The sequence below is a fragment of the Pseudomonas sp. WHRI 8519 genome, from assembly GCF_040224055.2.
GTDB classification, from domain to species: Bacteria; Pseudomonadota; Gammaproteobacteria; order Pseudomonadales; family Pseudomonadaceae; genus Aquipseudomonas; species Aquipseudomonas putida_X.
Genome location: NZ_CP167996.1, coordinates 1,023,470 through 1,079,461, shown reverse-complemented (window position 1 = coordinate 1,079,461; position 55,992 = coordinate 1,023,470). Strand labels below are relative to the sequence as shown.

Below are 55,992 nucleotides of genomic sequence, written 5' to 3'. Positions count from 1 at the left end.
CGGTTATCTTCACCGGCCTGGTTGGCACAGCCAAAGAACACTTCGTCGACCTGATCCCACTTCACACCCGGGTTGCGCTCGATCAGCGCCTTGAGCGGTACAGCGGCCAGATCATCGGCACGCACGCCAGCGAGGGCGCCGCCGAAGCGGCCGATCGGGGTGCGAATAGCGTCACAGATAAATACGTCGCGCATCAAGCTTCTCCTGCCAGTGGGCCACGGGCCTCGGCGGTGCGGGGTTCAAAGTCACGCAGGCGCACCCCGCTGGACCTCGGTTCAGGGTGCTACGTTGAGCCCAGATTAAGGAGAGTGGTGGGTCGCTGACAATCCGATAATCGACTATCAGTGCGGTTATCGAACATTTTGTCACCCAACCCACCCTCTGTTGTGGGGGCCGCAACGCGGCCCGCTAGCGCAGGCTCAGGTCGCGTCGGCGTGGCTTACCAGGCCTTTCACGATCACGCCTACCGTCGCAAGTGCAGCTGGCACCAGCAGCGCCGTCAGCACCTGCTCGAAGTTCCAGCCCAGGCCAAGCAGGGTCGCGCCACTCCAGGCGCCGAGAATCGCGCCAAAGCGGCCGATACCGAGCATCCAGGAAACACCGGTGGCACGTGCCTGGGTCGGATAGAACCGCGCCGCCAGCGAAGGCATGGCCGATTGCGCGCCGTTCACACACATCCCGGCTACCAGCACCAGCGTGGCAAGCACGGTAATGTTGCCCAGGCTCTGCCCTACTGCATAAGCGAACACGCCTGCCAGCAAGTAGAAGATACCGATGACCTTGTGCGGGTTGAAACGGTCCATGGCCCAGCCTACTGCCACGGCGCTGAGTACACCACCGAACTGGAACAGCGCGCCGATGAACGCAGCCTGCTCCATGCTTGCGCCGCTGTCACGCATCAGCGTCGGCAGCCAGCTGGTGAGCAGGTAGACGATGACCAGGCCCATGAAGTAGGTCAGCCACAGCAGCATCGTGCCCAGGCCATAGGTGCCGGAGAAGATCACTGCGAACACGTTGCGCGCCGCTACAACCTTCTGTTCCGGCACACTGAAGCTGCCGGCCTGCGCGACAACGGCCGGTGCGATCGGCGCCAGGGTCTTGCGCACCTTGTCGGTACCGCGGTTGCGCACCACCAGGAAGCGTGCCGACTCAGGCAGCCAGACCATCAACACCACAACCAGCAGCAGTGGCAGCACACCACCCACTACCAGCAGGCTATGCCAGCCGTAGGCCGGGATCATCTTCGCGGAGATGAACCCACCACCGGCCATGCCCAGGTTGAAACCGCAGAACATGCTGGTCACCAACAGTGACTTGAGGCGCTCCGGGGTGTATTCGGAAAGCAGCGTGGTGGCATTGGGCATGCCGGCGCCCAGGCCGAGGCCGGTCAGAAAGCGCAGCATCAGCAACTGGTCGACGTTGCTGGCGTAGGCCGAGGCCAGGCTGAAACCACCGAACACCAATACCGCACCCACCAGCACGACCTTGCGGCCAAAGCGGTCGGCCAGCGGCCCTGAACCCAAGGCGCCGAACACCATCCCGATCAAGGCGGCGCTCATCACCGGGCCAAGGCTGGCGCGGTCGATGCCCCACTCCTGGGACAATGCCGGAGCGATGAAGCCCATGGCCGCCGTGTCCAGACCATCGAGGAAGACAATCAGGAAGCAAAGGATCACTACACGCCACTGATAGCGCGACAGCGGTTGTTCATTTATGAAGGACTGAACGTCGAGGCAGTTCCCGACAGGTTGTGGCTTGTTCATTGTTGTTATCCAGAAATTGAGCACAGTCGAGCCACTGCACGAGGGCGACAGGTACAGGGTTCAAAGTCGAGGGAGTTCGGCCTGAGTCAGCCTGGATACAACACAACTGCGTACGGGTGCGGCCGCAGCAGCGAAGTGACAGTGGTCATGATGTGCGCCTCTTGTGTTTTTCTTGTTCGGTCGGCACAGCCGACCGCTGCGGGAGACATTAATCAGCCAATGCAGGGCGCGCAATTCGTCCAGAGCGACACTGTGCGTTTATCGAACAGGAAACGGTTGGCATGTTCGATAACAGTGCACAGCGGCGCGTTGGGCGGGGGTTGTTTCAACCAAACAACTGGTGGCAAAGATCGCGACTGGACGCCAACAGGATCGGCAAGAAGCGCTGCTCCAGTTCGCTTCGGCTCACACGCCCCACATGGGTGCTGACATTCAACGCCGCAAGCACTTGCCCGGAAGCATCGTAAATCGGTACGGCGATCGAACGCAGGCCCTGCTCCAGTTCCTGGTCGACCACGCACCAGCCCTGCTCACGCACCTGCTGGATGCACGCGAACAGCGACTCCGGATCATGCAAGGTACGGCTGGTTCGGGCCTTGAGGTCGGCGCGGTCGAGGTACTCGCGCAAGCTGGTGTCATCCATCGCGGCCAAGAGGATGCGGCCCATCGACGTGCAGTAGGCCGGCAGCCGTCCACCGACCGACAGATCGACCGATATCAGCCGCTCGACAGTGGCCGAACGGGCTATATAAAGGATGTCGTCGCCCTCGAGGGTGGCCATGTTGGCCGCTTCGTGCAACTGATCGCTGATGCGGTCCAGATAGGGCTGGGCGGACACCGCCAGGGGCGTCGACGAAAGGTAGGCATGGCCAAGCGTCAGCACCTTGGGCAGCAGCGAATAGGTCCGCCCGTCGGTCGTGGCGTAGCCGAGCTTGATCAAGGTATGCAGACAACGACGCACCGCCGCTCGCGGGATCTCGGTGCGGTGGCTGATCTGAGCGATGGTCAGGTGGCGCTTGCGCTCCTGGAATGCCTGGATCACGGCAAGCCCCCGCGCCAGCGAGGTCATGAAGTCCGGATCACCGGTAAATGCCTGAATACGCTTGGCTGGCGAGGCCACGATTGGCGGCGCCAAGGCAGGGGTGCTCTGGCGTGCCGACTCAGGGCTGGCAGATTCGTTGGCCGGGATTTCGTCACTCATCGCTCACCTCAAAAAATTCGCTGCTTCGTGCGATTATCGAACAAGCGGCCGATAATCGCAATTGACCGCTGACACGTTTGCTTATACCTTTCTACTGCCACTTGTGGCTTCTTTGGAGAGACTGGTCAGGTACCCACCGTAGAAGTCCCCAGGCAACGGCCTCGCCTTTGTGCGAGGCCGTTTTTATTTCCCTGCTGGCACCCGAACCGCAGCGAACTTTCCATGCGCCGGCCGTTCAAACTTTGCACAAGCAGCCATTACCCGCAACTTGAACAAAGGGTTGTAAGCGCTGGGTAAATTACGCTGGCTGGCGTTTTATCGATTGCTATAATCCAACCGGCTGGCCCGGTTCGATATTCGGGCAGGGCACTTACCGCCTACCTTTATCCGACGACCAGCACGCCCAGTGCATGGGCAACGTGCATGTGCACGCATTACCGGCCACTTTTTACATTCAGGTACTACTGTGACGAAAGATGAACTGCGCGCGGAACTGGAGCGCCAGGCTGAACGTTACAAGGAAGTTTACGGTGGTGAAGTCACCACTTACGCCGCTCAACCGGAACCGGAGCGCAAACCTTGGCGCAAGCGGGCCACGGTCCAGGACCAGGCCTTCAACCAGGAACTGGAAAAGATGGAGAAAGAGTTGCGCAACGAAGACACCTGAGCCGTTTGCCGCAGGCAATCGCATTCGCGGTCAGGGGCGGCGCTCGGGACAAAGATCGTTACCGAACAGCCACTCATGAAATGGAATTACACAAATTTCATACAGCCGTTTGAATCCTGAATGACGAGTCCATTTTGCAGGAATACCCTGGATTTCGGCGTTTTTTGTGATTTTTAGCGCAGATTTCTGCGCTTTACGCCGTGGGTAACCGGGCTAGGGGGGCGCGCAAAAGGCTGCCATCGGTCAGCTGCGGGTGCATCGATTGCAAAGGTTTTCTGGCATAATCCCGCCCCCCAAATGACCGCCAGACAACCTTCATGATCGATTTATTCAGCGGACTGGATGCCTGGGTATTGGTGAGCCTGCTGCTTGCCCTGACCTTCGTGCTCGCATTCGAGTTCATCAATGGCTTTCATGACACCGCCAACGCGGTAGCCACCGTCATCTATACCAAAGCCATGCCACCACACCTGGCCGTGTTCTTCTCCGGGGTGTTCAACTTCCTTGGCGTTCTGCTGGGCGGTGTCGGGGTGGCTTACGCCATCGTTCACCTGCTGCCGGTGGAGCTGCTGATCAATGTGAACACCGGGCATGGCCTGGCCATGGTCTTCTCGTTGCTGGCTGCGGCCATCACCTGGAACCTGGGCACCTGGTATTTCGGCATCCCGGCCTCGAGCTCGCACACCTTGATCGGTTCGATCCTGGGCGTGGGCCTGGCCAATGCCCTGATCAGCGACATTCCCTTGGGTGACGGCGTCAACTGGCAGAAGGCGATCGACATCGCCATGTCGTTGGTCATTTCGCCCATGGCCGGCTTCGCTGTCGCTGCGCTGTTGCTGCTCGGCTTGAAATGGTGGCGTCCGCTGTCGAAGATGCACAAGACACCAGAGCAACGCCGCAAGCTCGACGACAAGAAGCACCCGCCCTTCTGGAACCGCCTAGTGCTGGTGATTTCGGCCATGGGCGTGAGCTTCGTGCACGGCTCCAACGACGGCCAGAAGGGCATCGGCCTGATCATGCTGGTGCTGATCGGCATTGTTCCGGCCAAGTTCGTACTGGACCTGAACAGCACCACTTACCAGATCGAACGCACCCGCGACGCAACGATGCACCTTAGCCAGTTCTACCAGCGCAACGCCGCCACACTTGGCGAGTTCCTGGCACTGGGCAAGGCGCAGGCCAGCGACCTTCCGGAGCAGTTCAGCTGCAACCCGCAGCAGACCGAACCTACCATCGCGGCATTGCAATCCTCGCTTCAGGGCGTTACCGATTACCGTGCCCTTGACGCCGAAAAGCGCGTGGAAGTGCGCCGCTACCTGCTGTGCCTGGATGATACGGCGAAGAAGGTTGGCAAGCTGCCAGGGCTGGAGGCGCGTGAAAAGTCCGACCTCGACAAGTTGCGCAAAGACCTCACCGCCACCACCGAATATGCCCCGTTCTGGGTAATCGTTGCCGTCGCCCTGGCGCTGGGCCTGGGCACCATGGTCGGCTGGAAACGCGTTGTACTGACCGTAGGCGAGAAGATCGGCAAACAGGGCATGACCTATGCCCAGGGCATGTCGGCGCAGATCACCGCAGCCTGCGCCATTGGCATGGCCAACGTGTTCGCCCTGCCGGTTTCGACGACCCATGTGTTGTCGTCCGGTGTGGCCGGCACCATGGTTGCCAACAAGAGTGGCCTGCAAGGCGGCACGGTGAAGACCATCCTGCTGGCCTGGGTATTGACCCTGCCTGCGACGATGGGCCTGGCGGCTGGCTTGTTCTGGCTGGCATCCAAGGCAATCGGCTGAACCTTGGCAGTGCAGTGAAAAGGGCCGCGTTGCGGCCCATCGCCGGCAAGCCGGCTCCCACAGGGTGGGCTGTGCAGTTCTTGAGGTCTGCGCTGTACCTGTTAGAGCCGGCTTGCCAACGACGGGCGGCTTAGCCCTCTATGGGAGCACCTGCCTTGCTCAGCTTCTAAAAGCTGGCGCGATCCCTGTGGGAGCTGGCTTGCCGGCGATGGGCCGCAAAGCGGCCCCATTTACCCGGGCTGACCAACACCACCCCTCAAGCGGCTTTTAATGCACAGAAGCCAGCATCACCACCGCTAACGCTTCTTGCCCCCAAGCAACGACCCCATCAACCCCCGCACCAGTTGGCGCCCTAACTGATTGGCCGCCTGACGCACAGCCGACTTGATCGCCTGCCCCGCTGCGCTCTGCAAGAAGTCCCCAGCCTTGTCCACCAAGCTGTCTTCATCCGCCTGGGGCGCCGGTACCGGCTCCGCCGGCTCGCCTTTGCGCCGGGCCAGCATTTCATACGCCGACTCACGGTCGATCGGCTTGTCATAGCGCCCCGCCAACGGCGACCCGGCTATCAGCGCACTACGCTCGCCCGCACTCAACGGCCCGATTCGCGATTGCGGCGGTGCGATCAAGACTCGCTGCACCATCGCCGGCGTCCCCCGTTCTTCAAGCGTCCCTACCAGCGCCTCGCCAATCCCAAGCTCGGTCAGCACTGCCAGAGTGTCGAATGCCGGGTTCGGGCGAAAGCCGTCTGCCACGGCCCGCAGCGACTTCTGCTCCTTGGCGGTAAACGCCCGTAACCCATGCTGTATGCGCAACCCCAATTGGGCCAGCACGCTGTCGGGCAGATCGCCAGGCGACTGGGTGACAAAGAACACCCCCACGCCCTTGGAGCGGATGAGCCGAACCACCTGTTCCAAGCGATCCTGCAGCGCTTTCGGGGTGCCGTTGAACAGTAGATGGGCTTCGTCGAAAAACAGCGCAAGCACCGGCTTGTCGGCATCGCCTCGCTCCGGCAATTGCTCGAACAGTTCGGCCAGCAGCCACAGCAGGAAGGTGGCGTACACCTTCGGCGCCTCATGCACCAAGCGGCTGGCATCGAGCAGGTGGATTCGCCCACGACCATCAGCGTCCGTGCGCAGCAGGTCCTCCAGTTGCAATGCCGGCTCACCGAACAGCGCCTCGGCGCCCTGCTGCTCCAACGTTGCCAAACGACGCAACAATGCCTGGGTCGAACCGGTGGTCATCAGTGCACTGTCTTCGCCCAGCAACTGGGGATTGTCTTTAAGGTGTGCCAGCAGCGCCTTGAGGTCCTTGAGATCGAGCAGCAGCAACCCGTCACGGTCGGCCACCTTGAATGCGGCATACAACGCTGCCTGCTGGCTGTCGGTCAGTTCAAGCAGGTTGCCAAGCAACAGCGGCCCCATCTCACTCAGGGTGGTGCGCAGCGGGTGCCCGGACTGCCCGGCGATATCCCAAAGGCTCAACGGGTAGGCTTGCGCCCGGTACCCCAGCCAAGGCATGCCGGCAATGCGCTCGGCCACCTTGCCCTGGGGCGCTGCCGCCGCACCGACACCGCACAGGTCACCTTTGACATCGGCCGCGAACACCGCCACACCGGCATCACTGAACGCTTCCGCCAGGTGTTGCAAGGTCACGGTCTTGCCGGTACCGGTGGCACCAGCGACCAGGCCATGGCGGTTAGCCAGGCGCATGGCTTGGGTCACAGGCTGGCCATCCGGGCCAGCACCTACAACTATCGTCGAGTTTTCCGACATCTTTTTAATCCCCTGCTCAAGCTCGACCACCCATCAGCCGATAGCTCTGGATGATATTCGCCTTTGAAGACAGAACACCCCTGAAAGGACTTACGGGATGTTGCACTGTTTTAAGCGGTACTCGTGCGAACGCCCGATAAAAACCTTAGCGGAACCGATCACGCCATGAACAAAAGCCTTCGTTTCAGCCACAAGATTCTTTTGGCCGCATCACTGATCGTGATACTCGCCTTTAGCCTGTTCACCCTCTACAACGACTATCTCCAGCGTAATGCCATCCGTGAAAACCTGGAGAATTATCTGGCTGAAATGGGCGCCTCCACTTCGAACAACATTCGCAACCTGTTCGAAGGCCGGATAAAGCTGGTTGAAAACCTGGCGCAGAACATCGCCCAGCAACCTGCCAGCGCAGAAACGCTGATGGGCCAGAGTGCCCTGACTTCAAGCTTTTTGACCGTCTACCTGGGCAAGGTCGATGGCGGCTTCAGCGTGCGCCCCGACTCGAAGATGCCGGATGGCTACGACCCCCGCACCCGTCCCTGGTACAAGGATGGCATGAACGCCACGGGCGCCATCCTCACCGAGCCCTACATCGACATGACCACCAACCAGATGGTCATCGGCATCCTCAGCAAAGTGTCCGCGGGTGTCGGCGTGGTCGGCGGCGACCTGGCGCTGGACGGCCTGGTGCAGATCATCAACTCGCTGAATTTTGGCGGCATGGGCTACGCCTTCCTGGTCAACGATCAAGGCAAGATTCTGGTGCACCCTGACAAGGCACTGGTCATGAAATCGTTGTCGGACCTGTTCCCGCAGCACACGCCAAAACTGACGGGCGAGCTGACTGAAATCGAAGCCGATGGCCAGACCCGCCTACTGACCTTCACCCCGATCAAGGGCCTGCCATCGGCGAACTGGTACATCGGCCTGTCCGTGGACAAGGACAAAGCCTTTGCCATGCTCAGCAACTTCCGTACTTCGGCAGTGATCGCCACGGTGGTGGCGGTCGTGATCATCATCGGTTTGCTGGGCCTGCTGATCCGCGTGCTGATGCAGCCTTTGCTCACCATGACCCGCGCCATGGAAGACATCGCCGAAGGTGAAGGCGACCTGACCAAACGCTTGAAAATTCACCAGCAGGATGAGTTCGGCATCCTCGGCACTGCCTTCAACCGCTTCGTCGAGCGCATCCACGGCTCGATCCGCGAGGTGTCCTCGGCCACCGAGCAGGTCAACGAGGTGGCGCTGCGCGTGATCAGCGCCTCCAACTCGTCGATGACCAACTCCGACGAGCAGTCCAACCGCACCAACAGCGTTGCCGCGGCCATCAATGAACTGGGTGCCGCCGCCCAGGAAATCGCCGGCAATGCCGCCCAGGCTTCGCAGCATGCAAGTTCTGCACGGCTGCTGGCAGAAGAAGGTCAGCAGGTAGTGACGCGCAATATCGAGGCGATGAATCGCCTGTCGGACCTGATCGTCACGTCCAGCGCGCACATCGAAACGCTCAACAGCAAGACGGTGAACATCGGCCAGATCCTCGAAGTGATCACCAGCATCTCCCAGCAGACCAACCTGCTGGCGCTGAACGCTGCCATCGAGGCCGCACGGGCGGGTGAAGCCGGGCGTGGTTTTGCCGTGGTCGCCGACGAAGTCCGCAATCTGGCGCACCGTACCCAAGAGTCGGCGCAACAGGTCCAGGCGATGATCGAGGAGCTGCAGGTCGGTGCCCGTGAGTCGGTGGACACCATGGGCCAGAGCCAGCGCCACAGCCAGGACAGCATGGCGATCGCCAACCAGGCGGGTGAGCGCCTGGACAGCGTGACTGTACGCATCGGTGAAATCGACGGCATGAACCAGTCGGTGGCAACTGCAACCGAAGAGCAGACGGCCGTGGTCGACTCGATCAACATGGACATCAATGAGATCAACATGCTCAACCAGGAAGGCGTCGAGAACCTCCAGGCCACCCTGCGAGCGTGCTCGGACCTCGAGCAACAGGCCACCCGCCTCAAGCACCTGGTAGGCAGCTTCCGGATCTAAGCGGCAAGCGGCAAGCTTCAAGCTGCAAGTAAAAGCGGGCCATGCGCCCTCTCGCTTGTAGCTTGTAGCTTGTAGCTTGTAGCTTGTAGCTTGCAGCTTGCAGCTGCAGCTGCTGCTCCCAACCCAACCGAACAAACTATCCTTCAGGTAGGTCAATCTTTAGGCGCGTCATCGTCGGCCTGTTACAGCCCGATGACGGACCAAAAGTCGATCCCGGAGGGATGCTGATCGTGCACATCGCTGACATCACCATGTTCTACGCCCCGGCCAGCGGGGGCGTACGTACCTATCTTGATGCCAAACACCACCGTCTCGACGCCATTGAGGGCGTACGCCACAGCCTGTTGATTCCCGGGGCCAGTGCTCGCCAGGAAGACGGCATCTATCAAGTTCCGGCGCCGCCCCTGCCCTTTGGCAAAGGCTACCGCTTCCCCGTACGCCTTGCTCCCTGGTGCAATGTGCTGCGCGGCCTCAAGCCCGACCTCATCGAAGTGGGTGACCCGTACCTGACCGCCTGGGCCGCCCTTGAGGCGCGACGCCAGCTCGATGTCCCCGTGATCGGCTTCTATCACTCCGACTTGCCACTGCTGGTCAGCAACCGCATGGGCAACTGGTTCACGCCCAATGTAGAAGCCTATGTCAGCAAGCTGTACGGCAATTTCGACCGAGTGCTGGCGCCCAGCCAGGTGATGGCCGACAAACTTCGCCGCCTGGGCGTGCGCGATGTGCATGTGCAGCGCCTGGGCGTGGACTTGGCCACGTTCAACCCGCAACACCGTGACCCACAACTGCGCGCCGAACTGGGTATCCCCGATACCAGCCGCCTGCTGGTCTTCGCTGGCCGTGGCTCGCGGGAAAAAAACCTGCCCGTACTGCTCGATTGCATACAGCGCCTTGGCCGCCCTTACCACCTGCTGCTGGTAGGCTCGAACATGCCAAGCAACGTCCCTGACAACGTCAGCGTCATCAATCGATTCTGCGCGCCGCAGGACGTCGCCCGGCTCGTGGCCAGCGCCGACCTGCTGGTGCATGCCGGCGACCAGGAAACCTTCGGCCTGGTCATCCTTGAAGCCATGGCCAGCGCCACGCCCGTGGTGGCCGTGCACGCCGGGGCTTTCGGCGAGATCGTCAATGAGCAGTGCGGGCGCCTGTGCCGGGCCAACGACGGCCTGGCCATGGCCACCGCAGTGCGTGAGGTGTTCGAAGCCGGCGTGCGCAAGCTCGGGGCCCAGGCCCGCAGCCATGTGGAGCAGCATTATTCATGGGACAATGTCGTCGCCGGCCTGCTGCAGCACTATCAGGCGGTGCTTGGCCATCAACCGCAGGTACGCGCCCATGCTTGAGACCAGCGCCACGCCGGGCAGCCTGATGCTTGTGCTGCATGACATCGCGCCTGAGACCTGGCCGGATTACCAGCCCTTCGTCGAGGCCGTCGACGAAATGGGCCATGTGCCCATGACCTGGCTGGTAGTGCCGAACTTCCATCACCGCAACCCGCTGGCAGGCTCACCCGCATTCTGCCGCCTGCTCGAACGACGCCTGGCGCGTGGCGACGAACTGGCGCTGCATGGCTTGTATCACGCCGACGACGGTCCAGCGCCACGCAGCCTGCGTGACTACTTCATGCGCCGCCTGTACACCCATGAAGGGGAGTTCTATGCCTTGAACCAGGGGCAGGCCATGCAACGCCTGGAGGCCGGCCTTGAAGTCTTCGACCGGCAAGGCTGGCCCGTGGCAGGCTTCGTCGCCCCGGCCTGGCTGATGAGCCAAGGCACCCGCCAGGCCTTGAGCCAATTGCCGTTGCGCTACACCAGCACCCCGCAGCACCTTTATCGTTTACCCGACTTCACCGCGTTCGATGCCCCAGGCCTGGTCTGGAGCGCCCGCAGCGCCTGGCGTCGTGGTGTGTCGCAGGTGGTCTGTGACTGGCAGTGCAGACGCTGGCGCAACGCTGAGACCCTGCGCCTTGGGCTGCACCCCGTGGACATGCGCCACCGCTCCTCACGAGATTACTGGCTGCGCACGCTGGACAAGCTGCTGATGCAAGGGCGCGCCCCCCTGACCAAGTCGGCCTGGCTACAGCGCCAGGCAGTAGGATGAACCGTCTGGGCTGGCTGGCCATGGCGCTGGTGATGGCCATGGTGATACCGGCCCTGCTGGGAGGCAGCGACCTGCTGCCCAGGCTCAAGGCCTTCGACCCCGCATTGATGCTGACCCTGCTGGGCATGATCCTGATGTGCTGGGTAATCAATGCCGTGCGCTTGCGCCTGCTGCTTGGCCAGCAGGGAGCAAAGCTTGGCCACGTGCGCAGCCTCGGCGTGGTAATGGCCACCGAATTCGCCATTTGCACCACCCCAGGCGGCAGCGGCGGGCCGTTGACACTCATGGCCCTGCTGGCCCGTGACCGTATCGGCCCGGCACGCAGCGGCGCGGTGTTTGCCATGGACCAGTTGAACGATCTGCTGTTCTTCTTCTGCGCCATGTTGGCAATAGCCGGTTACGCACTGTTCCACAGCCTTGGCCGCAGCCAGCAGAGCATGTTGCTGGGAAGTGCCCTACTGCTGTGCTCGGCACTGGCGGCAATCGTGGCGCTGCTACGGTACCGACGGACGGTGATGCGCCTGAATGGGCGGCTGCTGCAGCGCATGGGGGTGGCGCCTGCGCGCAAACGGCGCTGGGCGCGCAAGCTGTTGCACTTCATCGATGCCTTGGCGCAGACCTGGCAGCTGCCAAAAAGCACACTGGCACTGGTGTTCACCCTCACCTGCGCGCATTGGAGCCTACGCTACAGCGTGCTGTACCTGGTCTTGCAAGGCTTGGGCGTGGAGTTGTCGTGGATTCCGAGCTTCCTGGTACAGATGCTCTCGCTCAGTGCCGGGCAGTTCAGCCTGCTGCCGGGCGGCGCCGGGGCGGCCGAGCTGACCTCGGCGAGCCTGTTGACGCCTTTGGTGGGCAGTTCCACCGCTGCTGCGGCGATCCTGATCTGGCGTGCGGTCACTTACTACTTTTATCTGCTGGCCGGGGGGCCGGTGTTTGTCTGCCTGCTGGCGCGTCCCCTGCTGGAGCGCTGGCGGCGTCAGACGGGTTGAGCTGGCGCCAGAGCTCAGCGGCACCGGGGAAATCAGTGCCGTCCTGTTCGCTCAGGGCGTCGGGGTCGTAGCGAGAAAGGCAGCCTTCCCCGAGGGTAGGCGGTGCTGATGCGGTGGGTTTGTTGCGTGAGCCCGTCATGTTTCATCCCCTGCATGGCTGGGGCTGCGGTGCAGCCCCAAAGCCCGTATCAGTCGAACACCACAGTCTTGTTGCCGTGCACCAGCACGCGGTCTTCCAAGTGATAGCGCAGGCCACGGGCAAGCACCATCTTCTCCACATCGCGGCCGAAGCGGACCATGTCCTCGATGCTGTCGGCATGGCTCACACGCACCACGTCCTGCTCGATGATCGGGCCTGCGTCCAGTTCTTCGGTCACGTAGTGGCAAGTAGCACCGATCAGCTTCACCCCACGCAGGGCGGCCTGGTGGTAAGGCTTGGCACCGACGAACGACGGCAGGAAGCTGTGGTGGATGTTGATGACTTTTTCGGCGTAATCCTGGCACAACTGCGGTGGCAGGATTTGCATGTACCGCGCCAGCACAACCACATCGGCCGCATGTTCCTGGACCAGGCGCGACACTTCAGCGAACGCAGGCGCCTTGTCTTTCGGGTCGACGGGTACATGGAAGAACGGGATGCCGTGCCACTCGACCATGCTGCGCAGGTCGTTGTGGTTGGAGATCACGCAGGGGATCTCGCAATCGAGTTCATCGGTGTGCCAGCGATGCAGCAGATCAGCCAGGCAGTGGGATTCACGGCTCGCCATCAACACCACACGCTTTTTCTGAGCCGAATCCGTAATGCGCCAGGTCATGGAAAACTCTTCGGCTATCGGCGAAAAGGCTTCACGGAAGGCCTCGATACCGAATGGCAGCGATTCGGCGCGGATTTCATGGCGCATGAAGAACCAGCCACTCTGCTCATCGGAGTGGTGGCTCGCTTCGTTGATCCAGCCATTGTACAAAGCCAGGAAATTACTGACTTTCGCCACGATACCAACACGGTCGGGGCAAGCGATCACCAGACGATAGGTGCGCATGAATAAGACTCCAGAACTTCGCAAAGGCGCTCATTCTAGCGGCCCGCCCGGAAAAACGCAGTAATCATTGCACCCCGCCACCGCCCCTTGCGCGCTTAGACACGGGCCGTGGCACGCAGCAACAGCCAGGCGAAACATGACGAGTTACGCGGGCTAATGTAAATATTTTTTTAACCTTGAGATATTTTGTCACAGCCCACATAAACAGTTGATGAACTGATTAATAGGTTTACTTGAGAGTATCGCCTGTCTATTATTGCTCCACACATTTCCCGAACACGCATTAAGGAACACTCCATGTCCCTGATCAACGAATACCGCGCCACCGAAGAAGCCATCAAAGAACTTCAAGCCCGCCTGGCCAACCTGTCGCAGGATGACAAGCTGAAGAAAGAACTGGAGTTCGAAGGCAAACTGCGCACGCTGATGGGCGAATACTCCAAATCGCTGCGCGACGTCATTGCCCTGCTCGACCCAGAATCGAAGCTGAGCAAAGGCCCACGTGGCGCAGTCAAGACCACCGCCACCAAACGTGCGCGCAAGGTCAAGCAATACAAAAACCCGCACAACGGTGAAGTGATCGAAACCAAAGGCGGCAACCACAAAACCCTGAAAGAGTGGAAAGCCAAATGGGGTGGCGATGTGGTTGAAAGCTGGGCGACCCTGCTGGACTGATTGTCCGCTCGATCGCTGTACTGCTTAAAACAAAAACGCCGGCACGATGCCGGCGTTTTTGTTTGCGTGTACAAAACCACTCAAAAAGGAATGGCAAAGTGCTCTGCCAGTTGTCGGGCATGCGCCTGCCAGGCGTCCAGCACCTGGCGCCCCGGCTCGTCCGCCTTGGCCCAGGCGCTTTGCCGCGCCTGCTCGAAGTCGCCCAGCGTGTTCGGTGCTCCCCAGTGTGGATCGCTCAATCGCTGCTGACAGAAACCATACCAGCGCTGCCGCTCTTCGCTATTCAAGGTGTCCGGGAAGTTACGCGCCCGGTACCGGAACAACAACTCAGGCAGGCGCGGGTCATCGAACATCCAGTGGCCTTGCCCCAACTGTGAAGGGTCCAGCGTTCTTACTTGTTCACACAGCCGGCGGTCGCGGTCGCCGAGAAACCCTTCATACAATTGCTGCTCCGGATCTTCACTCGGAGCAAAGTCGTCCTTGCCGTAAATATGTTCCAGCTTGTGTTGCCAGGCGTTCTGCTGATTGGCCAACTCTTCAGCGCGAGCGTGTACGAGCGCCAGATCGATCCCGAGCCGTTGCTGATCGGCCGCGCGCAATACCGAAAGCGGCGCCACTACCGGGCAGCGATTGATCTGCACCAACTTCAGCGGTATGGGTAATTGCCCATCAGACAATTCCTCACGACGCGTGTACAAACGCTCACGAATTACCTCGGCACTTTCCCTTAATAAGGGTAGGGTTTCACTTTGCAGGTCGCACACAATCAGCGCGTTGCGATTACGTGGGTGCCAGGCCAACGGCAAGACCACCCCAAGATAATTGCGCGCTGCCGAGAAGCGCCCCGATATATGCACCAAGGGCTGCAGCAGACGGATTTGCTCCATCACTTTGTGCTTGCTGCGCAATTGGAACAGCCACTCATACAACTTAGGCTGCTTGTCGCGGATCAAGCGCGCCAGCGCGATGGTAGCCCGCACGTCGGAAAGTGCCTCGTGGGCATGCCCATGATCGATGCCGTTGGCCTTGCTGAGCAATTCAAGGCGCAAGCTGACGCGCCCGTCCTGTTGCGGCCAGACGATGCCCTCAGGGCGCAGGGCATAAGCAGTGCGGACCACATCGATCAAGTCCCAGCGGCTATTGCCGCCTTGCCACTCCCGGGCATACGGGTCGAAGAAATTGCGGTACAGGCTGTAGCGGGTAACCTCGTCGTCGAAGCGCAACGTGTTGTAACCCGCGCCGCAGGTCCCCGGCTGGGCCAGTTGCGCGTGCACCCGCGTCATGAACTCGGCTTCGCTCAGGCCCTTGTTGGCCAGCTGCTGCGGGGTGATGCCTGTCACCAGGCAAGCCGCCGGGTGCGGCAGGATATCGTCGCTGGGGCGGCAATAAAGACTGATCGGCTCGTCGATTTCATTGAGCTCGAAGTCGGTGCGCACACCGGCCACCTGCAACGGCCTGTCGCAGCGCGGGTTGATACCGGTGGTTTCGTAGTCGTGCCAGAAAATGCTGGAGGTCACGGGGTCGTCCTGATCGAAGGTCGCCCCGATTCTAGCGGACATGGCCTCAGACGGAAGCGTTGGCCGGATGGAAACTGAAATAGTCGCGCAACGAGCGCACGAACTCGTCGTACTCGCGTGGTGCCTGCAGCAGCATGAAGCCCGAATCATAATGCCCAGGCGTCTGGTCCTCACGGCACCACAGGCAACTGGCGGTCAGGTTGATGAACTGAAAGCCGCCACCGGGCAGCGGCAGGCGCAATTGCAATTCGAAATCCGGGCCCACCAGCACCGGTAACTGGCTGATCAACATCAAGCCATCTTCCGAGGCATTGCCCAACTGCCCGATCGGCTGATCGGTCACGCGATTGAAGACCATCAGTACGCAAGGTAACTGATGGCGCTCGATATGACGCTGGTTGAACATGGTCACCATTGCAGTCCGTACCCGATGCCAGGAATACGAGGTACTGGCGGTTGTTGTAACAACTGAGTTACAGGTTAGCGCAGCGCGCGCGGCAAATCCCGTGAAATAAACGACACCTTGGTGTTAACGCCAAGGAGAGGTATTCACCGGGTTGGCCATCGCAGCCTCGCCAGCGCGGTAGTGGCCCAGCTTCTCCAGGGTTTGCAGCCGCGCCTTGGCCCGGTAGGCATACTCGTTGCGTGGATACTGCTGAATCAGGTACTCGTAGGTTTGTGCAGCGTCCACGTAAAGCTTCTGGCGCTCCAGGCACTGGCCACGCAGCAACGACACTTCCGGATGAATGAACGGCCGCGCACGGCTGGTGCGGTCGACCTGTGACAGCTCGAGCATCACCCGTTGGCAATCGCCACGGTCATACGCACGATAGGCGTTGTTCAGGTGGTGGTCCATGGACCAGCGGGTACAGCCGACGGCGCTGGCCGCCAGGGCGAAAACGATCAGGGCTCGCATGGGGATCTCCTTTGATAAAGAGTATATCGGCGTGCCGGTATATTTCTTCAGCTTGCCACGTGCGGCTTGCAGCTGCCCTATCGTACCCGCCTTCAGGTAGTGCAACGGAACAATGACTACAGGGCGATTCAGGAGTAGCCTTTCGCTGCGCTTCACTATAGGAGTCTGTGCATGACCATCCGCCGTACCAAAATCGTCGCCACCCTCGGCCCCGCCAGCAACTCGCCGCAAGTGATCGAACAGCTGATCCTCGCCGGCCTGGACGTGGCACGTCTGAACTTTTCCCACGGCACCCCGGACGAGCACAAGGCGCGCGCCCGCCTGATCCGTGAGATCGCTGCCAAGAACGGCCGCCATGTCGCATTGCTGGGCGATCTGCAGGGTCCGAAGATCCGCATCGCCAAGTTCAGCAACAAGCGCATCGAACTGAAGATCGGTGACAAGTTCACCTTCTCCACCGCCCACCCGCTGACCGAAGGCAACCAGGACATCGTCGGTATCGACTATCCCGATCTGGTCAAGGACTGCGGCGTTGGTGACGAACTGTTGCTCGACGACGGCCGTGTGGTCATGCGCGTCGAGACCGCTACCGCTGATGCACTGCACTGCGTGGTGATCATCGGTGGCCCGCTGTCGGACCACAAAGGCATCAACCGCAAAGGTGGCGGCCTGACCGCACCAGCCCTGACCGAAAAAGACAAGGCCGACATCAAGCTGGCCGCGGAAATGGACCTGGACTACCTCGCCGTATCCTTCCCGCGTGACGCCAGCGACATGGAATATGCCCGCAAGCTGCGCGACGAGTCCGGCGGCAGCGCCTGGCTGGTGGCGAAGATCGAGCGTGCCGAAGCCGTTGCCGACGACGAAACCCTCGACAAGCTGATCGCTGCCTCCGATGCCGTGATGGTTGCCCGTGGCGACCTGGGCGTGGAAATCGGTGACGCCGAGCTGATCGCCATCCAGAAGAAGATCATCCAGCACGCTCGCCGCAACAACAAGGCCGTGATCGTGGCGACCCAGATGATGGAGTCGATGATCCAGAACCCGATGCCGACCCGCGCCGAAGTTTCCGACGTGGCCAACGCCGTGCTGGACAACACCGATGCGGTGATGCTGTCGGCCGAAAGCGCCGCCGGTTCCTACCCGATCGAAGCGGTCCAGGCCATGGCGCGCATCTGTCTGGGCGCTGAAAAGCATCCGACCAGCCAGAAGTCCAGCCACCGTTTGCACACCACCTTCGAGCGCTGCGACGAGAGCATCGCCCTGGCGGCCATGTACACCGCCAACCACTTCCCGGGTGTCAAGGCGATCATCGCCCTCACCGAAAGTGGCTATACCCCGCTGATCATGTCGCGCCTGCGCTCGCATGTGCCGATCTACGCACTGTCGCCGCACCGCGCTACCCAAGCGCGCGCGTCGATGTTCCGCGGCGTCTACCCGATCGCGTTCGACCCGGCTTCGCTGCCGGCCGACAAGGTCAGCCAGGCGGCGGTCGACGAGCTGCTCAAGCGTGGCCTGGTGGCGCAAGGCGATTGGGTGATCCTGACCAAGGGCGACAGCTACCACACCATCGGTGGTACCAACGGCATGAAGATCCTGCATGTCGGTGATCCGCTGGTCGGCTGATCGGTCTTGACCGGGGCCGCGCTGCGGCCCATCGCTGCGGTTCGTCGCCACGACGCGCCGCAGCGATCAGGCCGGTTCGATCACTGCACAGCGCCGTCAGGCATGCGCGACGAACACATCGGCAAATACCTGATTCCTCGGCACCCCCGCAATGAACAGCCGCCTCGCGAACCGCTCCACACTGGCCGGTGAGCCACACAGCAACGCAATGGTCCGGCGCGATGATGGCCGCAGTGTCGCCAGCGCTGCATCCAGCTGCCCTGCCAGTACCCGCTCGACAGTCACGCCCTCGATCTGCATCAACGGCTCAGCCAGGTAATGCCCTGCCTCATCATGGGCCACATGCATCACCCTGATCTCCCCCCGATGCCCCTGGCGCACCGCCTCGCGCAAGATGCCCCACAGGGGCGCAAGCCCGGTACCTGCCGCCAGCAGCCATAGCGCCTGCCCCTGCCAGTCCAGATCGTAATGCAGCGCCCCGCCGCGCAGCTCACCCAAGCGCAACGTATCGCCAACCTGCAAACCACGGGCCTTGTCGCAAAACGCGCCCGGGTGCCGGCAGTCGATATGAAACTCCAGGTACGCGTCTTCGCCCGGCAGGCTTGCCAGGGAATAGGGCCGGGCCACCGGGCCGTTCCACAGCACCAGATGTTGCCCCGCCTGATAACGCAATGCCCGCTCCGGCCTCAGGCGCAAGCGCAGCACATCACCCAACCAGTCCAGCGCACAGACCTGTGCAGGGATGCCGTCCAGCAGGGGGTCGAACACCGCCACGCGCAGGTCGTCAGTCACCCGGCACTGGCATGCCAGTCGCCAGCCCTGAGCGTGTTTTTCCAGCGCCAAGGCCTCTGGCAGTGCATCGGCAGGTTGCCCTTCCAGGCAATGCACCAGGCAGGCATGACAGCTACCAGCACGGCAGCTGTAGGGCACGTTCAGCCCCGCATCGTTCAGGGCATCGAGCAGATTGCTGCCGGTGGGCACCGTCCAGCGGCGCTCGCCCACACAGAGTTCAGGCATGGTCATCACTTCTCCGGCTATACATCGCCACTCTAAGGCAAGCCGGCATCGGCAGCAAAAAGGATGCCCGTCGCCTGCCGACCATGGTCCAGACCACGCGCAGGTGTTTCGCAGGCACAGGCGCGCTATACTGCCGCGCCTTTTTGCGTCGGCCTGACCTGTCGACGCCTTGCCAGGCGTTTCGACACGCAGGTGTGCAGTGTCGGAAGGCCTTTACGAATGTTCCCGTCTTTAAGAGGAGCGCGCTGCATGACCGTGATCAAGCAAGACGACCTGATTCAGAGCGTCGCCGACGCCCTGCAATTCATTTCGTACTACCACCCCGTCGATTTCATCCAGGCGATGCACGAGGCCTACCTGCGTGAAGAGTCGCCTGCCGCGCGCGACTCCATCGCCCAGATCCTGATCAACTCGCGCATGTGCGCCACCGGCCACCGCCCGATCTGTCAGGATACCGGTATCGTCACCGTATTCGTGCGCGTCGGCATGGACGTGCGCTGGGACGGCGCCACCCTGAGCGTCGACGACATGATCAACGAAGGTGTGCGTCGCGCCTACAACCTGCCTGAAAACGTCCTGCGCGCTTCGATCCTGGCCGACCCGGCCGGTGCCCGCAAGAACACCAAGGACAACACGCCAGCCGTCATCCACTACTCGATCGTCCCAGGCGACAAGGTCGAAGTCGATGTGGCAGCCAAAGGCGGCGGCTCGGAAAACAAGTCGAAGATGGCCATGCTCAACCCGTCCGACTCGATCGTCGACTGGGTTCTGAAGACCGTTCCGACCATGGGTGCCGGCTGGTGCCCGCCCGGCATGCTCGGCATCGGCATCGGCGGTACCGCCGAAAAAGCTGCGGTCATGGCCAAGGAAGTGTTGATGGAGTCCATCGACATCCATGAACTCAAAGCCCGTGGCCCGCAGAACCGCCTCGAAGAAATCCGCCTGGAGCTGTTCGAGAAGGTCAATCAGCTGGGTATCGGCGCCCAAGGCCTGGGCGGCCTGACCACCGTGCTCGACGTCAAGATCATGGACTACCCGACCCACGCCGCATCGCTGCCGGTGTGCATGATCCCCAACTGCGCCGCCACCCGTCACGCGCACTTCGTGCTCGACGGCTCCGGCCCGGCCGAGCTGGAAGCCCCGTCGCTGGACGCCTACCCGGAAATCGTCTGGGAAGCAGGCCCGAGCGCCCGCCGCGTCAACCTCGACGACATCACCCCGGAAGAAGTCGCCAGCTGGAAACCGGGCGAGACCATCCTGCTCAACGGCAAGATGCTCACCGGCCGCGATGCCGCGCACAAGCGCATGGTCGAGATGCTCAACCGTGGCGAAGCGCTGCCGGTTGACCTCAAAGGCCGCTTCATCTACTACGTCGGCCCGGTCGACCCGGTCGGTGACGAAGTGGTAGGCCCGGCTGGCCCGACCACCGCCACCCGGATGGACAAGTTCACCCGCCAGATCCTGGAGCAAACCGGCCTGCTGGGCATGATCGGCAAGTCCGAGCGTGGCCCGACCGCCATCGAAGCGATCAAGGACAACAAGGCCGTTTACCTGATGGCCGTCGGCGGCGCCGCCTACCTGGTGGCCCAGGCGATTCGCAAGTCCAAGGTGCTGGCCTTCGCCGAACTGGGCATGGAAGCGATCTACGAGTTCGAAGTCAAAGACATGCCGGTCACCGTCGCGGTGGACAGCAACGGTGAGTCGGTGCACATCACCGGCCCTGCGCTGTGGCAGAGCAAGATCGCCGAAAGCCTGGCGGTGGAAGTCAAGTAATCGGTATCGGGGCCGCGTCGCGGCCCCGATTCACGCAATACGCTCGAACTGCGCTGGCCAATCGCGCCGGGTAAAGACCTGCCCCTGCTCCCTCACCCGCCGGACCGCTCCCAGGTCCACATCGCATACCAGCCATTGGCTGCCCGCGGGGCTCAGCGTTTCGCTTTCACCCACCACCCCATTGCTCGGCATGCCATGATCCGGCGGCACGAACAACCCCGCACGCCCAACGTTCTCATCCAGCGCCGGTGACCACGGTGCCGAGCCCACAGTCGGGCTCTGCAACAGTGCTATCTGGTTTTCCAGCGCCCGCGCCTGAATACCGATGCGCACGCGGTGGTAGCCCGCTTCGGTGTCGGTACAACTGGGCGCCAGAATCAGGTCGGCCCCCGCTTCGGCCAAGTGCCGCGCCAGCAGCGGGAACTCATTGTCATAGCAGATCAGGATGCCCAGGCGACCGAGGCGCGTATCGAATACCCGCAGCCCCTGGCCCGCGCTGATGCCCCAGTGTTCTCGCTCGAAACGGGTCATCATGAGTTTGTCCTGATGCCCAAGCATACCTTCAGGCCCGAACAGCCAGGCCCGGTTGCGATAGTGCCCATCGTTGTCCAGCACCGGCAGGCTGCCCGGCTGCAGGTACACCCCCAAGCGCCGGGCGATGCCTTCGCACAGCGCCAACCAGGGTTCGATCAACGGCTGGACGCCGGCGATGGAGGCTTTCAGGTCGCCGCGCTGGTCGGCAGGCAACTGGCCGCTGAGCACCATGCCGGCGTATTCAGGCAACAGCAGCAATTGAGCGCCCGCCGCCACCGCCTCGGCGCATACGCGTTGCAGGTGCTCGGCGTAAGCACTCCAGGATTCATGCAACTCGATGGCGTACTGGCAGGCCGCCACACGGATCATATCGGTAATTCCTTGAGCCAGAACGACATGATCTTGTCGCTGCTTTCCTGCTCGTCCAGGTCGCGCCAGGCGTAATGCGTGCGCAGGGACGGGTCATGCAGGAAGCCCCGGTTTCGCCAGAAACCGTGCAATGGCTTGTAGTTGGCAGGCCGCCTTGGGTGCACGCCAGGGCGCTCGACGGTGCAGAAGGCGCAGCAATCGAACTCGGCCAGCTTGTGCGCGTAAGACTCGCGCTCGATGAAGAAGCGCACACCCAGGCCTTGGCCACGGTATTGGGGCAGTACCACCGATTCGCCGAAGTAGTACACGCTGGCCGGGTCGCGCCCCTGCGCCAGAAATGGCTGCTGAAACTGGGGCGCAACGTCCACCAGCGGCACGCCGGTCGAGGCGCCCACCACCTGGCCGTTGTCCAGGGCCAGCACAACCAGGCTGCGGCCGGAACGTGCATAGGCTGCCAGGTACTCGGCTTCATACTCCAGCGTGCCGTCATAGAGATAGGGGAACTCGCGGAAAACGGTCAGGCGCAGACGAGCGAGGTCATCGATGTAAGGCGCGATAGCGGCGCCGTGCAACAGGCGTATTTCCATGCTTGGCGGTCGTTTTGTCGATGTGGATGACGCGCTCGGCTAAGCCGGGCTTGAGGGGAAACCCTATCATCCGAACCAAGGCTGCACCTTTCCCCTACACGACAGGAACTGTTCCATGACCGCTACCGAACTGGTAAATGCCTACTACGCGGCGTTCAATGCCGGCGACATGCCTGCCTTCCTTGCCTTGCTGAGCGAAGACGTGGTTCACGACATCAACCAGGGCGAGCGGCAAATGGGCAAGGCCAGGTTTGCCGCGTTCATGGACAAGATGAACCGCTGCTACCGCGAGCGCCTGGCCGATATCGTGGTGATGCAAAATGCCGACGGCAGCCGCGCGGCAGCCGAGTTCACCGTACATGGCGAGTACCTGGCCGATGATGAGGGATTGCCTGCGGCCAAGGGGCAGACCTACGTGCTACCGGCAGGCGCCTTCTTCTACATTCACTGCGGGAAGATTGCCCGGGTAAGCAACTACTACAACCTCAATGACTGGGTCGAGCAGGTGGGTTGAACCCAGCAGCGCCGGCAAGCCGGCGACCAGGCCGGCTCAACTGATGCGCGTCCCCAGCACCTTGAGGAAGGCCGCAAGCCATGCCGGGTGCGCCGGCCACGCTGGCGCTGTCACCAGGTTGCCATCCACGTGCGCCTGGTCCACGGCGATATCGATGAACGTGCCCCCTGCCAAGCGCACCTCCGGCGCACAGGCCGGATACGCACTGCACTCACGCCCTTCGAGCACGCCAGCCGCCGCCAGCAACTGCGCCCCATGGCAAACCGCCGCAATCGGCTTGCTGGCCTGGTCGAATGCCTTGACCAGCGCCAGCACGCGCTCATCCAGGCGCAGATACTCAGGGGCGCGCCCACCGGGGATCAGCAAGGCATCGTAGCTTTCGGCACGGACCTGGACGAAATCATGATTGAGGGCAAAGTTGTGGCCAGGCTTCTCGCTGTAGGTCTGCTCGCCTTCAAAATCGTGGATCGCCGTGCGCACCGTCTGCCCCGCGATTTTCTCCGGGCACACCGCATGCACCGTGTGGCCCACCATGGTCAAGGCCTGGAAAGGCACCATCGCCTCGTAGTCCTCGACGTAGTCGCCCACCAGCATGAGAATCTTCTTCGCAGTCATCGCCATCCACTCCTTCGGTAATTGGGGAAGCACCCTGCACGATAGTCTGCTTCAGTTACGGCGGTCGAGCAGGTTGACCACCAGCCGGTCCATCCAGCCCCATATCCGTTGCTTCAAACGACGCCACAGTGGCCGGGCGTGCCAGTGGTCAAGGTCGACTTCGTGACTGAGGGCGAAATCGCGTTCGAAGCTGGCGACCACGGCGGCCGTCAGCGGCGGGTCCAAGGCCTCGACGTTGGCCTCCAGGTTGAAGCGCAGGTTCCAGTGATCGAAGTTGCACGAGCCGACACTGACCCAATCATCCACCAGCGCCATCTTCAGGTGCAGGAAGCACGGCTGGTATTCATAGATACGTACCCCCGCGCGCAATAAACGAGGGTAGTAACGATGGCCGGCGTAGCGGACCGAGGGGTGATCGGTCCGCGGGCCGGTGAGCAGCAGGCGCACATCGACGCCCTTGCCTGCCGCCCGGCGCAGCGAACGGCGCACGCTCCAGGTTGGCAGAAAATAAGGTGTGGCCAGCCAGACTCGCTGCTTGCCGCTGTTGAGCGCACGCACCAGCGAATGCAGGATGTCACGGTGCTGGCGGGCGTCGGCATAGGCCACGCGGCCCATGCCCGGGCCATGCACCGGCACCTTGGGCAGGCGCGGCAGGCCGAAACCCTCGGCGGGGCGCCAGGCAGTACGGCGGTGGTTGGCCTGCCACTGGCGGTCGAACAGTAGCTGCCAATCGCTGACCACCGGGCCGTGCATCTGCACCATTACCTCATGCCACTCGCTGGTCGCTTCGCCCGGCGTCCAGAACTCATCGGTGACACCGGTACCCCCGACCACCGCCAGGCGCTCGTCAACCAGCAGCAGCTTGCGATGGTCGCGATACAGGTTGCGCAGGCCGCGGCGCCAGCGCAGGCGGTTGTACCAGCGCAGGTACACACCGGCATCGAGCAGGCGTTGGCGCAAAGCCGAATTGAACGCCAGCGAGCCGTAGTCATCGAACAGGCACCGCACGCGTACCCCACGCCGGGCGGCCTGCTCCAGCGCATCGACCACCGCTTCGGCGCACGCACCGGCCTCGACCAGATACAACTCAAGATCGACCTGGGCTTGCGCATCCACGATCGCCTGAAGCATGCGTGGAAAGAATTCGGGGCCGTCGATCAGCAGTTCGAACTGGTTGCCATCACGCCAGGGAAAGACCGGCCCCGGCATGTCAGCGGGCGTTGAAAATCAGCACCGCATTGACCGGTACCGTCGGGTTGATGGATTTGAGCTTGGCGAACTTGCGCAAGGTTTCCAGCCCGGGCAGCAAGCCGAAATCGTGGGCCTGCACAATCAGTGGCTCAAGGGTCACCACCTGGAAGCGCCGCGCATCGAGGCGGGTTGCCAGCAACAAGGCGTTGTAGCTGTGCGACTGGCCATGCAGCGTAACGGTCAACGGCAGGCGCAGTTCGATCTGCGCGCCATCGGCCAGGTCGTTTATCGGCCGCAGGTCGAGCTGGGCCTTGACCGTCGCTTCGGCAAAGCGGCCGACCTCGAACAGATCGTCACGCATGCGCTCGTCCCGCAGCGGGATACCACTGCTGACCGAATCCATCTCGATACGCAGCCCGGCGGCGCCTTTGCGGTCGACGGTACCATGCAAGACCAGAAAACGATGGACTTCGGCCGTGTCGCCGTCCTTGCCAGTGACGAATGAAAGGCGTGAGGACTCACCATCGAGGTGCCAATTGGCGTGAGCGGGCAGGCACAGAGCCAGCAACAGGGCGGGTAAAAGACGGGGCAGCTTGAACATGACAGATCTCGTGAAACCAGACCGCCAACCTTACCCGGCCCTCTTCATGGCAGCAAGCGGCAGCCAACCTGCGTGCCCTGCCATGCCGCCTGATTGCGCTGGCCCAGCCCTGCGGCACTGACCAGACGCCGCTGGCTGTCTTCCTCCAGCATGCTCAACGGCAACCACTGCGCTACATAACCCCGGCAATAGTCAGGGTCCAAACCCATGACGAAACGGCAGGAGCAATACTCCTTGGCCGAATAAGCCGAAAGAATACCCGGGAAGTCCGCCAATGCCTGGCGCTCCAGCCAGGCCCAGCCCAGCAAGGCAAGCATCACCAGCCCCAACAGCCGCTTCATGCCCCCTCCTTGGCCAGCGCTGTCAGCACGCGCCTTAGCAGTTCGTTATGGCTGTAACTGCCATCACGGTCATCGGCGTAGCGGACGATGACCAGCTTGTGGCCCGGCAGTATGTAAAGGGCCTGGCCCCAGTGGCCGAGGGCGGCAAAGGTGTCTGCCGGCGCGTCAGGCCAGGGCAAGGTACTGCCCGGCAGTGGCTGGTTGAGCCACCAGTGGCCACCGGGGTTGGCTTCGCCGGGCAGCGGTGTGGCCTGGCTGAACAGGGTACGATTGAAGGCAACCCAGCTTGCCGGCAGCAACTGGCGGCCACCCCAGCGCCCTTCACGCTGCATCAACAGGCCGATGCGTGCCAGGTCGCGGGCACTGAGGTAGAGGTAGGAAGAGCCAACGAAGGTGCCACTGCCATCGCGCTCCCACACGGCGCTGTGAATGCCCAGCGGGGTGAACAGCGCCTGCCAGGGGTAGTCAGGGTAAGCACCGCCCTTGAGCATGCCGCGCAATGCGGCGGCCAGGACATTGCTGTCGCCACTCGAATACAGGAATCGCTGCCCAGGCGCTTCGGCAACGGGCCTTGCAGCGGTATAAGCGGCCATGTCATGGCGCCCTCGGGTATAGAGCATTGCCACCACCGAGGATTTCAGCGGTGCGTATTCGTAGTCTTCCTGCCAGGCCAGGCCACTGGCCCAATGCAACAGGTCGGCCATACGCACATCGGGGTGGGCCTGCATGGGCGGGTAATAGCGTGCTGCGGGGTCCTGCAACTGAAAACGCCCCTCGCCCTGGGCCACGCCCAGCACTGTAGCCAGTACGCTCTTGCTCACCGACCAGGTCAGGTGGGCGGTTTTCGCGGTGGTAGGCGCGGCGTACCGCTCGTGCAGGATGCGGCCGTCGCGGATGATCAGCAGGGCGTCGCTGCGAATGCCGCTGCGCCGGGTGGTAGCGCGCTCCGGGAAGGCATAGCTATCGACAGCCTGCCAGTCGATGGCCGTGGTGTCGGCTTGCCACTCTGGCAGGGGCCAGTCCTCTGCCCTGGCCGAACCAAGCGCCACCGCCAGGATAATCAGCCCGGTCTTCAACATGAACGCCTCTTGGGGCCGCAGGGCGACCCGGGTGTCAACGGATCAGGCGATCCTGCCAGGCGTTCATGACAATCCGGCAGCCTCCCAAGCCTTGGCCAGGCGCTTTTCCCGAGCAGCCGTCGCCAGCGCCATGACGCCCTGATCGCGCTGCCACAGCTGCGCCCATTGCGCCGGCCCGGCCGACAGGGCTTCGTCGATGGACGGCTTCAGTGCCTGAAACTGCGCAAACAAGCCCGCCAGCAATAAATGGCAGCCGACACTGTCGGCGCACTGGCGGCTGGCCTCGGCACAACCCGCCAACAAGCCGATCAGGCGCAACCGCAGCGCCTGTTGCCAGCCGCTTTCCTGCGCTACGCCATACAACCAGGCAACCATTGCCGCCAGCACGTACAAATCTTCCAGTGAGCGAAACGGTTTGACGTATGCATCCCACCCATCACCGGCCAGCAGTTCGCAGGCAGCCTGGCGAAGTTGCAGGCGCCCGTGGCCGACATCAGGCATCAATGGCAGGGTCGGCAATGCCTCCAGGGTCACCCCTGGCTCACCCGGGTAAACCACCCCCAGGCTCAGGCGCGGTGCTTCACCCTGCCCCTCGCTGCGTGCCGCCACCAGCAGCCATTCGGCGTCAAGCCCCGCGGTCACGAAGTCCTTACTACCCGTCAGACGCAAAGCCTCCAGGCGCGTCTGCATGTGCGCCGGGCGCACGCTACGCCCCTCGGTGGCGCACAACGCGCCGAGGGTGGCGGGGGCACTGGGCCACAGCACACGCAAGGCGGCCTGGTAGCCAAGCAGAAACGCCAGGCCAGGTGTGGCCATGGCGCGCCCACCCAGCACCGCCAGCTCGAACGGGGCGCACCCGCCGAGGCGTTCGAGCTGCGCGGCATAGAGCTCGCCCAAGGTGTCGGCCAGAGGCTGGCGAAAGGGATCGTTGAATCGTTGCAACCAGGCCATCGGACGCTCCTCTCATAAGCGCTTGCCAGGGGTGTCACGCAAGCATCACCAAAGGTTCACAGGGGTGACACCGCGCCTACCTAGGCTGACTTTGCACAACAAAGCCGACCGGCCGCAACCCTTCATGGCTGGCTTAGGGAGACTCGCAATGACTCGGACCGCTCGCTCTGGCGACAACAGCACTGAACGCCGTCTGCAAGCCGAACGCCTGGTCGGCGCCGCGGCCCTGCAGGAAGCACAGGCCCTGCGCTACAACGTGTTCAGCGCAGAATTCAAGGCCAGGCTCAAGGGCGCTGAACTGGGCCTGGACATGGATGACTACGACGTACACTGCCAGCACATCGGCGTACGCGACCTGAGCACCGGCGAACTGGTCGCCACCACCCGCCTGCTCGACCATCAGGCCGCCAGCAGCCTGGGGCGTTTCTACAGTGAAGAAGAATTCAGCCTGCATGGCCTGCTGCAACTGCAGGGGCCAATCCTCGAACTGGGCCGCACCTGCGTGGACCCCGGCTACCGCAACGGCGGCACCATCGCCGTGCTCTGGGGCGAGCTGGCCGAAGTGCTCAATGAAGGCCGTTACAGCTACCTGATGGGCTGCGCGAGCATCCCCATGCAGGATGGCGGTGTTCAGGCCCATGCTGTCATGCAACGGCTGCGCGAACGCTACCTGTGCACCGAACATCTGCGTGCAGAACCGAAGAACCCGCTGCCCACCCTGGCCCTGCCGCACAATGTCATCGCTGAAATGCCGCCGCTGCTGAAGGCCTACATGCGCCTGGGTGCGAAGATCTGCGGTGAACCCTGCTGGGATGAGGACTTCCAGGTTGCCGACGTGTTCATCCTGCTCAAGCGTGATGACCTGTGCCCGCGTTACGCCCGCCATTTCAAGGCAGCGGTCTGATGCCCAAGCTGCGGGTGTTCGCCCGCCTCGCAAGGCTGTTGTTGGTGCTGCTCTTGGGCATGCTCATGGCCAGCGTGATCGCCGTCGGCGAACGCCTGGGCAGCAAAGCCTCCATCGAGCGCCGCCAGCGCTGGACCTGCCTGTTCATGAAGCGCCTGGTCGCGGCCCTGCCCTTCGACGTGCAGGTAATCGGTGAGCTGCCCAAACGGCCGATGTTGTGGGTCAGCAACCACGTGTCCTGGACCGATATCCCACTGCTCGGCATGCTGCTGCCGCTGTCGTTCCTGTCCAAGGCCGAAGTCCGCCACTGGCCAGTGGCGGGCTGGCTGGCGGAGAAAGCCGGCACGTTGTTCATCCGCCGCGGCGGCGGCGACAGCCAGCGCCTGCGTGAACAGATCAGCGCACAACTGGGCGACGCCAGGCCGCTGTTGATCTTCCCCGAAGGCACCACGACCGACGGGCGCCAGGTGCGGACCTTCCACGGGCGTTTGCTGGCAGGGGCCATCGATCAGGGTGTGGCGGTGCAGCCCGTTGCCCTTGCGTACCTGCGCAACGGCGAGGCCGACCTGGTTGCGCCGTTCATTGGTAACGATGACCTGGTGGCCCACCTGTTGCGCCTGTTCGCCGAGCCGCGGGGTAAGGTGTGCATTCACCTGTTGCAGCCGATCAGCAGCGTGAACAAAGAGCGCGCGGCGTTGGCATTGCAGGCGCAGCAGGCCATCGAGCGGGCGTTGTTCGGCGTGGGCGAAGTCGAGGTGGCCCTGGGCCGACAGGCTCAGGTGGCTTGATGCTCGATTGGCAGTTCAGCGCTAGGTGCCAGCCCTCTGCGCTGCGGCAAACGCCTGCAACTGCGGATAGAACTCACGGAAATCCGCCAGCAACGGCTCGTATAGCCGCTCAAGCTCGGTCATCACGCCCATCATGCCCTCAGGCCTGGACAAGCGTCGCCCAATGCCGTTGAAGACCTGCTCCAGGGTGGCAAAATCGCCATAGGCCCCCAGCCAGTCATCTGCGGCCATCGAGGGCGCAATGCGTGCCAAGCGTTCTGGCAACTCGGGCTCGGCCAGCAACACGCGATAGAACGCACCGGTGAACTGCGCCAGCGGCTGCTCGGCGTAGTCGCCCCAATGGTGTGCCAGGCAATGGTCGAAAAACACATCCACGATGATGCCGGCATAGCGGCGCCGCTCCCGGGGAAACCGCGCCAGCGCCGCCAACACCAGCGGGTGTTGATCGGTATAACTGTCGATATGCCGATGCAGACGGATGGCAGCTTCCAGCGTCGGCGCAAAGCGCCCCTCCAGCGAGCCTTTGACGAAATCGCCATACAGGCTGCCAAGCAATTGTTGCGGCGCCGGGCCGCCCAGGTGCAGGTGTGCGAGGTAGTTCATGGGCGCAGTTTAGCACCGTGCATTCATATATCGTTATAACGCGATATAACGATTCGCGCTCAGCTCAGAACGACTTCATATTTCTATATCGCGAAATACCGATTTATATTTCGTCACATCACGATATACCGCTACACCATGAGCCCCACACCATGCCTCTCGATCTCGACGAAATCATAAAAGCCCTGGCCCACCCGGTCCGGCGAGAAATCCTCAACTGGCTCAAGGACCCGGCAGCGCACTTTCCTGCCCAACACCACAGCACCGAGCACGGTGTCTGTGCCGGGCAGATCGATCAACGCTGCGGCCTGTCGCAGTCGACCGTTTCTGCCCACCTGGCGACCTTGCAGCGCGCTGGCCTGGTCAGCAGCCAGAAGATCGGCCAGTGGCATTTTTTCAAACGCAACGAAGCCACCATCCAGGCGTTTCTCGAACAACTGCGCCAAGCGCTTTGACCAAGCAGGTAAACACTTATGACCACGCTTTTCGATCCGATCACACTGGGCGATGTGCAACTGCCCAACCGCATCATCATGGCGCCACTCACCCGCTGCCGCGCCGACGAAGGCCGGGTGCCCAATGCGCTGATGGCCGAGTACTACGTGCAGCGCGCCAGCGCCGGGCTGATCCTCAGTGAAGCGACTTCGGTCACGCCCATGGGCGTCGGCTACCCAGATACGCCAGGCATCTGGAACGACCAACAGGTACGCGGCTGGAACAACGTGACCAAGGCCGTGCACGGCGCGGGCGGTCGCATATTCCTGCAGTTGTGGCATGTTGGCCGCATTTCCCACCCCAGCTACCTGAACGGTGAGTTGCCGGTGGCGCCCAGCGCCATCCAGCCCAAGGGCCATGTCAGCCTGGTGCGACCGATCACCGAATACCCGACCCCGCGGGCCTTGGAAAGCGAAGAGATCGCCGACATCGTCGAGGCTTACCGCAGTGGCGCAGAGAACGCCAAGGCGGCCGGTTTCGATGGCGTCGAGATCCACGGTGCCAACGGCTATCTGCTCGACCAGTTCCTGCAGAGCAGCACCAACCAGCGCACCGACCGCTACGGCGGTTCACTGGAGAACCGTGCCCGCCTGCTGCTGGAGGTGACAGACGCCGCCATCGGCGTGTGGGGCGCAGGCCGGGTGGGCGTGCACCTTGCGCCGCGCGCAGACTCCCATGACATGGGTGATGCCGACCGCGCCGAGACGTTCACCTATGTCGCGCGGGAACTGGGCAAGCGGGGTATCGCCTTCATCTGCTCGCGGGAGAAGGAAGCCGATGACAGCATCGGCCCGCTGATCAAAGCGGCGTTCGGTGGCCCTTACATCGTCAACGAGCGGTTCGACAAGGCGAGTGCCAATGCTGCATTGGCCAGTGGCAAGGCAGATGCGGTGGCATTTGGCGTGCCATTCATTGCCAACCCGGACCTGCCGGCACGGCTGGCAGCCGATGCGCCGTTGAACCAGGCGCACCCGGAAACCTTCTATGCCAAGGGGCCGGTGGGGTACATCGATTACCCACGGCTGTAAGCCCGAGCGCCAGGGCCGCCTTGCGGCCCTGCGCGACGCATGGCTGACCTACGGAAGATTCCCGTACAAGCGCCCTGGCCCGGCGAAAGGAGGGCAAAGCCCTCCCGCAAGGCCTCAAGGGCGGGCGTTGATCTGCTGCTGCAGGTTCTGAATCTGGCTTTGCAGGGTATTGAGGTTGCGGGTCGTCTGGCCACGAAACGCATCGAACTCCTGAACCGAAGCAGTACCGGCAGCCGCCGCAGCTGGGCGATTGTCCACCTGGCTTTTCAATACCAGCACGTCCTGCTCCAGGCTCTCGATCGCCGCTTTCGGGTTGCCCTGCTTCTTCAGTGCGGCCACCTCCTCGCTAAGGCTCTTGAGCTGCCCATCGAGCTTGCCGCCATCCACCTGGCCCGACTTCAATGCCGCCAGCTCGGCATTCACCGCTTTCAACTGCGCCTGTAACTGGGTTTGCAGTTCAGTGACCGCCTTTTGCTGTTCGCGGGTATCGGCCAGCACTTGCTCCAGGCGCTTGCCCAGGTCACCCGTTTGCCCTGCCACGCCCTGCTGTTGCTTGCCCTGCTCGGCCAGGCTGGCCTGCAATTGGCGGATCTGCAGCTTGAGCGCTTCACTGCCGGTGGTGCTAGAGGTCTCAGTGGCAGCGACCTTGCCACTGATCGCCTGCAAACGCCCCGCTGCTTCCTCGCTGATACGCGCAAAGCTTTCCTGGGTAGCCACCAGTTGCTGCTCCATCAGCGAGATTTGCTGAAAGCTCCACCAACCGAGCCCGGCCAACGCGATGAACGAGGCCCCCAGCAACGCCCACAAAGGGCCCGTGCTGGCGGGCCTGACAGCCTTCTGGCGGTTGCGCGAGACACGCGCTGGCAAGAGTTCGTCGTCATCCGGGGTGCCGGCACGCAGGGTTGGCACATCATCAAAATCGTCGTGGGCATCGTTGCGCATGGATAGATTCAACCGCGGTAGTAGCAAAGAGACATGAGTATAAACCGCTCAAGCGGCGCACTGATGACCATCATCCAGACGCCTGGTTCACTGAGCAAAAGGTTGGTGCTTCCACCACGCGCAGAATTCATCCAGCGCCGTCCACAGGCTGACCTTGGGTTGATAATCCAGGTACTGCCGGGCGCGGCTGATATCCAGGGTGAAATCGCGGTTCATCACCTGCATCCCCAGGCGCGTGAGGGTGGGCTCGGGTCGCCCGGGCCAGAGCAGGCAAGCGGCTTCGTTGAGCGCCGCCATGCTGTAGGCCAGGCCATAGGCGCGATAACGGGTCACTTGGGGCAACTGCATCTGGCGCATGACGTAATTGACCACATCCCACAAGGGTAACGGTTGGCCATTACTGATGTTGTAGGCCTGCCCTAACGCACGATCATCGGCGAACAGCGCGCCAAGCAATGCCTCGTTGAGGTTGTGCACGCTGGTGAAATCGACTTTGTTCAGGCCGTTGCCGATGATCGCCACGCGGCCCTTGCGCTGCATCTGCATCAGCCGCGGGAAAATACTGCCGTCACCGGCGCCGGTCACGAAACGCGGGCGCAGCGCCAGCACTTCGAGCCCGAACTCCTGGGCGCCGAAGACCTTTTGCTCGCCAAGGTATTTGGTCTGCGCGTAGGGATGATGAAAACGACGCGGCACCTGGTCTTCGCGGATATCCAGGCGCGAGCGGCCATTGAAGTAGATCGACGGCGACGACAGGTGCACGAGGCGACGGACGTGCTCCTTCAGGCAGCCTTCGACCACATTCTCGGTGACCACCACATTGCCCTGGTAAAAATCCTGATAGCGCCCCCAGGTGCCCACCGCTCCGGCGCAATGCACCACCGCCTCGACGCCCTGGCACAGGCGCCGGGCCAGTTCGGCGTCACCGAGGTCGCCAGGGATGAACTGCGCACCACGCTTGACCAGGTGCTCGACGCCCTCGGCGCGGCGGCCGCTGACCCGCACATCCAGGCCTTGCTCCAGGGCAAAGCGCGCAAAGCGCCCGCCGATGAAGCCGCTCGCGCCAGTGACCAGAATTCGCATGTAACACTCCGCCTCAGATTTCAGATGCAACAGACGCCGGCCGCCACTACAACGGCACCAGCCAATGCTGTGCTGTGTGGCGCAGGTGTTCGGTCAGTTGCGCGAGCAGTTGCCCGCCATTGCGCCAATGATGCCAGTACAGCGGCACATCGATGGGGGTATCGGTAGATATTTCCACCAGTTGCCCGCTTTTCAACTGTTCGCGGGCCTGCAACTCAGGCACCAGGCCCCAGCCCAGGCCGGCTTCGGTCATGCGCAGGAAGCCTTCGGACGAGGGGCAAAGGTGGTGCAGGAAGCCATCCTCGATACCTAGAGAAGCGAGGTATCGGTGCTGCAGAAAATCGTCCGGGCCGTACACGATCGCCGGCGTGCGGGCCAGCCGCCGGGCCTCGAAGCCCCCAGGGAAATAGCGCGCCATGAATGCCGGGCTGGCCAGCGCCCGGTAGCGCATGGCGCCCAGCGGCATGCTGCGCGCGCCCGCCACCGGCCGCTCGCTGCCGCACAGGCAGGCCGCCACTTCCCCGGCACGCATGCGCTTGAGGCCGACTTCCTGGTCTTCCACCACAAGGTCGGTAAGTACCTGCTGCTCGGCGCAGAACGAACCCACCGCGCCTGCCCACCAGGTCGCCAGGCTATCCGCGTTGAGCGCAATGCGCAGACGCTCTGGCATGCCTTCCTCATCCAGTGCCGGTACCTGGCGCTGCAGGTCACGTTCGAGCAGCCGCACCTGCTGCACATGGTTGAGCAACTGGCGCCCGACCTCGGTCGGGCTCGGTGGCGCGGCGCGCACCAGCACCGGCTGGCCAACCCGCGCCTCGAGCAGTTTGATGCGCTGTGAGATAGCCGATTGCGACAGCCCCAGTACCTGCGCTGCACGTTCGAAACCACCTTGCTCGATCACGGCCGCGAGGGCGGCCAGCAGCTTGTAGTCGAACATCGATTTCCCTAATGACGGATCAGCATTATTTGTTTTTCTTATACAGGGTCGATCGCCACAATAGCCAGCATCTTCTTTGGAGTATCTGCCATGTGGCAAAGCTATCTGAACGGCATGCTGGTGGCCCTCGGCCTGATCATGGCCATCGGCGCCCAGAACGCCTTCGTCCTGGCGCAGAGCCTGCGCCGTGAGCATCACCTGCCGGTGGCAGCACTGTGCATCGTCTGCGACGCTCTGCTGGTCGCCGCCGGGGTATTCGGCCTGGCGACGGTGCTGGCACACAATCCGACGCTGTTGGCGGTCGCACGCTGGGGTGGCGCGGTGTTCCTGCTCTGGTACGGCGCCAAAGCGCTGCGTAGCGCCTGTTCCAAGCAGAGCCTGCAGCATCAGCAAGGCCAAGGCATGCGTTCGCGGCGTGCGGTGCTGCTCAGCGCCTTGGCCGTCACCCTGCTGAACCCGCATGTGTACCTGGACACGGTGTTGCTGATCGGCTCACTGGGCGCCCAGCAGACCGTACCAGGCGCGTATGTGGCAGGCGCCGCCAGCGCTTCGCTGCTATGGTTCTCGACCCTGGCGATCGGTGCTGCATGGCTGGCGCCCTGGCTGGCCCGCCCGGCCACCTGGCGGATGCTCGACCTGATGGTGGCGGTGATGATGTTCGCCGTGGCGGCGCAACTGGTCTTTTCTTGAGCTGCAAGCTGCAAGCTGCAAGCTGCAAGCTGCAAGCTGCAAGCTGCAAGCTGCAAGCTGCAAGCTGCAAGCTGCAAGCTGCAAGCTGCAAGCTGCAAGCTGCAAGCTGCAAGCTGCAAGCTGCAAGCTGCAAGCTGCAAGACTGTACGCGGTCCGCTTCGACTTGCAGCTTGCCGCTTGAAGCTTGCCGCTCTCCTCCCCCCCGGGGCGCCACCCGTCGGCGGCGGGCAACCGCTCTGGAACCTCTATTCCCTATCTTTGTTGCGTGGTTATGCGCCGGGGCTGGTGCTATGATCCAGCCCTTGCGTCGCAAAGAGTACAAACTCGCCGACGCACATAGGGCCGCCCGTGATCGGCCTTGCGCAAACCGCGAACTAGACCTGAATCAGGAGATCCACCATGGCTTTTGAATTGCCGCCGCTGCCGTACGCCCACGATGCCCTGCAGCCGCACATCTCCAAGGAAACCCTGGAGTATCACCACGACAAGCACCACAACACCTACGTCGTGAACCTGAACAACCTGGTCCCAGGCACCGAATTCGAAGGCAAGACCCTGGAAGAGATCGTCAAGAGCTCTTCGGGCGGCATCTTCAACAACGCCGCTCAAGTCTGGAACCACACCTTCTACTGGAACTGCCTGTCGCCAAACGGCGGCGGCCAGCCTACCGGTGCATTGGCTGAAGCCATCAACGCCGCATTCGGCTCCTTCGACAAGTTCAAGGAAGAGTTCACCAAGACTTCCGTTGGCACCTTCGGCTCCGGCTGGGGCTGGCTGGTCAAGAAAGCCGACGGCTCCCTGGCCCTGGCCAGCACCATCGGTGCCGGCTGCCCGCTGACCAGCGGCGACACCCCGCTGCTGACCTGCGACGTCTGGGAACACGCCTACTACATCGACTACCGCAACCTGCGTCCCAAGTACGTCGAGGCATTCTGGAACCTGGTCAACTGGGCCTTCGTTGCCGAACAGTTCGAAGGCAAGACCTTCAAGGCCTGATTGCCAGCGCCTTGACCAAGAAACCCGGCCATGCGCCGGGTTTTTTTATGGCCGGCGCCGGCATCCCAGCCTGCCCATCAACAGTTTTCCCAGCGGCTCTTGCTCACCCCGCATAGCGCGCTAACATCAAACGTCTGGAAGTTCGCAACAGCGCACTCAAGTTGCAGGGTCAGGCAACCGATACACTGCTAAGGGCAGCCCACCGGCCGATAGTGTATTGCCAAGGTTAATGGCAAAATGATGCCATTGCATGGATTAAGGAAACCCCATTGAAGCTGGAATTGCGGAACAGCTTATCGGTCAAGTTGCTCAGGGTCGTGCTCCTTTCGGCGCTGGCGGTCGGTGTCGTTCTTAGCTGCGCGCAGATCGTGTATGACACCTACAAGACCCGTCAGACCGTCGACAACGACGCCCATCGCATCCTCGACATGTTCCGTGACCCGTCGACCCAGGCGGTCTACAGCCTCGACCGGGAAATGGGCATGCAGGTCATGGAAGGCCTCTTCCAAGACAATTCCGTGCGCCAGGCTTCCATCGGCCACCCCAATGAAACCATGCTCGCCGAAAAGTCCCGCCCGCTGCAGGACTCGCCAGTCCGCTGGTTGACCGACCTGCTGCTTGGCCAGGAACGCACCTACACCACGCAATTGGTCGGCCGCGGCCCCTACAGCGAGTACTACGGTGACCTGAGCATCACCCTGGACACTGCCGCCTACGGTGAAGGCTTCCTGCTCAACGCCATCATCATCTTCATTTCCGGCGTGCTGCGCGCCCTGGCCATGGGCCTGGTGCTGTACCTGGTCTACCACTGGCTGCTGACCAAGCCGCTGTCGAAGATCATCGAGCACCTCACCCAGATCAACCCTGACCGCCCCAGCCAGCATCAGATTCCGCTGCTCAAAGGCCATGAAAAAAACGAACTGGGCATCTGGGTCAATACAGCCAACCAGCTGCTGGCCTCGATCGAGCGTAATACCCATCTGCGCCATGAAGCCGAAAACAGCCTGCAACGCATGGCCCAATACGACTTCCTGACCGGGCTGCCGAACCGCCAGCAACTCCAGGCACAGCTCGACAAGATCCTTACAGACGGCTCCCGCCTGCAGCATCGCGTTGCCGTACTGTGCGTAGGCCTGGACGACTTCAAAGGCATAAACGAGCAGTTCACTTATCAGGTCGGCGACCAATTGCTGCTCGCCCTGGCTGACCGCCTGCGCGCCCACAGTGGCCGCCTGGGGGCGCTGGCGCGCCTGGGTGGCGACCAGTTCGCCCTGGTGCAGGCCAATATCGAACAGCCCTACGAGGCAGCAGAACTGGCGCAGAGCATCCTCGATGACCTGGAGGCGCCATTCGACCTGGACCACCAGCAGATTCGCCTGCGCGCCACCATCGGCATCACCCTGTTCCCTGAAGACGGCGACAGCACCGAGAAGCTGCTGCAAAAGGCCGAGCAGACCATGACGTTGGCCAAGGCCCGCTCGCGCAACCGCTACCAGTTCTACATCGCCAGCGTCGACAGCGAGATGCGCCGGCGCCGTGAATTGGAAAAAGACCTGCGCGAGGCGTTGTCGCGCAACCAGTTGTTCCTTGTTTACCAACCGCAGATCAGCTACCGCGACCACCGCGTGGTCGGCGTCGAAGCCTTGCTGCGCTGGCAGCACCCTGAACTGGGCATGGTCCCGCCGGACCAGTTCATCCCGCTGGCCGAACAGAACGGCAACATCATCGCCATCGGCGAGTGGGTACTCGACCAGGCCTGCAGGCAACTGCGTGAATGGCACGACCTGGGCTTCAGCGAACTGCGCATGGCAGTCAACCTGTCCACCGTGCAACTGCATCACAGCGAACTTCCACGCGTAGTCAACAATCTGCTGCAGGCTTACCGCCTGCCACCGCGCAGCCTGGAGCTGGAAGTGACCGAAACCGGCCTGATGGAAGACATCAGCACCGCCGCCCAGCATTTGCTCAGCCTGCGCCGCTCCGGTGCGTTGATCGCGATTGACGACTTCGGCACCGGTTACTCGTCGCTCAGCTATCTCAAGTCGCTGCCACTGGACAAGATCAAGATCGACAAGAGCTTCGTCCAGGACCTGCTCGACGACGATGACGATGCCACCATCGTTCGGGCAATCATCCAGTTGGGCAAAAGCCTGGGCATGCAGGTGATCGCCGAGGGCGTGGAGACGTCCGAGCAGGAAGCCTACATCATCGCCCAAGGCTGCCATGAAGGTCAGGGCTATCACTACAGCAAGCCACTGTCGGCACGCGAGCTGACCAGTTTCCTGCGCCAGGCCCAGCGCAATCAGGTTTCTGCGTTATAACCCCTGCCCCTGCTGGCTCCAGCGCGTTGCCGGCATTTGCCTAATTGCGCCACCACCCCTTTACAGCAAATGCAAATCTTTCGCATGATGTTGTCGTTTTACGTGCCACGGCGCACTGTCCAACCACACGACGCAGGGAAACCAACAATGATTCGTAAGCCTCTGGCCACCGCCAGTCTGCTGGCCATCGCCATCGCTCTCGCCGGTTGCGGTGAAAGCAAGGACGAGAAGGCCGCCGCCCCGCAAGCTGCGGCACCTGCTGCTGCCAGCACCGCCGCCGCGGCACCGGCTGCTGTCGACGAAGCGGCCGGCAAGGCCGTGGTCAAGCATTACACCGAGATGGTCTACGCCGTTTACAGCGACTCGCTGAGCACCGCCAAGTCCCTGCAGACCGCCATCGATGCATTCCTCGCCAAGCCCAACGACGACACCCTCAAAGCGGCCAAAGAAGCCTGGGCTGCAGCACGCGTACCGTACCTGCAGAGCGAAGCCTTCCGCTTCGGCAACACCATCATCGACGACTGGGAAGGCCAGGTGAACGCCTGGCCGCTTGACGAAGGCCTGATCGACTACGTCGACACGAGCTACGAACATGCGCTGGGCAACCCGGCTGCAAGCTCCAACATCATCGCCAATACCGAGATCCAGGTCGGCGAGGAGAAGGTCGATGTCAAGGACATCACCCCTGAGAAGCTGGCCAGCCTGAACGAACTGGGCGGCTCCGAAGCCAACGTCGCCACGGGCTACCACGCCATCGAATTCCTGCTCTGGGGCCAGGACCTCAACGGCACCGGCCCGGGCGCAGGCAACCGCCCTGCTTCCGACTACCTCGAAGGTGAAGGCGCCACCGGTGGCCACAACGAGCGTCGCCGCGCCTACCTGAAGGCGGTCACCGAGCTGCTGGTCAAGGACCTCGAAGAAATGGTCGGCAACTGGGCGCCGAACGTCGCCGACAACTACCGCGCCACGCTGGAAGCCGAGCCTGCCACCGACGGCCTGCGCAAGATGCTGTTCGGCATGGGCAGCCTGTCGCTGGGCGAACTGGCGGGCGAGCGCATGAAGGTCTCGCTGGAAGCCAACTCGCCGGAAGACGAGCAGGACTGCTTCAGTGACAACACCCACTACTCGCACTTCTACGACGCCAAGGGCATCCGCAATGTCTACCTGGGCGAGTACACCCGCACCGACGGCACCAAGCTGACCGGCCCAAGCCTGTCGTCGCTCGTGGCCAAGGCCGACCCGGCCGCCGACGCTACCCTCAAGGCCGACCTGGAAGCGACCGAAGCCAAGCTTCAGGTCATCGTCGACCACGCGCTCAAAGGCGAGCACTACGACCAACTGATCGCTGCCGACAATGCTGCCGGCAACCAGGTCGTGCGTGACGCCATCGCCTCGCTGGTCAAGCAAACCGGTGCGATCGAGCAGGCTGCGGGCAAGCTGGGCATTGCCAACCTGAACCCGGACACTGCCGATCACGAATTCTGATTCGGCATTGCCAGGCAACTTGGCGCGGCCTTCTGGCTAATACCAGTCATTGAGCGTTATCAGGGCTGCCAGGCAGCCCCTTCACCGGCAAGCCAGCTCCAACGGCGACCACGCAGTGCTTGAATGCTGCGCGGTAACTGCGGGGCCTGGCTTGCCGGCGATGGCGCCGACGAAAATGACAGCTGTTTCATCCAGCAATTGCAAATTCCTCTTATTCAAAGAACCTCAGCCTGCTAAGCTTGCACGCCGGTTTTTTGCCCACGCCCAGGATTTTGCATGTCCTTGTCGCTGTCCCGACTCTCCCCTTTGCTGCTGGCCCTCGCCGTTGCCGCCTGTGATGACGCCCCGCGTTTCACCCAGGCAGAGCCAGGCGAAGCGCTGTCAGGTGGCCAGGCGACTGTCCAGCGCAACGACCGCAATGCTTTTTCCCTGCCCTCGGCCAACCTGTCGCCCGAGCGGCGCCTGGACTTTGCCGTAGGCAACAGTTTCTTCCGCAACCCCTGGGTGATCGCCCCGTCTACCACCACTGCACGCGACGGCCTGGGGCCACTGTTCAACACCAACGCCTGCCAGAACTGCCACGTACGCGATGGCCGTGGCCATCCGCCAGAGCCGGGCGACAGCAACGCGGTGTCGATGCTCGTGCGCCTGTCGATCCCCGACCAGCCTTACCTGGCAAAAGAAATCGAGCGTCTGGGCGTGGTTCCAGAGCCGGTCTATGGCACCCAGTTGCAGGACATGGCCAACCCAGGCGTGGCCCCGGAAGGCAAGGTGCGCGTGACTTACGACCATCAGACGGTCACCTTCAGGGACGGCCACCAGGTCGAACTGCGTCGTCCTACCCTGCACATCACCCAGCTCGGCTATGGGCCGATGCACCCTGACACCCGGTTCTCCGCCCGCGTGGCACCGCCCATGATCGGCCTGGGGCTGCTCGAAGCCATCCCGCAAGCTCAGATTCTGGCCAACGAAGACCCCGACGATCGCAACCGCGACGGTATTCGCGGCCGGGCCAACCGGGTATGGGACGACGCCCTGGGCAAGACGGTGGTCGGCCGCTTTGGCTGGAAGGCCGGGCAGCCGAACGTCAACCAGCAGAACGTGCACGCCTTTGCAGGTGACATGGGTTTGACCAGCACCCTGCAGCCCCGGGACGACTGTACCCCGGCGCAGCGCGATTGCCTTGCAGCGCCCAATGGCGACGGCGCCGACGGTGAAAAGGAAGTCAGCGACAACATCCTGCGCCTGGTCACCTTCTACACCCGCAACCTGGGCGTGCCAGCCCGGCGCGACGTCGGCGCCCCGCAAGTGCTGGCCGGCAAGAACCTGTTCTACCAGGCCGGCTGCCAGGGTTGCCACACCCCGCAGTTCACCACTGCCGCCGACGCCAGCGAACCAGAGCTGGCCGGGCAAGTGATCCGCCCCTACAGCGACCTGCTGCTGCACGACATGGGCCCGGGCCTTGCCGACGACCGCACCGAATTTACCGCCAACGGCCAAGACTGGCGGACCCCACCGCTGTGGGGCATCGGCCTCAGCCCAGTGGTCAGTGGCCACACCCAGTACCTGCATGATGGCCGCGCCCGCAACCTGCTCGAGGCCGTGCTCTGGCACGGCGGCGAAGCGCAGGCCGCACGCGATCATGTGTTGACCTTCAATGCCGAGCAGCGCGCTGCGTTGCTGGCTTTCCTGAACTCACTTTAAAAGCGCAAGGAGCCGGGCATGTTCCGACCCAAACTGTTGTTCACCAGCCTCGCCGCACTCGCTCTGGGCGCCTGCTCGCCGCAGGACCCGCAGGCCGTGGCTTCGGCCGCTATCGCCAAGCAGGTGATCCTGCCGACCTACAGCCGCTGGGTCGAAGCCGATCGCCAGCTGGCCGCCAGTGCCTTGGCCTACTGCGAAGGCAAAGAAAGCCTGGACAGCGCTCGCGCGGACTTCCTCAACGCGCAAAAAGCCTGGGCCGAGTTGCAGCCGCTGCTGGTCGGCCCGCTGGCCGAGGGCAACCGCGCCTGGCAGGTGCAGTTCTGGCCCGACAAGAAGAACCTGGTCGGTCGCCAGGTCGAGCAGTTGGTCAATGGCGACAAGCCGATCGACGCCCAGACCCTGGGCAAGTCCAGCGTCGTGGTCCGCGGCCTGTCGGCCTACGAATACATCCTGTTCGACAGCAAGCCGGATGTCGCCACCGCCGAACAGAAAGCCCGCTACTGCCCGCTGCTGGTCGCCATCGGTGAGCACCAGAAGGCCTTGGCCGAAGAGATCCTCAAAGGCTGGAACAGCACCGACGGCATGCTCTCGCAAATGACCAAGTTCCCCAACCAGCGCTATGCCGACTCGCACGAGGCGATCGCCGACCTGCTGCGTGCACAGGTGACTGCGCTGGATACCCTGAAGAAGAAGCTCGGTGCACCGATGGGTCGCCAGAGCAAAGGCATTGCGCAGCCCCTGCAGGCCGAAGCCTGGCGCAGCCACGCCTCGCTCAAAAGCCTGGAAGCCAGCCTCAAGGCCGCTCAGGCAGTCTGGGTCGGGGTCGACAACCAGGGCCTGCGCAGCTTGCTGGGCAGCGACCAGAAAGCCCTGGCGCAAAAGATCGACGACGCTTACGCTACTTCGCTCAAACTGCTGGCCGACAACCAGAAACCCCTGGGCGAGTTGCTGGCAGACGACGATGGCATGCAACGCCTCAACCAGATCTACGACAGCCTCAACGTCGTTCACCGCCTGCACGAAGGCGAACTGGCCAAGGCGTTGAACATCCAGCTGGGCTTCAATGCCAACGACGGTGACTGATCATGCTGCGACGCCAGGCACTCAAAATCGGTAGCGTTCTACTCAGCGCCCTGACCTTGGGGGGCTGGAGCCTGATGCGCAACAAAGGCAGCGATCCTTTGCTGCTGTCGGCGCGTGACGATGGCGACGGCAAGCACTATGCCGTCGGGTTCCGCCTGGACGGTACCCAGGTGTTCAGCACCCAGGTGGCCCAGCGTTGCCATGCCATCATCAACCATCCGCAACTGCCCATCGCCCTGTTCGTCGCGCGCCGCCCCGGCACCGAAAGCTACCTGATCGACCTGCGCGACGGGCGCTTGTTGCAGACCGTCTCGTCGCGCCCTGACCGGCACTTTTACGGCCACGCCGTGATTCATGAAAGCGGCGAATGGCTGTACGCCACCGAGAATGACACGACCGACCCCGGGCGTGGCCTGCTGGGCGTGTACCGTTTCGAAGGTGAACGCCTGGTCCATAGCGGCGAGATCCCCACCCACGGCATCGGCCCGCATGAAGTGGCATGGCTGCCAGATGGCGAGACGCTGATCGTGGCCAATGGCGGGATTCGTACCGAGGCCGAAAGCCGGGTCGAGATGAACCTCAACGCAATGGAGCCAAGCCTGGTATTGATGCAGCGCGACGGCACCTTGCTGAGCAAGGAAACGCTGGCTCAGCAAATGAACAGCGTGCGCCATCTGGCAGTGGGCAGTGATGGCACCATCGCCGCCTGCCAGCAGTTCATGGGCGATGCCGATGAAACCGCCGAGTTGCTGGCCATCAAGCGCCCGGGCGAGCCGTTCAAGGCGTTCCCGGTACCCGAGCAGCAGTTGCAAGCCATGGCCCAGTACACGGCCAGCGTAGCGATCCACAGCGACCTGCGCCTGGTGGCGCTGACGGCGCCGCGGGCCAACCGCCTGTTCGTCTGGGACCTGGACAGTGGCGCGGTCAGGCTGGATGCGCCGATGCCGGACTGTGCCGGGGTCGGGGCGGTGAAGGATGGTTTCGTCGTGACTTCCGGGCAGGGACGTTGCCGGTACTATGATTGCCGCAAGCAGGAACCGATCGGCCAGCCGATGGATTTGCCCTCCGGGTTCTGGGACAACCACCTGCACCTGGCCTGATTCACCCAGGTTCGCGCGGCCCCGTGAGGCGCGGGGTCGCAAACCATTTCCCCGTCATTCAAAAAACAGTCAATACTTCTCCCATCCGCACGTGGGCAGGACTGCCCGTTGTCGTGTCAAAACCAATAACAACCTCGCATCCAAGGAAACGGACTTATGCTGCGCCGCCGCATGCTCATCATGTTGGCCGTCGTTCTGCTGATCGTGCTGGCCCTGGGGGGCTACAAGGCCTTCTCGATCTACCAGCAGATCCAGATGTTCACTGCCCCCAAGCCCCCCATCACCGTGGCGGCGGCCATGGCCGAGCAGCGCCAGTGGCAGCAGCGCCTGCCCGCCGTGGGCAGCCTCAAGGCCCTGCAGGGAGTCGAGCTGAGCCTTGAGGTGGAAGGTATCGTCCAATCCTTGCATTTCGACTCCGGCCAGAAGGTCAAGGCTGGGCAACTGCTGCTCAAGCTCAATGACGATCAGGAGACCGCACTGCTGGGCACCGCCCAGGCGGACCTGGGCCTGGCCAAAGTGGACTTCGGCCGCGGCAGCCAGCTGGTGGGCGATTCAGCCATTTCTCGGGGCGAATATGATCGCCTCACCGCCCAGTACCGGCGCAACCAGGCGGTGGTCGACCAGCTCAAGGCCTCGAAAACCAAGAAGAGCATCAGTGCCCCATTCAGCGGCACGATCGGCATCCGCCAGGTGGATGTCGGTGACTACCTGGCGGCTGGTTCTGTGATCGCTACCCTGCAGGACCTTTCCAGCCTGTACGTCGACTTCAACGTACCGGAGCAGGCACTGCCCCAACTGAGCCTGGGCCAGCAGGTACAGGTGCAGGTGGCCGCCTACCCTGGCCAGACCTTCTCTGCCAGCCTCAGCGCCATCAACCCCAAGGTCGATGAGAGCACGCGCAACCTGCTGGTGCGCGCGACCATGGCCAACCCGGATGGCAAGCTGCTGCCGGGCATGTTCGCCAACCTGCTGGTGCTCCTGCCTGACCCGCGCCCACAGATCGTGGTGCCGGAAAGCGCCATTACCTACACGCTGTATGGCAATTCCGTGTATGTCGTCGCGCCCAAGAAAGACAAGGACGGTAACCCCGAGCGCGACGACAGCGGCCAGCCGCGGCTCAGCGCCGAACAACGCAGTGTGCAGACCGGCGAGCGGCGCGACGGCGTGGTGGTGATCAGCAAAGGGCTCGCCGCTGGCGAACAGGTGGTCACCGCCGGGCAGCTCAAACTGAGCCCTGGCGCGGCCATCCGTATCGGCCAGGACGCAGCCCTCGATCCCGAACAAGGCGCCCCGCGCGCGGACTGACCAGGAGGCAGGCATGGCGTTCACCGACCCGTTCATCCGCCGCCCGGTGCTGGCCAGCGTGGTCAGCCTGCTGATCCTGCTGTTGGGTTTTCAGGCTTGGAACAAGCTGCAGATCCGCCAGTACCCGCAAATGGAAAATGCCCTGATCACGGTGACCACGGCCTACCCCGGCGCCAACGCAGAGACCATTCAGGGCTACATCACCCAACCGCTGCAGCAGAGCCTGGCCAGCGCCGAGGGCATCGACTACATGACCTCGGTGAGCCGGCAAAACTTCTCGATCATCTCCATCTATGCGCGTATCGGTGCCGACAGCGACCGCCTGTTCACCGAGTTGCTGGCCAAGGCCAACGAAGTGCGCAACCAGTTGCCGCAAGACGCAGAAGACCCGGTACTGAGCAAAGAAGCCGCAGATGCCTCGGCCCTGATGTACATCAGCTTCTACAGCAAGGAAATGAGCAACCCGCAGATCACCGACTACCTGTCACGGGTCATCCAGCCGAAACTTGCAACCTTGCCGGGCATGGCCGAGGCCGAAATCCTCGGCAACCAGGTGTTCGCCATGCGCATCTGGATCGACCCGGTCAAGCTGGCAGCCTTCGGCCTTGCCGCCACTGACGTGACCAGCGCCGTACGCCGCTACAACTTTCTCGCCGCCGCGGGTGAGGTGAAGGGCGAATACGTGGTCACCAGCATCAACGCCAACACCGAACTGAAGTCGTCCGAGGCTTTCGCCGCATTGCCGCTCAAGACCTCAGGCGACAGCCGGGTCTTGCTCGGTGATGTGGCCCGGGTGGAGATGGGAGCGGAAAATTACGACACGGTCAGCTCGTTCGATGGCACGCCTTCGGTGTACATCGGCATCAAGGCCACCCCGGCCGCCAACCCGCTGGAGGTGATCAAGGAAGTACGCCGCATCATGCCGGAGCTGGAAAGCCAGTTGCCATCCACGCTCAAGGGGTCGATTGCCTATGACGCCACGCTGTTCATCCAGGCCTCGATCGACGAAGTGGTCAAGACCCTTGGCGAAGCGGTGCTGATCGTCATCGTGGTGGTATTTTTGTTCCTCGGCGCACTGCGCTCGGTACTGATCCCGGTGGTGACCATCCCACTGTCGATGATCGGGGTGCTGTTCTTCATGCAGATGATGGGCTATTCGCTCAACCTGCTGACCCTGCTGGCAATGGTATTGGCCATCGGCCTGGTGGTGGACGATGCCATCGTCGTGGTGGAAAACATCCACCGGCACATGGAGGAAGGCAAGTCACCGCTAGACGCCGCGCTGGAGGGTGCGCGGGAAATCGCCATGCCAGTGGTGTCGATGACCATCACCCTGGCCGCAGTGTATGCACCGATCGGCTTCCTGACCGGGCTCACCGGTGCCTTGTTCAAGGAGTTCGCCCTGACCCTGGCTGGGGCGGTGATCATCTCCGGTGTCGTCGCCCTGACCCTGTCGCCGATGATGTGTGCCTTGCTGCTGCGTCGGGAACAGAATGCCAGCGGCCTGGCGCATCGCCTTGACGTGCTGTTCGAGCGCATCAAGGGCCGTTATCAGCGCCTGCTGCACACCACGCTGGACAGCCGCCCGGTGGTGCTGGTGTTCGCAGTGATCATCCTGTGCCTGATCCCGGTGCTGCTCAAGTTCACCCAGAACGAACTGGCACCGAACGAGGATCAGGGGGTGATCTTCATGATCAGTAGCTCGCCACAACCGGCCAACCTCGACTACCTCAATGCCTACACCGACCAGTTCACCCCACTGTTCAAGGCCTTCCCCGAATACTACTCATCGTTCCAGATCAACGGCTTCAACGGTGTGCAGAGCGGCATCGGCGGTTTTCTGCTCAAGCCCTGGAACGAGCGCGAGCGCACGCAGATGGAGTTGCTGCCCCTGGTACAGGCCAAACTCGACGACATCAGCGGCCTGCAGATCTTTGGTTTCAACCTGCCGTCACTGCCTGGGACCGGCGAGGGCCTGCCGTTCCAGTTCGTCATCAATACCGCTGGCGATTACCAGACGCTGCTGGAGGTCGCTCAACGGATCAAGGAACGCGCCCAGGCATCGGGCAAATTTGCCTTCCTCGACATCGACCTGGCGTTCGACAAGCCCGAGGTGGTAGTCGACATCGACCGTGCCAAGGCTGCGCAGATGGGGGTATCCATGGACGTCCTTGGTGGCACTTTGGCGACCTTGCTGGGCGAGGGGGAAATCAACCGGTTCACCCTCGAAGGCCGCAGCTATAAAGTCATCGCCCAGGTCGAACGCCCTTACCGCGACAATCCCGGCTGGCTCAACAACTACTACGTCAAGAACGACCAGGGCCAGCTGCTGCCACTGTCGACCCTGATCACCCTGAGTGACCGGGCGCGTCCGCGCCAGCTCAACCAGTTCCAGCAATTGAATTCGGCGATCATCCAGGGTGTGCCGCTGGTCAGCATCGGCGAAGCCTTGCAGACGGTACGGGACATTGCTGCCGAGCAGGCGCCGGAAGGGTTCTCCTTCGACTATGCAGGTGCGGCACGCCAGTACATACAGGAAGGCAGCGCGCTGTGGGTGACCTTCGGCCTGGCCCTGGCGATCATCTTCCTGGTGCTGGCGGCGCAGTTCGAAAGCTTCCGCGACCCACTGGTGATTCTGGTGACGGTACCGCTGTCGATCTGCGGGGCGCTGTTGCCGCTGTTCCTGGGTATCTCCAGCATGAACATCTACACCCAGGTCGGCCTGGTGACATTGATCGGCCTGATCAGCAAGCACGGTATCCTGATCGTCGAATTCGCCAACCAGTTGCGCGAGGAAAAGGGCCTGAGCGCAAGGGAGGCGATCGAGGAAGCTGCGGCCATTCGCTTACGCCCGGTGCTGATGACCACCGCCGCGATGGTATTTGGCATGGTGCCGCTGATTCTGGCGACAGGCGCCGGGGCCGTGAGCCGCTTTGACATTGGCACTGTGATTGCGACGGGGATGTCGATCGGGACGTTGTTTACCCTGTTCGTGCTGCCAGCTATCTACACCCTGCTGGCGCACAAGTCTGCGGCCAAACAACCTGTGGTCGCCTGATCGGGGCAACGCAGAAAAGCAAAGGCCCCGCAATAGCGAGGCCTTCGGTGCTCGAACCTGGCTCAGCCTGCCGGCCGCAAGCCCTGCCGAAGCCCGAACAGAAACAACAGCAGGTCCTGGTCCGGCTGGGCATGGACCTGCTGTTTCACTGCCTGCGGCAACGCGCATTGTTCTGCCAGTTCAGCCTTGCTGAACACCTTGGGCCGCGGCTCTTCCCAGGCAGCAACCGCCACCGTGGTAACCGCCAGGCCGGCTATCAGAAACAAAGCTCGAGCGATTTCTAGTTTCATTACTCTAACCCTTTGACAGCGCTGCCAAACGCCATCTCGTAAAAATAGAGCAAGGATTGCCATTCCGCGTCATTGAGCGACGAATGGCGGCGCAGCTGGCGCAGATCATTGGCCGCTGCGCGCTGGCAGCTGATACGGCGGCGGCACTTCTCCAGGTCGAGCAGCGCCACTTCAACGCGGCTTTGTTCACCCTCGCCGATCACCTTGACGAACACGTGCTTGCCGTACAGGCAACCATGTTGCCAATGGCCCAGGTGCATGCGGGCCAGGTTGTCGGCCAACTCTTTGAGCATGCGTTCATGCACCACGTGCGGGTAACGCTCGCGGGCACCTTGGGCATGCCAGGCATCGAGCTCGATGAAACCATCGAGCGCCTCGCTGACCAGCAGCGCACGCCATTGATGGTCAGCATCGCGCTCGGCTCCGCAAAAAACGATACGCGGCACACGCACGCCCAGCTGTTCGAAGCTGTTCAGCGCGTCAAGCTCACGCAGCACCGTCGGCCTGCCGAACGGGTGCAGTAGGCTGCGGTAGATGTGCCCCACCTGGCGCTTGGCATACAGCAAGTTGCCATCGGCATCGTTAAGGCGTTGCACGCCACTTTCACCACCACGGCGCTGGTTCGGTTCCTCGACCCATTCGCCTTGCTGGCGCCAGTAATAATCGAAGCGTGATTCCCCGCTTTGGGCTCCAGCCATCAAACACTACCCCTTACGCAATACATAAACCCGCCACATGGCATAGAACGGCAGGAAATCCAGGCGTTCCTGGATTCTGAAGCCGGCGGCTTTGAATTCTTCTTCGACTGTCTCTGCCGGTAACACGAAACGGTTCTGGTAGCTGCCCGGCTCGGCTTTGGCACTGCGCTTATGCTCGAGCTTCTGCCGCCGCCAGGCCTTGAAGTTTCCATCCACCCACAATGACAGGATTACGCTGTCGCGGCTAACCCTTTGAAACTCCGACAAAATCGCTTTCCTGTGGGCCGCCTCGCCGATGTGGTGAAACAAGCGCATGCAGAAAATGCTATCGACCGAGTTGTCCGGCAAGTCGATGGCGAACGCTGATGTTTGCAAAGGCCGTACCCGCGCCACCACCTCTGGCGGTTGTGCCGCACAGGCTGTCTCGATCATTGCCTCGGAATTGTCGGCACCGATGATCACCCTGTTGGGTTTTTCGGCCAGCAGCGGCCAGAACCGGCCCGCGCCGCAAGGCAGGTCCAGCACCAACCCCGGCTCTCCGGCCAGCGCCAAGGCGCGACGGGCCAATTGCTCGTCGCGCTTATGGGAAAGGCGACGTGCCAGACCATCTTGGTGCTTTAGAAAGTACTCCCGGGCATGTTGCTGGTCGTACTTTTTGGAAAACTCGAGTTTGATAGGGCTACGCATTGGGCATCTCCTGGCTCCATTGCACGCACCTTAAGTAACACTGCGTAGGAAACAGGTCATTCCAATGTGAAAAAAGTGTTATCCCTAAAGGAATATAGCCCAGTGATTCACTCGCAAGGCTTCAGCGGATCGGACTTCTCAGCGCTCTGGCTCAAGTCCACCTGAAAGCGGCAGCCATGGGGTGCGGTTGAGGTCAGCGTAACGCGCCATCCCTGATCATCGCAGATCCGTTGGACCAGCGATAAGCCAAGGCCCAGACCCTCACCGCGCCGTTCATCCCCCCGCACGAAGGGTTTGAACATCGCCTCACGCTGCTCCTCCGGAATGCCGACACCGCTGTCTTCGACGCTGAACCCATTGGCTTCAAGGCTCAGGCGAATGTAGCCACTGTCGGTGTAGTGCGCCGCGTTGCGCAAGAGGTTGCCCATCACCGACTGCAGGAAGGTCGCGTTGTACAGCAGCGGGCCGGCACTGACGCGGCCATCGAAGTACAGCGTCAGCCCCTTCTGCTCGATGGTGTCGCGCCACACGCCGATCAAATCGTCGGCCACTTCACGCAACGTCGCTTGGGAGGCCACGGCGCCCTGGTCGCGCTGGGCACGGGCGAGCATCAGGAAGGTTTTGACCAACTCGCGCATTTCTTCGGTGGCCCGGGCGATGCGCTCGACCTGGCTGCGTGAGCGGCTGTCCAGAGTGGGGTTTTCGATCAGCAGCTCACAGGAAGTGGCCAGAACCATCAGTGGCGTGCGCAATTCATGGCTGACGTCGCTGGTGAACAGACGCTCGCGGGTCAGTGCATCGCGCAAACGACCAAGCGTATCGTCGAAGGCCGCGGCCAGCTGGCCGACTTCATCGGCTGCGTAGTCGGGTGCCAGGGGTGGTGCCAGGCCAAGCAGCTGATCACGATGGCGCACTTGACGCGCCAGGCGGATCACCGGTGCCATTACCCGCCGCGCCAGCAGCCAGCCGAGGAACACCGCCAGGACCAGGCTGAGCACGAAGCCCACCACGACGACAGCGAACAGCACCCGTTCGCGCTCTTCAAAGTCGCTCTGATCCTGCAGCAGCACATAACGTCGGCCGTCTACGATTTCCACCATTGCGTGGTAGGAAAGCTGATCGCGGAATACCTCATGAAAACCTGCATCGAGGTGGCGCAAGTCTTTTGGCAGCTCGAAGTCATCGCGCCCACCGCTGAAGTAGAACAGCTGGTCGGGGCGCGGCCGGTGGCTCCAGTCACTGATGCTGTCCATGCGCAGCAGGCGCTGCAAGTCGCCGCCCAGCACCGAGGAGATCAAGCGTTCTTCAACCAGGTGCACCGTGGCGACGATACCGAAGGCGAACGCCCCGGCCACCAGCGCGCTCATCAGCGCGAACGCGATGATGATGCGCTGCGCCAGGCTTTGCTTAAACTCCATCGCGACCCTCGGCCAGGCGATAGCCGACGCCATGGACGGTATGCAGCAACGGCTTTTCGAACGGTTTGTCGATCACTTGCCGCAGTTGGTGTACGTGGCTGCGCAAGCTGTCGCTGTCGGGGCAGTCATCCCCCCACAATGCCTCTTCCAGTACCTCACGGCGCAACACGTGGGGGCTTTTCTGCATCAGCACCGCGAGCAGCTTGAGGCCGACTGGGTTGAGCTTGAGCAAGCGCCCTTGGCGCGTGACTTCGAGGGTATCAAGGTCGTAGCTCAGGTCGGCAACCTGCAAGGTGCGTCGCCCGCCGCCCTGGGCGCGGCGCAGCACGGCTTCGATGCGCGCGGCGAGCTCGGACAGGGCGAACGGTTTGAGCAGGTAATCGTCGGCGCCGGAGCGGAAGCCCTGCAGGCGGTCATCGAGCTGGTCGCGGGCGGTCAGCATGATCACTGGCGTATCGCGACGGGCATCCTCGCGCAGGCGCTTGCACAGGGTGTAACCGTCGATACCAGGCAGCATGATATCGAGCACGATCAGGTCGTAGTGCTCGGTGGCGGCCAGGTGCAGACCTGACAGGCCGTCCTGGGCGCAGTCGACGGTGTAGCCCTTCATGCCCAGATAATCAGCCAGGTTGGCAAGGATATCGCGGTTGTCTTCAACCAAAAGAATTCGCATCGGGTTCTCCTGTGCGGCGCTTCGCTGTGGTGCGCGGCAGGCGCAGCTTAAGGCCATCGACCGGACAGTGCCAGTACTGGTAGATATTCAGCGAAGTTGCCGCAAACGAAAAAGCCCCGATTCTCGCGAACCGGGGCTTTTCCTGTTACAGGGGGTAAGGCTGGCTTACATCATGCCGCCCATACCGCCCATGCCGCCCATGTCTGGCATGCCGCCAGCTGGCTTGTCTTCCGGCAGGTCGGCAACCATGGCTTCGGTGGTGATCATCAGACCGCCGATCGAAGCAGCTGCTTGCAGGGCCGAACGGGTGACCTTGGCTGGGTCAAGGATACCCATCTCGATCATGTCGCCGTATTCGCCGGTAGCCGCGTTGTAGCCGTAGTTACCCGAACCTTGCTTGACCTTGTCGGCCACCACGCTTGGCTCGTCGCCGGCGTTGGCAGTGATCTGGCGCAGCGGCGCTTCAACAGCGCGACGCAGCAGAGCGATACCGACGTTCTGGTCTTCGTTGTCGCCTTTGAGGTCGACAATGGCAGCCAGGGCGCGAACCAGGGCAACACCACCGCCAGGCACCACGCCTTCTTCGACGGCTGCACGGGTAGCGTGCAGGGCGTCTTCAACACGGGCTTTCTTCTCTTTCATTTCAACTTCGGTGCCAGCACCGACCTTGATCACGGCAACACCGCCAGCCAGCTTGGCCAGACGCTCTTGCAGCTTCTCACGGTCGTAGTCCGAAGACGTTTCCTCGATCTGGGCACGGATCTGCTTGACGCGTGCTTCGATGTCGGCGTCAACGCCAGCACCGTCGATGATGGTGGTGTTTTCCTTGGACAGGATGACGCGCTTGGCGTTACCCAGGTGCTCCAGGGTGGTGGTTTCCAGGGTCAGGCCGATTTCTTCGGAGATGACCTGGCCGCCGGTCAGGACGGCGATGTCCTGCAGCATGGCCTTGCGGCGGTCGCCGAAGCCAGGTGCCTTGACTGCGGCTACCTTGACGATACCGCGCATGTTGTTGACGACCAGGGTAGCCAGGGCTTCGCCTTCGACGTCTTCAGCAACGATCAGCAGTGGGCGGCCGGCCTTGGCAACGGCTTCCAGCACTGGCAGCAGCTCACGGATGTTGGAGATCTTCTTGTCAACCAGCAGCAGCAGCGGGCTTTCCAGCTCGGCAACCATGGTGTCTGGCTTGTTGACGAAGTAAGGCGACAGGTAGCCGCGGTCGAACTGCATGCCTTCTACGACGGACAGTTCGTTTTCCAGGCCCGAGCCTTCTTCAACGGTGATCACGCCTTCTTTGCCGACTTTCTCCATGGCTTCGGCGATGATTTCACCGATGGAGTTGTCGGAGTTGGCGGAGATGGTGCCTACCTGAGCGATGGCCTTGGAGTCGGCGCATGGCTTGGACAGGTTTTTCAGCTCGGCGACGACTGCAGCGGTGGCCTTGTCGATACCGCGCTTGAGGTCCATCGGGTTCATGCCGGCAGCGACGGCCTTCAGGCCTTCGTTGACGATGGCCTGAGCCAGAACGGTCGCGGTGGTGGTGCCGTCACCGGCAGCATCGTTGGCCTTGGAAGCGACTTCCTTGACCAGCTGGGCGCCCATGTTCTCGAAAGCGTCTTTGAGCTCGATCTCTTTGGCGACGGAAACGCCGTCCTTGGTGATGGTCGGCGCGCCGAAGCTCTTGGCCAGGACGACGTTGCGGCCTTTCGGGCCCAGGGTCGCTTTTACCGCGTCAGCCAGAACGTTGACACCAACGAGCATTTTTTTACGGGCGGAATCGCCGAATTTTACGTCTTTAGCAGCCATGATCGTTTAATCCTTGAAATTCTTTGGAGTAACGGGAAGTCGGGTAAATCAGCCTTCGACAACGGCGAGGATTTCGTTCTCGCTCATTACCAGCAGGTCTTCGCCATCGACTTTCACGGTGTTGCTGCCCGAGTAAGGGCCGAAAACCACTTTGTCACCCACTTTGACGGCCAGTGCACGTACTTCGCCGTTGTCCAGGATGCGACCGGTGCCGACGGCGACAACTTCGCCACGGTTTGGTTTTTCAGCGGCCGAACCCGGCAGGACGATACCGCCAGCGGTTTTCGATTCTTCTTCGCTGCGACGGATGACTACGCGGTCATGCAGAGGACGAAGCTTCATTGTCGATCTCTCCCAATTTGTGGTTTTCATCGGCCGGTGTCGACACCGGCGGGTTGATGCGGTCCGGCGTTGCCGGGGTGGCCCGCGACGGGCGAACCACCTGTGTATTGTCCGGTGTTGCCACCAGAAACCTTGCGGTGACCACATACATGAGGCCGGCAGGATCAATTACAAGGCTTGCTGCAGAAATTTTTTCAACGAGCAGAAATGCTTGGGGCCGCAAAGCGGCCCCAAGGATGTCTATTTGTCGCGACGTTCGTACTCGCCTTCGATCACATTGGGCCGGTGGCCGCTGTCGCGCGGCTGTGCCTGATAGGGGTCATCCTGAAACGCCCGCTGGCGCATGGCCTGGGCCTCGGCACGCTGACGCATCTTGCGCGCGGCAAAGTGGCGGGTGAAGGGCAGCAGGCAGAGCAGGCCCAGCACGTCACTGATGAAGCCGGGGAGCAGCAGCAGGCCACCGCCCACCGCCAGCATCAGGCCCTGGAACATGTCTTCGGCAGGCAGTTCGCCACGTTGCAGGCTTTCACGGGCACGCAACGCAGTGGCCAGGCCCGCCACACGCATGACCAGCACACCCAGCGCGGAGCCTGCGATGATCAGCAGCAGCGCCGGGAAGAAACCGATGGCTGCGCTGACCTTGACGAAGACGAACAACTCCAGCACAGGGAAAAGCAGAAACAGCAGTAGAAAAGCACGCATCAAGGATTCCTCGACGGAAGACTATCTTCCTTTAAGACCATCAGATGGATGCGTGCGCTCGCTTTTTCAAGCTTCGATTTCTGCCGGGGCCGGCCATTGGTCGGCGCGCGCCAGTAAAACCAAGGCCTCGCGAACTTGTGTCGGCGTATTGCAATTGCTTGGAAAAGCCAGCCAGTGGATACCTTGGCCGATACGCAGGTGCATGCCTTCACTGTCGATGCCGACCAACTGCGCTGGCGCGCTGCGCGGCAAATCGCTCAATGCTACGTAGTGGGCGATGGCGTTGGCATGGTCGCTGTTCATGTGCTCGATCATGCTGGCCTCGGCCTTGCCGGCGAAGGGATTGGCCAGCGTCACCTGGTCGAGCCAGTGAATCGCGCCGAAGCCACCTATGTACCGATGACGCACCGGCTGCAGCACCCAGAAGTCGAAGTCGTGCGCCTTGTGGTAGTTGGCGGCATCGGGGAAGTAACGGTAGTAGCGTTCGGCAGCGGCGTCGACGGCCGCTTCGTCCAGCAGTTTGTGCGCCTCGGCCATGATGGTCAGGCGGCCCACGGCCTGCACGTCCTCAGCCTCTCGCTCCCCCACCAGCAAGGAGCACTTTGGGTCTTTCTGCAGGTTGTGGGTGTGCTGGGCGATGCGGCTGATGAGGATCAGCGGGTTGCCCTCGGCATCCAGGCAGTAGGGCACCACAGAGCCGAAAGGGAAGCCAGGCATGGACTTGGAATGGGTCGAGAGTACACCGCGGTACTCCTTGAGCAGCAGTTCCCGGGCGGGGCGGATGGCCTTTTGACTCACGTCTTACTCCTCGGCAGGGCTAGGGGGCCCTTAAGCTTCAAGCTTCAAGCTGCAAGCTGCAAGAAAAAGCGGGAGCGGGGCGCCATGCCATCTGCTTTCGCTTGGAGCTTGGAGCTTGGAGCTTGCAGCTTGCAGCTTGCAGCTGCCCTTACCAGGTCACGCCAAAGCCTGCGGTGTAGCGCGTCTTGTCCAGGTCACTCTCACGTGTGCCAGTGATGATGTCCTTTTCAGCCTTGAGGTTGAGCGAGGCCCATTCGGTCACTTTGTAGCGCAGCCCCACCTCCGCATCGAGCGAATAGTCGGCTACGCCACCCAGAGGCTTGGCGAACTCACCGTTGGTGAACAGCTGGACATTCTTGCCGATCAGATAACGGGTGTAGTCCCACTT

General features: G+C 62.3%; 54 protein-coding genes and 2 pseudogenes (2 of these 56 only partly in view). 24 read left to right on the top strand and 32 right to left on the bottom strand.

Going from position 1 to position 55,992, the window contains the following annotated elements; genetic code table 11:
- The 3 genes and pseudogenes from pcaF to pcaR all read right to left on the bottom strand — a co-directional run.
- Positions 1-197, bottom strand: the beginning of a protein-coding gene (gene pcaF / locus ABRP30_RS04975) for a 3-oxoadipyl-CoA thiolase (RefSeq protein WP_267821246.1). 1,009 nt of this gene lie to the left of the window's left edge; only the first 197 of its 1,206 coding nucleotides appear in the window; its start codon is at positions 195-197; the stop codon falls past the left edge of the window.
- 222 nt (positions 198-419) lie between these two features.
- Entirely contained in the window at positions 420-1,763 is a 1,344-nt protein-coding gene (locus ABRP30_RS04970) for an MFS transporter (protein ID WP_349976188.1), read from the bottom strand.
- Positions 1,764-2,088: 325 nt separating this feature from the next.
- A pseudogene (gene pcaR, locus ABRP30_RS04965) lies at positions 2,089-2,914 on the bottom strand (pca regulon transcriptional regulator PcaR); the annotation flags it as partial.
- Positions 2,915-3,430: 516 nt separating this feature from the next.
- Between pcaR and ABRP30_RS04960 the strand changes: the two are divergent.
- Positions 3,431-3,631 (top strand): hypothetical protein, encoded by a 201-nt coding sequence (locus tag ABRP30_RS04960; protein ID WP_012312935.1) that lies wholly within the window; start codon positions 3,431-3,433, stop codon positions 3,629-3,631.
- A gap of 317 nt (positions 3,632-3,948) precedes the next feature.
- Positions 3,949-5,421: an inorganic phosphate transporter gene (locus tag ABRP30_RS04955; protein WP_241804778.1), complete on the top strand. Its 1,473-nt coding sequence runs from the start codon at positions 3,949-3,951 to the stop codon at positions 5,419-5,421.
- A 296-nt stretch (positions 5,422-5,717) separates the two neighbouring features.
- Here the strand turns inward: ABRP30_RS04955 and ABRP30_RS04950 are convergent, their stop codons facing one another.
- Positions 5,718-7,193 carry a helicase HerA-like domain-containing protein gene (locus tag ABRP30_RS04950; RefSeq protein ID WP_349976186.1) on the bottom strand — a complete coding sequence of 492 codons (1,476 nt, stop codon included), beginning with the start codon at positions 7,191-7,193 and terminating at the stop codon, positions 5,718-5,720.
- Between the two features lie 165 nt (positions 7,194-7,358).
- Between ABRP30_RS04950 and ABRP30_RS04945 the strand changes: the two are divergent.
- From ABRP30_RS04945 to ABRP30_RS04925, 5 genes and pseudogenes are all read left to right on the top strand, one after another.
- Positions 7,359-8,327: pseudogene (locus ABRP30_RS04945) on the top strand (cache domain-containing protein); the annotation flags it as partial.
- A gap of 141 nt (positions 8,328-8,468) precedes the next feature.
- The gene (locus ABRP30_RS04940; protein ID WP_372490470.1) at positions 8,469-9,233 is read left to right on the top strand and encodes a methyl-accepting chemotaxis protein; all 765 of its coding nucleotides are present in this window, start codon (positions 8,469-8,471) and stop codon (positions 9,231-9,233) included.
- Between the two features lie 221 nt (positions 9,234-9,454).
- Positions 9,455-10,576 carry a glycosyltransferase family 1 protein gene (locus tag ABRP30_RS04935; RefSeq protein WP_241804775.1) on the top strand — a complete coding sequence of 374 codons (1,122 nt, stop codon included), beginning with the start codon at positions 9,455-9,457 and terminating at the stop codon, positions 10,574-10,576.
- Complete coding sequence (locus tag ABRP30_RS04930; RefSeq protein WP_349976184.1) at positions 10,569-11,333, top strand: DUF2334 domain-containing protein; 765 nt, start codon at positions 10,569-10,571, stop codon at positions 11,331-11,333. The genes ABRP30_RS04935 and ABRP30_RS04930 overlap by 8 nt, the downstream gene beginning before the upstream one ends.
- Positions 11,330-12,322, top strand: coding sequence for a lysylphosphatidylglycerol synthase transmembrane domain-containing protein (locus tag ABRP30_RS04925; protein ID WP_267821235.1), 993 nt, complete (start codon positions 11,330-11,332; stop codon positions 12,320-12,322). The genes ABRP30_RS04930 and ABRP30_RS04925 overlap by 4 nt, the downstream gene beginning before the upstream one ends.
- Positions 12,323-12,510: 188 nt before the next feature.
- Here ABRP30_RS04925 and purU read toward each other — a convergent pair whose 3' ends face one another.
- Positions 12,511-13,362, bottom strand: a complete 852-nt coding sequence (gene purU, locus ABRP30_RS04920; protein WP_241804771.1) for a formyltetrahydrofolate deformylase — start codon at positions 13,360-13,362, stop codon at positions 12,511-12,513.
- A 297-nt stretch (positions 13,363-13,659) separates the two neighbouring features.
- Here purU and mvaT point away from each other — a divergent pair, with 297 nt between their 5' ends.
- On the top strand, positions 13,660-14,037 hold the full coding sequence (gene mvaT, locus ABRP30_RS04915; RefSeq protein WP_012312927.1) for a histone-like nucleoid-structuring protein MvaT: 378 nt from the start codon (positions 13,660-13,662) through the stop codon (positions 14,035-14,037).
- Positions 14,038-14,117: 80 nt separating this feature from the next.
- Here mvaT and sbcB read toward each other — a convergent pair whose 3' ends face one another.
- The 3 genes from sbcB to ABRP30_RS04900 all read right to left on the bottom strand — a co-directional run bounded on the left by sbcB (position 14,118) and on the right by ABRP30_RS04900 (position 16,470).
- Positions 14,118-15,554 (bottom strand): exodeoxyribonuclease I, encoded by a 1,437-nt coding sequence (sbcB, locus tag ABRP30_RS04910; RefSeq protein WP_349976183.1) that lies wholly within the window; start codon positions 15,552-15,554, stop codon positions 14,118-14,120.
- Positions 15,555-15,600: 46 nt separating this feature from the next.
- Positions 15,601-15,960, bottom strand: a complete 360-nt coding sequence (locus tag ABRP30_RS04905) for a PilZ domain-containing protein (protein WP_241804929.1) — start codon at positions 15,958-15,960, stop codon at positions 15,601-15,603.
- Positions 15,961-16,083: 123 nt separating this feature from the next.
- Complete coding sequence (locus tag ABRP30_RS04900; protein ID WP_267821232.1) at positions 16,084-16,470, bottom strand: tetratricopeptide repeat protein; 387 nt, start codon at positions 16,468-16,470, stop codon at positions 16,084-16,086.
- Between the two features lie 171 nt (positions 16,471-16,641).
- Between ABRP30_RS04900 and pyk the strand changes: the two genes are divergently transcribed.
- Entirely contained in the window at positions 16,642-18,096 is a 1,455-nt protein-coding gene (gene pyk, locus ABRP30_RS04895; RefSeq protein WP_039604343.1) for a pyruvate kinase, read from the top strand.
- A gap of 96 nt (positions 18,097-18,192) precedes the next feature.
- Here the strand turns inward: pyk and ABRP30_RS04890 are convergent, their stop codons facing one another.
- Complete coding sequence (locus ABRP30_RS04890) at positions 18,193-19,113, bottom strand: iron-sulfur-binding ferredoxin reductase (protein ID WP_349976240.1); 921 nt, start codon at positions 19,111-19,113, stop codon at positions 18,193-18,195.
- Between the two features lie 249 nt (positions 19,114-19,362).
- Between ABRP30_RS04890 and ABRP30_RS04885 the strand changes: the two genes are divergently transcribed.
- A complete protein-coding gene (locus tag ABRP30_RS04885) occupies positions 19,363-20,886 on the top strand; it encodes a fumarate hydratase (RefSeq protein ID WP_016488901.1) in 1,524 nt (507 codons plus the stop codon).
- Between the two features lie 30 nt (positions 20,887-20,916).
- Here the strand turns inward: ABRP30_RS04885 and ABRP30_RS04880 are convergent, their stop codons facing one another.
- Complete coding sequence (locus ABRP30_RS04880) at positions 20,917-21,789, bottom strand: carbon-nitrogen hydrolase family protein (RefSeq protein WP_267821230.1); 873 nt, start codon at positions 21,787-21,789, stop codon at positions 20,917-20,919.
- Positions 21,786-22,376 (bottom strand): GNAT family N-acetyltransferase, encoded by a 591-nt coding sequence (locus tag ABRP30_RS04875; RefSeq protein WP_349976182.1) that lies wholly within the window; start codon positions 22,374-22,376, stop codon positions 21,786-21,788. The genes ABRP30_RS04880 and ABRP30_RS04875 overlap by 4 nt, the downstream gene beginning before the upstream one ends.
- Positions 22,377-22,491: 115 nt before the next feature.
- Between ABRP30_RS04875 and ABRP30_RS04870 the strand changes: the two genes are divergently transcribed.
- Positions 22,492-22,890: a nuclear transport factor 2 family protein gene (locus tag ABRP30_RS04870; RefSeq protein WP_349976181.1), complete on the top strand. Its 399-nt coding sequence runs from the start codon at positions 22,492-22,494 to the stop codon at positions 22,888-22,890.
- A 36-nt stretch (positions 22,891-22,926) separates the two neighbouring features.
- On the opposite strand, the gene ABRP30_RS04865 is transcribed toward ABRP30_RS04870, so the two are convergent.
- The 6 genes from ABRP30_RS04865 to ABRP30_RS04840 all read right to left on the bottom strand — a co-directional run bounded on the left by ABRP30_RS04865 (position 22,927) and on the right by ABRP30_RS04840 (position 27,668).
- Entirely contained in the window at positions 22,927-23,505 is a 579-nt protein-coding gene (locus ABRP30_RS04865) for a DJ-1/PfpI family protein (protein ID WP_267821227.1), read from the bottom strand.
- 51 nt (positions 23,506-23,556) lie between these two features.
- Positions 23,557-24,714: a phosphatidylserine/phosphatidylglycerophosphate/cardiolipin synthase family protein gene (locus ABRP30_RS04860; RefSeq protein WP_349976180.1), complete on the bottom strand. Its 1,158-nt coding sequence runs from the start codon at positions 24,712-24,714 to the stop codon at positions 23,557-23,559.
- 1 nt (position 24,715) lies between these two features.
- Complete coding sequence (locus tag ABRP30_RS04855; RefSeq protein WP_349976179.1) at positions 24,716-25,297, bottom strand: YceI family protein; 582 nt, start codon at positions 25,295-25,297, stop codon at positions 24,716-24,718.
- 44 nt (positions 25,298-25,341) lie between these two features.
- Entirely contained in the window at positions 25,342-25,638 is a 297-nt protein-coding gene (locus tag ABRP30_RS04850; RefSeq protein WP_349976178.1) for an amidase, read from the bottom strand.
- Positions 25,635-26,717 carry a serine hydrolase gene (locus tag ABRP30_RS04845; protein ID WP_349976177.1) on the bottom strand — a complete coding sequence of 361 codons (1,083 nt, stop codon included), beginning with the start codon at positions 26,715-26,717 and terminating at the stop codon, positions 25,635-25,637. Before ABRP30_RS04845 ends, ABRP30_RS04850 begins: the two co-directional genes overlap by 4 nt.
- Positions 26,718-26,780: 63 nt before the next feature.
- Complete coding sequence (locus ABRP30_RS04840; RefSeq protein ID WP_349976176.1) at positions 26,781-27,668, bottom strand: acyl-CoA dehydrogenase; 888 nt, start codon at positions 27,666-27,668, stop codon at positions 26,781-26,783.
- A gap of 148 nt (positions 27,669-27,816) precedes the next feature.
- On the opposite strand from ABRP30_RS04840, the gene olsB reads away from it, so the two are divergent.
- Both olsB and ABRP30_RS04830 read left to right on the top strand, forming a co-directional pair.
- Complete coding sequence (gene olsB / locus ABRP30_RS04835; protein WP_241804759.1) at positions 27,817-28,572, top strand: L-ornithine N(alpha)-acyltransferase; 756 nt, start codon at positions 27,817-27,819, stop codon at positions 28,570-28,572.
- Complete coding sequence (locus ABRP30_RS04830; protein WP_267821216.1) at positions 28,572-29,360, top strand: lysophospholipid acyltransferase family protein; 789 nt, start codon at positions 28,572-28,574, stop codon at positions 29,358-29,360. The genes olsB and ABRP30_RS04830 overlap by 1 nt, the downstream gene beginning before the upstream one ends.
- 21 nt (positions 29,361-29,381) lie before the next feature.
- On the opposite strand, the gene ABRP30_RS04825 is transcribed toward ABRP30_RS04830, so the two are convergent.
- On the bottom strand, positions 29,382-29,963 hold the full coding sequence (locus ABRP30_RS04825) for an ACP phosphodiesterase (protein WP_267821214.1): 582 nt from the start codon (positions 29,961-29,963) through the stop codon (positions 29,382-29,384).
- 152 nt (positions 29,964-30,115) lie between these two features.
- On the opposite strand from ABRP30_RS04825, the gene ABRP30_RS04820 reads away from it, so the two are divergent.
- Together ABRP30_RS04820 and ABRP30_RS04815 are read left to right on the top strand one after the other, a co-directional pair.
- A complete protein-coding gene (locus tag ABRP30_RS04820; protein ID WP_241804756.1) occupies positions 30,116-30,418 on the top strand; it encodes a helix-turn-helix transcriptional regulator in 303 nt (100 codons plus the stop codon).
- 18 nt (positions 30,419-30,436) lie between these two features.
- Positions 30,437-31,486: an alkene reductase gene (locus tag ABRP30_RS04815; RefSeq protein WP_349976175.1), complete on the top strand. Its 1,050-nt coding sequence runs from the start codon at positions 30,437-30,439 to the stop codon at positions 31,484-31,486.
- A gap of 114 nt (positions 31,487-31,600) precedes the next feature.
- Here ABRP30_RS04815 and ABRP30_RS04810 read toward each other — a convergent pair whose 3' ends face one another.
- From ABRP30_RS04810 to ABRP30_RS04800, 3 genes are all read right to left on the bottom strand, one after another.
- Positions 31,601-32,428: an ATPase gene (locus ABRP30_RS04810; RefSeq protein ID WP_267821210.1), complete on the bottom strand. Its 828-nt coding sequence runs from the start codon at positions 32,426-32,428 to the stop codon at positions 31,601-31,603.
- 87 nt (positions 32,429-32,515) lie between these two features.
- On the bottom strand, positions 32,516-33,511 hold the full coding sequence (locus ABRP30_RS04805; protein ID WP_349976174.1) for an NAD(P)-dependent oxidoreductase: 996 nt from the start codon (positions 33,509-33,511) through the stop codon (positions 32,516-32,518).
- A 46-nt stretch (positions 33,512-33,557) separates the two neighbouring features.
- On the bottom strand, positions 33,558-34,448 hold the full coding sequence (locus tag ABRP30_RS04800) for a LysR family transcriptional regulator ArgP (protein ID WP_241804752.1): 891 nt from the start codon (positions 34,446-34,448) through the stop codon (positions 33,558-33,560).
- 90 nt (positions 34,449-34,538) lie between these two features.
- On the opposite strand from ABRP30_RS04800, the gene ABRP30_RS04795 reads away from it, so the two are divergent.
- From ABRP30_RS04795 to ABRP30_RS04755, 9 genes are all read left to right on the top strand, one after another.
- Positions 34,539-35,138 carry a LysE/ArgO family amino acid transporter gene (locus ABRP30_RS04795; protein ID WP_241804751.1) on the top strand — a complete coding sequence of 200 codons (600 nt, stop codon included), beginning with the start codon at positions 34,539-34,541 and terminating at the stop codon, positions 35,136-35,138.
- A 399-nt stretch (positions 35,139-35,537) separates the two neighbouring features.
- Positions 35,538-36,134 carry a superoxide dismutase gene (locus ABRP30_RS04790; RefSeq protein ID WP_012312902.1) on the top strand — a complete coding sequence of 199 codons (597 nt, stop codon included), beginning with the start codon at positions 35,538-35,540 and terminating at the stop codon, positions 36,132-36,134.
- Between the two features lie 269 nt (positions 36,135-36,403).
- On the top strand, positions 36,404-38,455 hold the full coding sequence (locus tag ABRP30_RS04785) for a bifunctional diguanylate cyclase/phosphodiesterase (RefSeq protein WP_267821204.1): 2,052 nt from the start codon (positions 36,404-36,406) through the stop codon (positions 38,453-38,455).
- Between the two features lie 147 nt (positions 38,456-38,602).
- A complete protein-coding gene (locus tag ABRP30_RS04780) occupies positions 38,603-39,940 on the top strand; it encodes an imelysin family protein (RefSeq protein ID WP_349976472.1) in 1,338 nt (445 codons plus the stop codon).
- Positions 39,941-40,216: 276 nt separating this feature from the next.
- Positions 40,217-41,644, top strand: a complete 1,428-nt coding sequence (locus ABRP30_RS04775) for a di-heme oxidoredictase family protein (protein ID WP_349976473.1) — start codon at positions 40,217-40,219, stop codon at positions 41,642-41,644.
- Positions 41,645-41,662: 18 nt separating this feature from the next.
- Positions 41,663-42,727, top strand: a complete 1,065-nt coding sequence (locus ABRP30_RS04770; RefSeq protein ID WP_241804747.1) for an imelysin family protein — start codon at positions 41,663-41,665, stop codon at positions 42,725-42,727.
- Positions 42,728-42,729: 2 nt separating this feature from the next.
- Complete coding sequence (locus ABRP30_RS04765) at positions 42,730-43,827, top strand: DUF1513 domain-containing protein (RefSeq protein WP_349976474.1); 1,098 nt, start codon at positions 42,730-42,732, stop codon at positions 43,825-43,827.
- Between the two features lie 156 nt (positions 43,828-43,983).
- Complete coding sequence (locus tag ABRP30_RS04760) at positions 43,984-45,132, top strand: efflux RND transporter periplasmic adaptor subunit (RefSeq protein WP_267821197.1); 1,149 nt, start codon at positions 43,984-43,986, stop codon at positions 45,130-45,132.
- A gap of 13 nt (positions 45,133-45,145) precedes the next feature.
- On the top strand, positions 45,146-48,190 hold the full coding sequence (locus ABRP30_RS04755; protein WP_349976475.1) for a multidrug efflux RND transporter permease subunit: 3,045 nt from the start codon (positions 45,146-45,148) through the stop codon (positions 48,188-48,190).
- 62 nt (positions 48,191-48,252) lie between these two features.
- On the opposite strand, the gene ABRP30_RS04750 is transcribed toward ABRP30_RS04755, so the two are convergent.
- The 11 genes from ABRP30_RS04750 to ABRP30_RS04700 all read right to left on the bottom strand — a co-directional run.
- Positions 48,253-48,480 carry a hypothetical protein gene (locus tag ABRP30_RS04750; protein WP_241804743.1) on the bottom strand — a complete coding sequence of 76 codons (228 nt, stop codon included), beginning with the start codon at positions 48,478-48,480 and terminating at the stop codon, positions 48,253-48,255.
- The gene (locus tag ABRP30_RS04745; RefSeq protein ID WP_349976476.1) at positions 48,480-49,178 is read right to left on the bottom strand and encodes a lipopolysaccharide kinase InaA family protein; all 699 of its coding nucleotides are present in this window, start codon (positions 49,176-49,178) and stop codon (positions 48,480-48,482) included. Before ABRP30_RS04745 ends, ABRP30_RS04750 begins: the two co-directional genes overlap by 1 nt.
- Before the next feature lie 6 nt (positions 49,179-49,184).
- Entirely contained in the window at positions 49,185-49,865 is a 681-nt protein-coding gene (locus tag ABRP30_RS04740; RefSeq protein ID WP_241804741.1) for a class I SAM-dependent methyltransferase, read from the bottom strand.
- Positions 49,866-49,972: 107 nt separating this feature from the next.
- Positions 49,973-51,283 (bottom strand): HAMP domain-containing sensor histidine kinase, encoded by a 1,311-nt coding sequence (locus ABRP30_RS04735; RefSeq protein WP_267821192.1) that lies wholly within the window; start codon positions 51,281-51,283, stop codon positions 49,973-49,975.
- Positions 51,273-51,956, bottom strand: coding sequence for a two-component system response regulator ColR (gene colR / locus ABRP30_RS04730; RefSeq protein ID WP_003255215.1), 684 nt, complete (start codon positions 51,954-51,956; stop codon positions 51,273-51,275). The genes ABRP30_RS04735 and colR overlap by 11 nt, the downstream gene beginning before the upstream one ends.
- 165 nt (positions 51,957-52,121) lie before the next feature.
- Positions 52,122-53,762 (bottom strand): chaperonin GroEL, encoded by a 1,641-nt coding sequence (gene groL, locus ABRP30_RS04725; RefSeq protein ID WP_012312890.1) that lies wholly within the window; start codon positions 53,760-53,762, stop codon positions 52,122-52,124.
- A 48-nt stretch (positions 53,763-53,810) separates the two neighbouring features.
- On the bottom strand, positions 53,811-54,104 hold the full coding sequence (locus ABRP30_RS04720) for a co-chaperone GroES (protein WP_009395550.1): 294 nt from the start codon (positions 54,102-54,104) through the stop codon (positions 53,811-53,813).
- Positions 54,082-54,327 (bottom strand): hypothetical protein, encoded by a 246-nt coding sequence (locus tag ABRP30_RS04715; RefSeq protein ID WP_349976477.1) that lies wholly within the window; start codon positions 54,325-54,327, stop codon positions 54,082-54,084. The genes ABRP30_RS04720 and ABRP30_RS04715 overlap by 23 nt, the downstream gene beginning before the upstream one ends.
- Positions 54,328-54,344: 17 nt before the next feature.
- Positions 54,345-54,806: an FxsA family protein gene (locus tag ABRP30_RS04710; protein ID WP_267821188.1), complete on the bottom strand. Its 462-nt coding sequence runs from the start codon at positions 54,804-54,806 to the stop codon at positions 54,345-54,347.
- A gap of 66 nt (positions 54,807-54,872) precedes the next feature.
- On the bottom strand, positions 54,873-55,604 hold the full coding sequence (locus tag ABRP30_RS04705) for a DUF2470 domain-containing protein (RefSeq protein WP_349976478.1): 732 nt from the start codon (positions 55,602-55,604) through the stop codon (positions 54,873-54,875).
- Positions 55,605-55,752: 148 nt separating this feature from the next.
- Positions 55,753-55,992: the 3' end of a DUF481 domain-containing protein gene (locus ABRP30_RS04700; protein WP_349976479.1), read on the bottom strand. Its footprint extends 771 nt past the window's final position; only the last 240 of its 1,011 coding nucleotides appear in the window; its start codon lies beyond the right edge, outside the window; its stop codon occupies positions 55,753-55,755.

Excerpts from the sequence above, each read along its gene's own strand:
- ABRP30_RS04780 (WP_349976472.1), top strand. The coding sequence starts at position 38,603 with ATGATTCGTAAGCCTCTGGCCACCGCCAGTCTGCTGGCCATCGCCATC.
- ABRP30_RS04735 (WP_267821192.1), bottom strand. The coding sequence starts at position 51,283 with ATGGAGTTTAAGCAAAGCCTGGCGCAGCGCATCATCATCGCGTTCGCG.
- ABRP30_RS04790 (WP_012312902.1), top strand. The coding sequence starts at position 35,538 with ATGGCTTTTGAATTGCCGCCGCTGCCGTACGCCCACGATGCCCTGCAG.
- ABRP30_RS04815 (WP_349976175.1), top strand. The coding sequence starts at position 30,437 with ATGACCACGCTTTTCGATCCGATCACACTGGGCGATGTGCAACTGCCC.
- mvaT (WP_012312927.1), top strand. The coding sequence starts at position 13,660 with ATGTCCCTGATCAACGAATACCGCGCCACCGAAGAAGCCATCAAAGAA.
- ABRP30_RS04775 (WP_349976473.1), top strand. The coding sequence starts at position 40,217 with ATGTCCTTGTCGCTGTCCCGACTCTCCCCTTTGCTGCTGGCCCTCGCC.
- ABRP30_RS04855 (WP_349976179.1), bottom strand. The coding sequence starts at position 25,297 with ATGTTCAAGCTGCCCCGTCTTTTACCCGCCCTGTTGCTGGCTCTGTGC.
- ABRP30_RS04825 (WP_267821214.1), bottom strand. The coding sequence starts at position 29,963 with ATGAACTACCTCGCACACCTGCACCTGGGCGGCCCGGCGCCGCAACAA.
- ABRP30_RS04885 (WP_016488901.1), top strand. The coding sequence starts at position 19,363 with ATGACCGTGATCAAGCAAGACGACCTGATTCAGAGCGTCGCCGACGCC.
- olsB (WP_241804759.1), top strand. The coding sequence starts at position 27,817 with ATGACTCGGACCGCTCGCTCTGGCGACAACAGCACTGAACGCCGTCTG.
- ABRP30_RS04800 (WP_241804752.1), bottom strand. The coding sequence starts at position 34,448 with ATGTTCGACTACAAGCTGCTGGCCGCCCTCGCGGCCGTGATCGAGCAA.
- ABRP30_RS04865 (WP_267821227.1), bottom strand. The coding sequence starts at position 23,505 with ATGACTGCGAAGAAGATTCTCATGCTGGTGGGCGACTACGTCGAGGAC.
- ABRP30_RS04875 (WP_349976182.1), bottom strand. The coding sequence starts at position 22,376 with ATGGAAATACGCCTGTTGCACGGCGCCGCTATCGCGCCTTACATCGAT.
- ABRP30_RS04765 (WP_349976474.1), top strand. The coding sequence starts at position 42,730 with ATGCTGCGACGCCAGGCACTCAAAATCGGTAGCGTTCTACTCAGCGCC.
- ABRP30_RS04905 (WP_241804929.1), bottom strand. The coding sequence starts at position 15,960 with ATGTTCAACCAGCGTCATATCGAGCGCCATCAGTTACCTTGCGTACTG.
- ABRP30_RS04750 (WP_241804743.1), bottom strand. The coding sequence starts at position 48,480 with ATGAAACTAGAAATCGCTCGAGCTTTGTTTCTGATAGCCGGCCTGGCG.
- ABRP30_RS04870 (WP_349976181.1), top strand. The coding sequence starts at position 22,492 with ATGACCGCTACCGAACTGGTAAATGCCTACTACGCGGCGTTCAATGCC.
- ABRP30_RS04710 (WP_267821188.1), bottom strand. The coding sequence starts at position 54,806 with ATGCGTGCTTTTCTACTGCTGTTTCTGCTTTTCCCTGTGCTGGAGTTG.
- groL (WP_012312890.1), bottom strand. The coding sequence starts at position 53,762 with ATGGCTGCTAAAGACGTAAAATTCGGCGATTCCGCCCGTAAAAAAATG.
- ABRP30_RS04840 (WP_349976176.1), bottom strand. The coding sequence starts at position 27,668 with ATGGCCTGGTTGCAACGATTCAACGATCCCTTTCGCCAGCCTCTGGCC.
- ABRP30_RS04810 (WP_267821210.1), bottom strand. The coding sequence starts at position 32,428 with ATGCGCAACGATGCCCACGACGATTTTGATGATGTGCCAACCCTGCGT.
- ABRP30_RS04745 (WP_349976476.1), bottom strand. The coding sequence starts at position 49,178 with ATGGCTGGAGCCCAAAGCGGGGAATCACGCTTCGATTATTACTGGCGC.
- ABRP30_RS04930 (WP_349976184.1), top strand. The coding sequence starts at position 10,569 with ATGCTTGAGACCAGCGCCACGCCGGGCAGCCTGATGCTTGTGCTGCAT.
- ABRP30_RS04955 (WP_241804778.1), top strand. The coding sequence starts at position 3,949 with ATGATCGATTTATTCAGCGGACTGGATGCCTGGGTATTGGTGAGCCTG.
- ABRP30_RS04880 (WP_267821230.1), bottom strand. The coding sequence starts at position 21,789 with ATGATCCGTGTGGCGGCCTGCCAGTACGCCATCGAGTTGCATGAATCC.
- ABRP30_RS04830 (WP_267821216.1), top strand. The coding sequence starts at position 28,572 with ATGCCCAAGCTGCGGGTGTTCGCCCGCCTCGCAAGGCTGTTGTTGGTG.
- ABRP30_RS04950 (WP_349976186.1), bottom strand. The coding sequence starts at position 7,193 with ATGTCGGAAAACTCGACGATAGTTGTAGGTGCTGGCCCGGATGGCCAG.
- purU (WP_241804771.1), bottom strand. The coding sequence starts at position 13,362 with ATGCGCACCTATCGTCTGGTGATCGCTTGCCCCGACCGTGTTGGTATC.
- ABRP30_RS04760 (WP_267821197.1), top strand. The coding sequence starts at position 43,984 with ATGCTGCGCCGCCGCATGCTCATCATGTTGGCCGTCGTTCTGCTGATC.
- ABRP30_RS04755 (WP_349976475.1), top strand. The coding sequence starts at position 45,146 with ATGGCGTTCACCGACCCGTTCATCCGCCGCCCGGTGCTGGCCAGCGTG.
- ABRP30_RS04820 (WP_241804756.1), top strand. The coding sequence starts at position 30,116 with ATGCCTCTCGATCTCGACGAAATCATAAAAGCCCTGGCCCACCCGGTC.
- colR (WP_003255215.1), bottom strand. The coding sequence starts at position 51,956 with ATGCGAATTCTTTTGGTTGAAGACAACCGCGATATCCTTGCCAACCTG.
- ABRP30_RS04970 (WP_349976188.1), bottom strand. The coding sequence starts at position 1,763 with ATGAACAAGCCACAACCTGTCGGGAACTGCCTCGACGTTCAGTCCTTC.
- pyk (WP_039604343.1), top strand. The coding sequence starts at position 16,642 with ATGACCATCCGCCGTACCAAAATCGTCGCCACCCTCGGCCCCGCCAGC.
- ABRP30_RS04720 (WP_009395550.1), bottom strand. The coding sequence starts at position 54,104 with ATGAAGCTTCGTCCTCTGCATGACCGCGTAGTCATCCGTCGCAGCGAA.
- ABRP30_RS04845 (WP_349976177.1), bottom strand. The coding sequence starts at position 26,717 with ATGTTGAAGACCGGGCTGATTATCCTGGCGGTGGCGCTTGGTTCGGCC.
- ABRP30_RS04860 (WP_349976180.1), bottom strand. The coding sequence starts at position 24,714 with ATGCCGGGGCCGGTCTTTCCCTGGCGTGATGGCAACCAGTTCGAACTG.
- ABRP30_RS04925 (WP_267821235.1), top strand. The coding sequence starts at position 11,330 with ATGAACCGTCTGGGCTGGCTGGCCATGGCGCTGGTGATGGCCATGGTG.
- ABRP30_RS04740 (WP_241804741.1), bottom strand. The coding sequence starts at position 49,865 with ATGCGTAGCCCTATCAAACTCGAGTTTTCCAAAAAGTACGACCAGCAA.
- ABRP30_RS04850 (WP_349976178.1), bottom strand. The coding sequence starts at position 25,638 with ATGAAGCGGCTGTTGGGGCTGGTGATGCTTGCCTTGCTGGGCTGGGCC.
- ABRP30_RS04770 (WP_241804747.1), top strand. The coding sequence starts at position 41,663 with ATGTTCCGACCCAAACTGTTGTTCACCAGCCTCGCCGCACTCGCTCTG.
- ABRP30_RS04940 (WP_372490470.1), top strand. The coding sequence starts at position 8,469 with ATGACCAACTCCGACGAGCAGTCCAACCGCACCAACAGCGTTGCCGCG.
- ABRP30_RS04805 (WP_349976174.1), bottom strand. The coding sequence starts at position 33,511 with ATGCGAATTCTGGTCACTGGCGCGAGCGGCTTCATCGGCGGGCGCTTT.
- ABRP30_RS04795 (WP_241804751.1), top strand. The coding sequence starts at position 34,539 with ATGTGGCAAAGCTATCTGAACGGCATGCTGGTGGCCCTCGGCCTGATC.
- ABRP30_RS04900 (WP_267821232.1), bottom strand. The coding sequence starts at position 16,470 with ATGCGAGCCCTGATCGTTTTCGCCCTGGCGGCCAGCGCCGTCGGCTGT.
- ABRP30_RS04890 (WP_349976240.1), bottom strand. The coding sequence starts at position 19,113 with ATGCCTGAACTCTGTGTGGGCGAGCGCCGCTGGACGGTGCCCACCGGC.
- ABRP30_RS04935 (WP_241804775.1), top strand. The coding sequence starts at position 9,455 with ATGCTGATCGTGCACATCGCTGACATCACCATGTTCTACGCCCCGGCC.